This is a genomic window from Cribrihabitans marinus, from assembly GCF_900109035.1.
Lineage (GTDB): Bacteria > Pseudomonadota > Alphaproteobacteria > Rhodobacterales > Rhodobacteraceae > Cribrihabitans > Cribrihabitans marinus.
In genome coordinates this window covers 1-53345 of sequence record NZ_FNYD01000011.1, presented here as the reverse complement: position 1 = coordinate 53345, position 53345 = coordinate 1, and the positions used below count along the sequence as shown (strand labels likewise).

The window sequence follows — 53345 nt, the reverse complement described above, 5'->3', positions numbered from 1 at the left end:
TCTCGTCCTGTGTCATGCCGGTGCCCGAGAAATCCACCCAGGCCAGATAGGTCGCCTGCAACGGCATCGACCACACGCCGGGAATCGCGTTGAGCGCGGCATCCAGCGCCTGCCGGTTGCCATCGAGATGCGCCACCTGCGCGTCCACCCATTCGGCGCCGTCAGGCGAATAGGCCGCGGTGATCATGTCCACGCCCAGCCCGGCGGGCGCATAGTCCAGCGTGTTGAGCCGCTGATACATGTCGGTGCGCAGATCGCGGTCGGGGATGATCATGTTTCCGGTGCGCTGACCGGCGATGTTGAAGGTCTTGGACGCCGCGGTGAGCGTGATGCTGCGGTCGCGGTGCTCGGGCGCGGCCACGTCCATCGGCACGAACCTGTTGCCGGGATAGACCAGGTCGTGATGGATCTCGTCCGAGACCAGCTTCAGGTCGTTGCGCCGGGCGAAACCGGCCACGGCGCGCAGTTCGGCCTCGGTCCAGATCCGGCCCGACGGGTTTTGCGGCGAACACCAGATCAGCATTGTCTCGGACCCGTCCAGCCGCGCCTGCGCGTCGTCGAGGTCGAGCGCATAGCTGTCGCCATCGCGCGCCAGCGGGCATTCCACCACGCGCCGCCCCGACTTGCCGATCTTGTGCGCGAATTCGTGATAGACCGGCGAGAAGATCACCACCCCATCCCCCGGCCGGGTCCAGACATCGAGGCAGAGCGCGATGGCATTGCCCAGCCCTTGCGAGGTCAGGATCCAGTCGGTCTCGATCCGCCAGTCGTGGCGGTTGGCCATCCACCAGGCGATGGCCTGCTTGTATTCGGGATATTCCCAGGAATACCCGAACACGCCTCGATCGGCCGCATCGCGCACCGCGCGGATGACGCAGGGTGCGGTGGCATAATCGGAATCGGCCGTCCACATCGCCAGCCCGTCCTCGGCCGAGACGCCGAAGAGGTGCTCCATCTTGTCCCATTTGGAACTGTGTGTGCCGCGGCGGTCGATCAGGTCGTCGAAAGTCATGCAGGTCTCCGGTCTGCGCAGGTCGCGCATACGCTAAACCGTTGATCGACGGGTGCAAGGGGGCGTTGCGGTGCGGCGGCCGATCGCCTAAATCGGGTCCATGAAACGCTCGATCCTGATCCATCCCGACCCGCGGCTGAAAAAGCTGTGCGCGCCGGTGGCCGATGTCACCGACGATCTGCGGCAGCTGGCCGACGACATGCTGGAGACAATGTATGACGCGCCCGGCATCGGCCTGGCCGCGCCGCAGGTCGGGGTGCTGGACCGGCTGATCGTGCTGGACTGCATCAAGGAAGAGGGCGAGGCGCCGCGGCCGCTGGTGATGTTCAACCCGCAGGTAGTGGCGGCCTCGGACGAGACCAATGTCTATGAGGAGGGCTGCCTGTCGATCCCCGAGCAATATGCCGAGGTGACGCGGCCCAGGGTGGTCGATGTCGAATGGATGGACCGCGACGGAAATCCCCGGCAAGAGACTTTTGACGGGCTCTGGGCGACCTGCGTGCAGCACGAGATCGACCACCTGAACGGCAAGCTCTTCATCGACTACCTCAAACCGCTCAAGCGCCAGATGATCACCCGCAAGATGGTCAAGCTCAAGCGCGAGCTGGCGCGCGCATGAGCGTGCGGCCCTGCCTGCCCTGGCCGGACAGGCGGCTGCGCGTGGCGGCAGATCCGGTGGATGAGATCACCGACGAGATCCGCGGTATCTGGGACGACATGATCGACACGATGGAGGCGATGCCCGGTGTTGGCCTGGCGGCGCCGCAGATCGGTGTGATGCTGCGCCTGGCGGTGGTCGACGGGTCCACCGAGCGCGGACGCGCGGTGCGTTTGGCCAATCCCGAGATCCTGCATGCTTCGGTCGAGCTGCGCGAGCACGAGGAGGCCAGTCCGAATCTGCCGGGGGTATCGGCCAAGCTCAAGCGCCCGCGCGCGGTCACGGTGCGGTTTCTCAACGACCGGGGCATGGTGGACCGCCGCGATTTCGTCGGCATCGAGGCGACCTGCGTGCAGCACCAGATCGACCATCTGGACGGGCGCATGTATTTCGACCGGCTGAGCAAGGTGAAGCGCGACATGCTGTTGCGCAAGGCGAGGAAGATGGGGTGAAACCCCATCCTACGGAGGCGGCATGCGCGTGATCTTCATGGGAACGCCGGATTTCTCGGTGCCGGTGCTGGAGGCGCTGGTTGCTGCCGGGCACGAGGTCGTGGCGGTCTATTGCCAGCCGCCCCGCCCGGCGGGCCGCGGCAAGAAGGACCGGCCCAGCCCGGTGCAGGCCCGCGCCGAGGCGCTGGGTCTGGAGGTGCGCCACCCGGTGTCTTTGAAGCCCGCCGAAGCGCAGGCCGGTTTTGCCGCGCTTGAGGCCGATGTGGCGGTGGTGGTGGCCTATGGGCTGATCCTGCCGCAACCGGTGCTGGACGCGCCGCGCTACGGTTGCCTGAACATCCATGCCAGCCTGTTGCCACGCTGGCGCGGGGCGGCGCCGATCCACCGGGCGGTGATGGAGGGCGACGCCGAGACCGGCATCTGCATCATGCAGATGGAGGCGGGGCTGGACACCGGCCCGGTGTTGCTGCGCGAGGCCACGCCGGTCGGCGCGACCGAGACCACCGGGGACCTGCATGACCGGCTGGCGCGGATGGGGGCCGGCCTGATCGTCGCCGCGCTCGACCGGTTGGACGAGCTGCGCCCCGAGGCGCAACCCGACTCCGGCGTGACCTATGCCGCAAAGATCGACAAGGCCGAGGCGCGGCTGGACTGGACCGACACCACGGCGCGGATCGTGCGGCGAATAAACGGGCTCTCGCCCTTTCCCGGCGCCTGGGTGATGCTGGGTGGCGAACGGCTCAAGCTGCTTCGGGCGGCTCCTGCGACGGCGGCGGATCCCGATCCCGGCGCGGTCGGTGTGACCGAGGACGAATTGCGCATCGGCACCGCCGATGGCGCGGTGTCGGTGCTGGAGCTGCAGCGGGAGGGCAAGCGGCCCGCACCCGTGGGCGAGGTGCTGCGCGGCTGGTCGCCGCCGGCCCGGGTGGAGTGAGGAGAGAAGCGATGTTCCCGACATTGATGGGCACGGTGGTGATCGCGGGGATCGTCGGATATGCCTCGGAAAAGACCGGCTTCACCCGCAACGGATACCTGCAGAGCATCATCATTTGCATCGGCGGCGCGTTTCTGGCCTATTTCCTGCGGATCATGTTCGGGATCGGCTTCGGCTCTCCGGGGGTGAATGCCATCGTGTCCTCGGTGGGGGCGCTGATCATCGTGCCGTTCCACTGGAGGAAATGAAATGCTGGTAATCTACCTGATCGTCGTCGGCGCCGCGGCGGGATTCCTGGCGACCAGGCTGATGCGGATCGAGGCCGATATCCCCACGACCATGCTGATCGGGATCGCCGGCGCGCTGGTGGGCGGCTTCATCCTGAACGCTTTGGTCGCGGTAATGGGCATGCTGTCGGGATTCGTGGGCGCCGTTCTGGGCGCGCTGCTGCTGATCTGGCTCTGGCAGAAATACCGCGGTCGGCGCTGAGTCAAACGCGCGGCGGGCGGCTCTTGTAGGCCGGCAGGCGCCAGCCGAAGAGCAGCGACCCGGCCCGCAACGCCCAGCAGATGCCGGCGCAGAGGGCGAGGGTCGGCAGCTGGTCCAGCCCGGCGCGATCCGCCAGCACCGCCGCCGTCGCCCCGGCAAAGGCGCAGGTGACATAAAGCTCGCCCTGTTTCAGCACCAGCGGCACCTCGCCCACGACGACATCGCGCATCAGCCCGCCCATGCAGCCGGTCGTCATGCCCATCAGCACCACGGTCACCGGCGACTGGTAGAAGCTGAGCGCCACGCCGGTTCCGGCGGCGACCGCGATGGACAGCGCGAAACTGTCCAGCCAGATCAGCCAGCGATAGCGGCTTTCGACCAGATGCGCGGTGAAGAACACCAGCACGGCGGCGCCGGTGGCGATCAGGATATACCGGCTGTCGCCCATCCAGAACACCGGGTTGCGGTCCAGCAGCAGGTCGCGCAGGGTGCCGCCGCCCACCGCCGTCAGGCAGGCGATGAAGGCAAAGCCCACCAGATCCAGCTGCGCCCGGCTGGCGACCAGCGCCCCGGTCAGGGCAAACACCAGCACCGAGCCGTAGTCGAGCAGCGCCAGGATGGTCATGTCTTGGCCTTGGACGGTTTGAAGGGGGCCATGCCCTCGCGCGCCAATTCGTCGGCGCGCTCGTTCTCGGGGTGGCCGGCATGGCCCTTGACCCATTCCCAGGTCACGTCATGGCGTTGGCGTGCCGCGTCGAGCCTCTGCCACAGTTCGACGTTCTTCACCGGTTTCTTTCCGGCGGTCTTCCAGCCGTTGCGCTTCCAGCCGTGGATCCAGCCGGTGACGCCGTTCTTCACATAGGCGCTGTCGGTGACGATGGTGATGGACGAGGGGCGAACCAGGGTCTCGAGCGCGGTGATCGCGGCCAGCAACTCCATCCGGTTGTTGGTGGTCAGCGCCTCGCCGCCACACAGGGTGCGTTCCTTGACGACGGAGCCGCCCTCCTTGGCCTGCATCAGAACGCCCCAGCCGCCGGGGCCGGGATTGCCGGAGCAGGCACCGTCGGTATAGGCGAAGAGCTCAGGCATCGGCACGGATCACGATCCAGCCCGACACCGAGCCCGCCAGCCCCGCGCCCTGTCCCAGCCAGTGGGCGCGCGGGGTCAGGCCCGCGTCGGTCAGAAGCGACTCCAGCTCGTCGCGCTGGTAATACTCGTAGTATCGGTCCAGCCGGTCCCGGCCACCGCCGTTGCCACGTTTCATGCCAAGGAACAGCACGCCTCCCGGTTTCAGCGCCCGTGCGATCCGGTCGAGATGGGCCGGAAGTTCTGCGCGCGACGCGTGCAACAGGCTGAAATAGGCCCAGATCCCGTCATAGCGCGCGGTGGTGGTCAGGTCCTCGAACCGGCCAAGCCGGACCGATACGCCGGGCAAACGGCTTGCGCGGTCCACCATCGCCTCGGAGGCGTCGATCGCCTCGACCTGCAAGCCGGTCTCGGCCATCCGCCGGGCATAGTGTCCCGGCCCGCAGCCCAGATCGAGAACCCGGCCACCCTCGGGGCAGGCCGCGATGAATCGCCCGATCATCTGATCGTCGCTGGCCTCGCGCTCCATCATCTCGACATAGGCGTCGGCCTGGCTGTTGTAGACGGCAAGGGTGCGCGGATCGCTCACAGGAATACTCCGACGGCAAGACAGGCGATCACGATCACCGTCAGCAGCACCCGCAGCGGCATCCACCAGGGCGGGGTCAGGCCCCAATGGGCAAAGGCGGCATCCAGAAGCAGGAGCCCCGCAAAGCCGAAGATCAGGTTCATCCCGTCGCTTACAGGTCCGCCACCGGTCATGAAGAACGCCCAGAGCGCGGGCAGCACCGACAGCGCGTATCCCGCAGCCGCCTGACCGCGGCTGGCGCGTGTGGCAAAGCCCCACAGCACCCCGGACATGAAGCTGAGGATCACCGAACCATAGAAGATAGGCATATCGCGCCCGACGAAGCGTGGACCCAGCTGGGCCGCGCCCCAGGCCTGCAACCCGTCATGCAGATAGGTGGCGGCCCCCCAGACAAAGGGGATCAGCCCGGCCAGGCCCAGCAGCAGCGGTGCGGCGGGTATGCGCCTCATGCCCGCTCCGCCGCCAGCCGGGCGGCAAGACCGGCGAACACCGCCGCAAAGCCGCGGTTGAGCCAGCGCAGGGCGCGGTCCGAGCCCAGCACATAGGTGCGCGCGGTCGCCGCGAACACGCCGTAGAGCAGGAAGACCGCGAAGGTCATTGCCATGAACACGCCGCCCATCATGATCATCTCTGCCGTGGCGGCTGTGGGATCGCCGCTGAGGAACGGCGGCAGCAGCGCCAGGAAGAAGACCGAGAGCTTGGGGTTCAGGATGTTGATCAGGGCCCCGCGCCCGGCGATGCGCGGCCCGGGCTGCGACTGCCGGTCCGACCGGATCGACAGAACGCCACCGGATTTCAACGCCTGCCAGGCGAGATAGAGCAGATAGGCGACACCGGCCAGCTTGACGGCCTGGAACAGCAGGGCCGAGCTGTGCAGGATCGCCGCCAGTCCCAGCATCGCGGCCAGCAGGTGCGGCACGATGCCGATGGTGCAGCCCAGCGCCGCCCAGGCCGCCGCCGCGCGCCCCTGACCCAGGCCCAGCGCCAGCGTGTAGACGACACCGGTGCCCGGCGCCAGAACGACAACGAAGGCGGTCAGCAGGAAATGCAGCGAGATCATGGGCGGGCCTCCGGTTCAGCTGCGCAGCACGCGCGGAACCTTGAATTCGACGTTTTCCGTCGCGGTTTCGATCTGCTCGACGGTCACGTCATAGCGGCTGCGGAAGGCGTCGATCACCTCGGTCACAAGCTCTTCGGGCGCCGAGGCGCCGGCGGTGACCCCCAGGGTCGAGATCCCGTCCAGCGCGCGCCAGTCGATGTCGCCGGCGCGCTGCACCAGCTGGGCATAGCCGCAGCCGGACTTGGCGCCAACCTCGACCAGCCGCCGCGAATTGGACGAATTCGGCGCGCCCACGACCAGCATCGCCTCGACCTGCGGCGCCATCGCCTTCACGGCCTCCTGCCGGTTGGTGGTGGCGTAGCAGATGTCTTCCTTGTGCGGGCCGACAATGGCGGGGAACCGCGCCTTGAGCGCGGCGACGATATCCTTGGTGTCATCCACCGACAGCGTGGTCTGGGTGACGAAGGCGAGGCGCTCGGGGTCGCGGACCTGCACATGCGCCACGTCCTCGACGGTTTCGACCAGCAAGACCTCGCCCTCGGGCAGCTGGCCCATCGTGCCCACGGTTTCCGGGTGGCCGCGATGGCCGATCATGATCATCTGCAATCCGTTCTCGGAATGGCGCTGCGCCTCGATATGGACCTTGCTGACCAGCGGGCAGGTGGCGTCGACATAGATCATCTGGCGCCGCGCCGCCTCTGCCGGGACCGATTTCGGCACGCCATGCGCCGAAAACACCACCGGCCGGTCATCGGGGCATTCCTCCAGCTCCTCGACAAAGACCGCGCCCTGCTCGCGCAGCGAATCGACGACAAATTTGTTGTGCACGATCTCATGGCGGACATAGACCGGCGCGCCCCATTTCCGGAGCGCCATCTCGACCACCTTTATGGCGCGGTCCACACCGGCGCAGAACCCGCGCGGCGCGGCCAGATATAGCGTCAGGGGCGGTTTGGCCATCGGGGCACCTCCTTGCACGCGAGAGGTATGCAATTCGCGCGCCCGGGTCCAGCATTTCAAGAAAGCGCCTGCGGGGCGTCACAATTCCGACATGGCCACTTGCTAGAAAATCCCTGTTTCATAGCAAGTTATTGTCTACGGACCACGGCCGGGTGCCTTTAGCTCCGGCCGTGGTTCCGCCCTTGTCCGGGTCAGCGGCCCGCGGTCGCCACGTTGCTGCGTTGTTCGCCGGTCGTGTCGCGCGGCGGACGTCCGATCACGTCCTTGAGCTCTTCCAGTTCGATGAAGTTGTCGGCTTGCCGACGCAGGTCGTCCGAGATCATCGGCGGCTGGCTGCGGATCGTCGAGACGACAGAGACCCGGACACCCTGACGCTGCAGGCTGGCCACAAGCGGACGGAAATCGCCATCACCGGAAAACAGAACGATATGATCGACCCGCGGCGCCAGTTCCATGGCATCCACGGTCAGTTCGATATCCATGTTGCCCTTGACCTTACGTCGCCCCATGCTGTCGGTGTATTCCTTGGCCGGTTTCGTGACCATCGAGAAACCGTTGTAGTGCAGCCAATCGACAAGCGGGCGGATCGGCGAATACTCGTCGTTTTCCAGAAGAGCAGTATAATAGAAGGCCCGCAAAAGCTTTCCCCGGCGCATGAATTCCTGGCGCAACAGCTTGTAATCTATGTCAAACCCGAGTGCCTTGGCCGCTGCATAAAGATTCGAACCGTCGATGAACAGCGCCAGCCGTTCGTCTTTGTAAAACATAATTGTTCCTTCCGGTGTGAACCATCCCACCGCTAGTTCCGTGAGTGAGCGATAAATTCTGGCGGGATAATTCCCGAAAATTAAGTTGAACTGGCATCTATCGCAAGAGTGAGTAAGAGAATTGTCATGCATCTGACGTATTCTGTAAACCCGAGTTGTTCACAAAAATGACCGAATTCCGGTCCGTTTCGCTGATCGCGCTTGGTGCGAACCTTCCACAGGGACGGTTCAGCCCTGAGTTGACCTTGGGTCGGGCCTGCGTGGCGCTGTCCGATGCCGGCGTGGTGATTCGCGCTGTCAGCCGGTTCTATGCCACGCCCTGTTTTCCGGCCGGTGCCGGGCCGGATTACGTGAACGCGGTGCTTGCCGTCGATGCCGGGGACGATCCGTCCGACCTGCTGGCCCTGCTGCACCGGATCGAGCGCGAACATGGGCGCGAGCGGGTCCGCCGCTGGGGCATGCGCACGCTGGATATGGATATCGTCGCATTCGGCGACGCCGTTCTGCCGGACGCCGGGATATATTCCAGGTGGCGCGACCTGCGGGGCGAGGAGCAGCGGCAGCACACGCCAGACCGGTTGATCCTGCCGCATCCGCGTCTGCAGGACCGCGCCTTTGTCCTGATCCCGGCGGCGGATGTCGCGCCCGGCTGGCGTCACCCGGTCTCGGGGTGGAGCATCGCGGAAATGTGCTCCGCGCTGCCGGCGGCCGACCGTGCCGCGGTCACGCCGATCTGATCGGAAGTTCCCCTATTTCCTGCTTGTCAAGCAGTGGATTCGCGCATAGAACCACGCCTTCTGATCAGATGACGAACTTGGAGATCCGCCAATGGCCCGCGTGACGGTTGAAGACTGCGTAGACAAGGTTCCGAACCGGTTCGAGCTGGTGATGCTCGCCGCCCACCGTGCGCGAGAGATCTCGGCCGGGGCCGCGATCACCATCGACCGCGACAACGACAAGAACCCGGTCGTGGCGCTGCGCGAGATCGCCGACGAGACGCAGGCGGCCGACGACCTGCGCGAACGGCTGATCGAAAGCAACCAGTCCCAGATCGAGGTCGACGAGCCGGAAGAGGACCAGATGGCCCTGCTGATGGGTGCCGAATCCGACAAGCCCGCCGAGGACGACCTGTCCGAGGAGAAGCTGCTGCGCGCGCTGATGGAGGCGCAGGGGCAGGGCTGAGCCGCCCGACGACAAGGATGCGGACCGGATGATTGCCGCCGATGACCTGATTGCGCTGGTCCGCAACTACAACCCCAAGACCAATGCCAAGCGGCTGACCGCGGCCTACGAGTTCGGCAAGGCGATGCACGAGGGGCAGACCCGGCATTCCGGCGAGCCCTATTTCTCGCACCCCGTGGCCGTGGCCGCCATCCTGACCGAGCAGCGGCTGGATGATGCCACCATCATCACCGCGCTGCTGCACGACACGATCGAGGACACCAAGGCCAGTTACGGCCAGATCGCCGAGCATTTCGGCGACGAGGTGGCGGTGCTGGTCGATGGCGTCACCAAGCTGACCAACCTGCAACTCTCGAGCCTGGAGACGAAGCAGGCCGAAAACTTCCGCAAGCTGTTCATGGCCATGTCCAAGGATCTGCGGGTGATCCTGGTCAAGCTGGCCGACCGACTGCACAACATGCGCACCATCAAGGCGATGAAGCCGGAAAAGCAGGTGCAGAAGGCGCGCGAGACCATGGACATCTTCGCGCCGCTTGCCGGCCGAATGGGCATGCAGTGGATGCGCGAGGAGTTGGAGGATCTGGCATTCCGAGTCCTCAACCCCGAGGGGCGGCAGTCGATCATCCGCCGCTTCATCACACTGCAGCGCGAAACCGGCGACGTGATCCACCGCATCACCGGCGACATGCGCGGCGAGCTGGACAAGGCCGGGATCGAGGCCGAGGTGTTCGGCCGGGCCAAGAAACCCTATTCCATCTGGCGCAAGATGCAGGAAAAGGAACAGGGCTTCTCGCGGCTCAGCGACATCTACGGCTTCCGCGTCATCACCGGGTCGGAAGAGGATTGCTATCGCGCGCTGGGCGCCATCCACCAGCGCTGGCGCGCGGTGCCGGGCCGGTTCAAGGATTATATCAGCCAGCCCAAGTCGAACGGCTATCGCTCCATCCACACCACCGTGTCGGGTCGCGACGGCAAACGCGTCGAGGTGCAGATCCGCACCCGTCAGATGCATGACGTGGCCGAGACCGGTGTGGCGGCGCATTGGTCCTATCGCGACGGGGTGCGGTCGGAAAACCCGTTCGCGGTCGACCCCGCCAAGTGGATCGCCTCGCTGACCGAGCAGTTCGACAACGAGGAGGATCACGAGGATTTCCTCGAGGCGGTGAAGCTCGAGATGTATTCCGACCAGGTGTTCTGCTTCACCCCCAAGGGCGATGTCGTCAAGCAGCCGCGGGGCGCGACGCCGATCGACTTTGCCTATGCCATCCACACGCGGATCGGCCATGCCTGCGTGGGCGCCAAGGTCGATGGCATCCGCGTGCCGCTCTGGACCCGGCTCAAGAACGGACAGTCGGTGGACATCATCACCGCCGAGGGCCAGACGCCGCAGGTCAGCTGGCTGGAGATCGCGGTCACCGGCAAGGCCCGCACCGCGATCCGCCGCGCGCTGCGCGAGGTTGACCGCGAGCGGTTCATCAAGCTGGGACGCGAACTGGCGCGTTCGGCCTTCGAGAATGTCGGGCGCAAGGCCACCGACAAGGTGCTCGAGACGGCGGCCCGCGCGCTGCGGCTGAAGGACCGGGGCGAGTTGCTGGCCCGGCTGGGCAGCGCCGAGTTGACCGCGCATGACGTGGTGCAGGCGGTCTATCCCGACCTGGCCCCGGACGAGGGCGACGCGATCTCGCCGCGCCGCGCGGTGATCGGCCTGGAGCCGGGGCAGAAATTCGAACGCGCGCCCTGTTGCCAGCCGCTGCCGGGCGAACGGATCGTCGGCATCACCTATCGCGGCAAGGGCGTGGTCGTGCACGCCATCGACTGCCAGAAGCTGAGCGCCTTCGAAGATCAGCCCGACCGCTGGGTCGATCTGCACTGGCAGTCGGGCACCCACCCGGCGGCCTATGACGCCTCGCTCGAGGTGACGATCGGCAATGACGCGGGTGTGCTGGGACGTATTTGCACGTTGATCGGCGAGAAGAAGGCCAATATCTCGAACCTTGTGTTCGTGGACCGGAAACCCGACTTCTACCGCCTGCTCATCAGCGTCGAACTGCGCGATCTGGAGCAGTTGCATTCGCTGATGCTGATGCTGGAGGCGGAAAGCGACGTTGCATCGGTCGAACGTCACCGGGAAGGCGCGGACACATTGGTGCGGGGATAGGTTCGGGCAGCTCGGAAAGGACAGACCAGCGTGGTATTCAAGCGCCGAGATCGCCGCTCGCCGGTTCAGGCCGCTTCGGAGTTCGTGTATCCGCGCGGCGGCTGGACGCGCGCTTTCCACTACGTGAAGCACCGTGTCAGGCGCCTGCCGGATACGCCCGAACGCATTGCGCGCGGCATCGGGGCCGGGGTCTTCGCCGCCTTCACGCCGTTCTACGGGCTGCATTTCCTGATTGCCGTGCTGCTGGCGCGGCTGATCAACGGCAACCTGCTCGCCTCGCTCAGCGGCACCTTCTTCGGCAATCCGTTCACCTATGTCCCGATCGCGGTGGTCAGCCTGGAGACCGGGCATTTCCTGCTGGGAACCACCTTCGAGGAGGGCCAACGCCGCGGCCTGATGCGCAAGATCGCCAACGCCTCGGGGGACCTGCGCGACAATTTCCTGTCGATCTTCACCGGGCGCGAGGCAGATTGGCGGGGGTTGCACCTGTTCTATGACGAGGTGTTCTATCCCTATCTGGTCGGCGGCATCCTGCCCGGCCTGGTGGCCGGCGTGGTCTGCTATTGGCTTAGCGTACCGCTGATCCGTGCCTATCAGCTGCGCCGCCGGGCCAAGATCAAGGCCAAGTTCGAGGCGATCAAGAAAAAGGCCGGGGCGGGGGGTGCCGCTCTGGAGAAAACCCCGCTACGGTCGCGTCCGAAATCAAGGTGAGGGGCAAACGATGCCGGAAAACCATCTGCGTCTCGGGATCAACATCGACCATGTGGCCACCGTGCGGAACGCCCGTGGCGGCGCCTATCCCGACCCGCTGCGCGCGGCGAAACTGGCCGAGGAGGCCGGTGCCGACGGCATCACAGCGCATTTGCGCGAAGACCGCCGGCATATCTCGGATGCCGATATCGAGGGGCTGATGGACGTGCTGACGGTGCCGCTGAACTTCGAGATGGCGGCGACCGACGAGATGCAGCAGATCGCCCTGCGCCACAAACCCCACGCGGTCTGCATCGTGCCGGAAAAGCGCGAGGAGCGCACAACCGAGGGCGGGCTTGAGGTCGCGCGCGAGGAGAACCGGCTGGCCCATTTCATCGCGCCCCTGCGCGACGCTGGCTGCCGGGTGTCGATCTTCATTGCCGCCGACAATCGCCAGATCGAGGCCGCGCACCGCATCGGCGCCCAGGTGATCGAGCTTCACACCGGCGCCTATTGCGATGCTCATGCCGAGGGCCAAGCGGATATTTGCGACCGCGAGTTGGAGGCCCTGCGCGAGATGTCGGCCTATGCCCACTCGCTGGGCCTCGAGGTGCATGCCGGACACGGCCTGACCTATGACACGGTGAAACCCGTCGCGTCCTTTCCCGAGGTGCGCGAGTTGAACATCGGGCATTTCCTGGTGGGCGAGGCGATCTTTCTGGGTCTGGACCCTGCCATCCGGGAAATGCGCCGCCTGATGGATGAGGCCCGCGCGTGACCCTCCGTGATCTCGACGACGGGGGACGCCCTTGATCCTCGGCATCGGCACCGACCTGGCCAATATCGAACGGATCGAACGGACGCTGGACCGTTTCGGCGACCGGTTCCGCAACCGTGTCTTCACCGAAATCGAACAGCGCAAGGCCGAACGCCGTGCCGACACGCCCGGCACCTATGCCAAGCGCTGGGCCGCCAAGGAGGCCTGTTCCAAGGCGCTGGGCACCGGTTTGCGCATGGGAATCGCCTGGAAGGACATGGCCGTGAGCAACCTGGCGACCGGGCAGCCGGTGATGCATGTCACCGGCTGGGCCGCCGAGCGGCTGCGCGAGATGACCCCGCCGGGCCACGAGGCGCTGATCCACGTCACGCTGACCGATGACCACCCCTGGGCGCAGGCCTTCGTGGTGATCGAGGCGCGCCCCCTGGACGAGGTGGGCGATCCCTTGACTTACCCCGGCCCCGCCCGCATGTAGCGCCCGACCCATAAGGACTGGAGACCTCAATGGCCAGCAAAGCCAAGCCCGGACACGCGATCTGGGAGACGATCAAGACCATCGTCTATGCCCTGCTGATCGCGGGCGTGTTCCGGACGCTCTTCTTTCAGCCGTTCTGGATCCCGTCGGGCTCGATGAAGGAAACGCTGCTGATCGGCGATTTCCTGTTCGTCAACAAGATGGCCTATGGCTATTCCTATGCGTCCTGCCCGAACCTGAAGATGCCGCGTTTCGGCATCGATATCGACGCCAAGAACATCTGCGGCTTTCTCGACGGCGACAACACCCGTGTGTTCGGGGGCGAGCCCGAGCGCGGCGATGTCGTGGTGTTCCGTCACCCCACTTCCGGGCGAGATTTCATCAAGCGGCTGGTCGGCATGCCGGGCGACAGGATCCAGGTCAAGGCCGGTGTCCTGCAGATCAACAGCGAGCCGGTGAAACTGGATGACGCCGGCGTCTTCGAGGAAGTGGCCGAACCGCAGGGGCCGCAGCAGTTGCGCCCGCGCTGCGAGAACGGGCCCGTGGGTGCCGGCGGGATCTGCCAGAAAACCCGCCTGACCGAGACCCTGCCCAACGGTGTCGAGCACACGATCCTGAACATCGGCAACCAGGCCTCGGACAACACCGGCGTCTACACCGTTCCCGAGGGCAATTACTTCTTCATGGGTGACAATCGCGACAATTCCAGCGACTCGCGCCTGCCGCAATCGGCCGGTGGCGTCGGGTTCGTGCCCTACGAAAACCTGATCGGCCGTGCCGATCGCATCATGTTCTCGTCCGCGGGCCGGTCCATGCTGTTCTTCTGGACCTGGCGCGGCGACCGGTTTTTCAAGGCGATCCAGTGAAGCTTTCGGCGGATCTGAAGGCCTTTCAGGCCCGGATCGGCCACGAATTCTTCCGGCCCGAGTTGTTGGTGCGCGCGCTGACCCACGGGTCGATCTCTTCGCCCACGCGCGGCGACAACCAGCGTCTGGAATTCCTCGGCGACCGGGTGCTGGGCCTGGTCATGGCCGAGGCGCTTCTTGACCAGGACAAGTCCGCCGCGGAGGGCCAGCTTGCGCCGCGGTTCAACGCGCTGGTGCGCAAGGAGACCTGCGCCGACGTGGCCCGCGAGGTCGAACTGGGCGCGGTGCTGAAACTGGGCCGCTCCGAGATGCGCAGCGGCGGCCGGCGCAAGCAGGCGCTGCTGGGCGACGCGATGGAGGCGGTGATCGCCGCCGTTCACCGCGATGCCGGGTTCGAGGCCGCGCGCGCCATGATCCTACGCCTGTGGGGCGACCGTGTCCACAAGGTCGAAGCCGATGCCCGCGATGCCAAGACCGCGTTGCAGGAATGGGCGCAGGCCCGGGGGATGACCCCGCCGACCTATGTTCAGCTGTCGCGCAGCGGCCCCGATCACGCACCGGTCTTTGCCATCGCCGCCCGCCTGCAGGACGGCACCGAGGCCCGCGCCACCGCCGGATCGAAACGCCAGGCCGAACAGGAGGCCGCCGCCGCGCTGCTCGACACGGTCTCGGGCGGTGGCTGAGAACGCCCTGCCGGGCCGGAACCTGTTCGGGGCGGGTTTCATGGTGGCCGCCATGTCCCTTTTCGCGGTCGAGGACGCGCTGTTCAAATCCGTGACCGTGACGATGGGGCCGGGCCAGGCAACGGTGCTGTTCGGCCTGGCCGGGCTGGCGATCTACGTCGCCTTGTCCCGCCGCGCGAAAGAGCCGGTTCTCACGCCCGAGATCCTGCGCCCGCACCTGCTGATCCGCACCGGATTCGAGATCGTCGGGCGCCTGTTCTTTGCCCTGGCGCTGGCCTTCGCGCCGCTGTCGATCACGTCGGCTATCCTGCAGGCGGCGCCGCTTGTCGTGGTGGCCGGCGCGGCGCTGTTTCTGGGCGAGACCGTGGGCCGGCGGCGCTGGACCGCGATGTCGGTCGGCTTTGTCGGCGTGCTGCTGATCCTGCGCCCGACACCGGAGCAGTTCCGACCCGAGGCCCTGTTCGCCCTGGCCGGCATGATCGGATTCGCCGGGCGCGACCTAGCCACGCGCGCCAGCCCGGTCACGGTGTCGGCGCGGCAGCTTGGCACGCTGGGCTTTCTGGTTGTGACCTGTGCGGGCTTTCTGATCCTGCCCTTCGATGCCGCGCCGCCCCGGCTTCCGGCGTCCGCCGAGGCGGGCAAGCTGCTGCTCACCGGCTGCGTCGGGGTCGCGGCTTACACTGCTCTCACCCGGGCGATGCGCACCGGAGAGGTGGCCGTTGTCGCGCCGTTCCGCTACAGCCGCCTTCTGGTGGCGCTGGTCTTTGCGGTCGTGTTCTTTGACGAGCGTCCCGATGCCCTGGTGCTGACCGGTGCCGCGCTGATCGTCGGCAGCGGGCTCTACACGCTGGCGCGCTCGCACCGGAGCGCGGATTGACCCCGACCGCACGATCGCATCTGGCCGGTGGCGGCAATATCCTGTAGGTCACAGCCTCGTTGCAACTTCAGGATCGCCCCATGACCACCCGCGCCGGTTTCATTGCCCTGATCGGAGAGCCCAATGCGGGCAAGTCCACCCTGCTCAACCGCATGGTGGGCGCCAAGGTCTCGATCGTCACCCACAAGGTCCAGACCACCCGCGCCCGCATCCGCGGTGTCGCGATGGAGGGCGAGGCGCAGCTGGTCTTTGTCGACACGCCGGGCCTGTTCAAGCCGCGCCGGCGGCTGGACCGGGCGATGGTCGCCGCCGCCTGGGGCGGGGCCGCGGATGCCGATATCGTCGTGCTGTTGGTCGAGGCGCATCGCGGCATCACCGAAGGGGTCGAGCGCATCCTCGATGGCCTGGGCGATATCGGACAGGGCCGCACCGTGGCGCTGGCCATCAACAAGATCGACCGGGTGGCCTCCAAGGCGCTGCTGGGCCTCGCGCGGGACCTGAACGAGCGTTTCGACTTTGCCGAGACCTTCATGATCTCGGCCGAGAAGGGCCACGGCGTCGACGACCTGCGCAAGTGGCTCGCCGGCGCGCTGCCCGAGGGGCCCTGGCTCTATCCCGAGGATCAGATCGCCGACCTGCCCATGCGGATGATCGCCGCCGAGATGACGCGCGAGAAACTGACCCTGCGGCTGCACCAGGAACTGCCCTATCAGCTGACCGTCGAGACCGAGAACTGGCAGGAACGCAAGGACGGCTCGGCGCGCGTCGACCAGGTGATCTATGTAGCGCGCGACGGGCACAAGGGGATCCTGCTGGGTCACAAGGGAGAGACCATCAAGGCGGTGGGCCAGGCCGCCCGCGCCGAGCTCGAGGCCTTTCTCGACCGCAAGGTGCACCTGTTCCTTCAGGTCAAGGTCCGGCCCAACTGGCTGGACGAGGCCGAGCGCTATTCCGAGATGGGCCTCGACTTCAAGGACGGCGGGTGATCCATGCCGCGGCCGATGGGCGTCTTCATATCCCCGCCGGAGGCGCCTGCGGCGGTCAGAGGCGCGGGGCTGCGATGACCCGGCTCACGGCGGATTTCTGGGTTCAGGCCTATCTCACGCGGCTTCGGCTCAATGACATTCCGGCCTTCGTGACCGCACATGGCGACGACACTGCCGGCGCGGTTCTGGTCAAGCTGAACACGCTGAACGGGCAGGCGGTTGCCTTTCACCGCGAGTATGATCTGATGAGCGGTGCGCGCGCCTGGGTCGAATTGGCCGGCGGCGACGAGCGTGACGTGGATGCGGCGATTGCCCGCCAACGCGATTTCGACCCCGATCTCTGGGTGATCGAGGTCGAGGACCGCCAGGGGCGTCATCTTCTGGGCGAGGACGGGCTGGAGTAGGGGAATGGACTGGCGCGATCACGGCATCCTGCTGACGGTGCGGCGCCACGGCGAGACCTCTGCGATCATCGAGGTGTTCACCGAGGCACATGGCCGTCATGCCGGTGTCGTGCGCGGCGGCACCAGCCGGAAGATCGCTCCGCTTTTGCAACCGGGCGCGCAGCTCGACGTGACGTGGCGGGCGCGGCTGGACGCGCATATCGGAACCTACGCGGTCGAACCCCTGCGCAGCCGGGCGGCGGCGGCCTTCTCGGGGCGCATGGCGCTTGCGGGGCTGAACGCGGTGGTGGCCCTTCTGTCTTACAGCCTGCCCGAGCGCGAGTCGCATCCGCGGCTTTATCGCCAGACCGAACAGCTTATGGACCTGCTGGGCCAGGACGAGATCTGGCCGCTGGCCTATCTGCGGTGGGAGCAGGCCTTGCTGGAGGATCTCGGGTTCGGCCTGGACCTGGCCGCCTGCGCCGTCACCGGGGCGACCGAGGGGTTGGTCTATGTCTCGCCGAAATCGGGCCGGGCAGTTACGGCGGCGGGGGCCGGTGACTGGGCCGATCGCATGCTGCCATTGCCGCCCTGCCTGTTGGGGCGGGGGCCGGAATCGGATGCCGAGATCGTCAAGGCGCTGGGCACCACGGGTCATTTCCTTGAATCGCGGTTGGCGATGGAAGTTGCGCACAGGCCGCTGCCGCAGGCCCGCGGGCGGCTTATCGACCTCCTGGCCCGGTCGCCGTAAAGACCATCTCGCCGCCCGCCGCGTTGCGCAGGATGAGGATATCGCCCGACACTTCGGCTTGGCTCATCTCGCCAAGCGCCGCGAGGAAGCGGCGTTCGGCCGGCATCTGGGGGCAGGTGCGCCGGGTAACAGCCAGGGCGCCCACTTCGAACCACGGATAGGGCGCGTCCATCTTGCCGCCACAGGCGTTGCCGGGGCTCGGCCCGCGATCCGGCCGCAAACCATCGCGCGACGGCGGGGCTCAAAGACCATGGCTGCGGTCATACTGGCTCGGTTCGCGCGGTTGCCAGCCTTCCAGAGACCCCGGTGCGGGGGCAAAGATCTCGACCAGCAGCGGATGGCAGGCGGCCGCGTCAGAGGAGTGACCCGAGCCGCAATCGCCGCCGGGGCAGGCGCTGAGCCCGCCCAGAAGGTCGATCTCGGCGAAGAACTCCAGGTGGTCGCCGGGGCGCACCGGAGAGGCCTTCATGAAATACTGCCCGGTATCGCGGGTGAACCCGGTGCACATGAACACGTTGAGCACATCATGCACGTGCGGCTCGGCCTCGACCGCGGAGACCCCCAGATGCCCGGCCAGGGCGCGGATCAGGTTGGAGTGGCAGCAGTGGTGGTATTGCGTTCCGGACAGAAGGTTGCCGGTATAGGGATCGCAACGGGTGCCGATCACGTCATGGACCGATCCGCCGAACGCGTCGATCCCGTACCAGTCCAGGCTGTCCCAGGTGATCGTGGCCATCGGGCGCAGATGCGGAAAGCTGCTCCACATCCGCTCGCCGGTGGTCAGGTGCGTGCCATGCAGGGCGCGGGTCTTGCCCGAGTAGAACCGTTCGGTCAGATCCTCGGCGTTCCACAAGTTCAGGTCGCCGACCTGCGGCCCACCTACCGAGGTGATGCGAAAGAACTGCCCGCGCGGAACCTCGAAGCAGCGAGCGTCGCGGGGTGGCACCAGGATCTCGCCGGATTTGCGCGCGGTGGCGCGGGCCGCCGCATAAAGGTCCAGGTCTGGTTTCGGCAGCGTATCGTCGGGATAGCAGATCACCGGCGCCACGGCGCGGCGGGCGTCGGCGTCGTCGGGGGCTTGGGTCATGGCGCGTCTCCTCGGCTCCGGGATCAGGTGGCCCGATCCGAGCGCGGGATGCAAGCGTCAGCGGCAGTGGCAGGCGCGCGGTGGATCCAGGCCGGGCTGCACCGCGCCGCAATAGGCGCAGCGCCATTGTTGGGCGGCCTTGTCCTGTCGCCAGCGACAGGCCCGCGTCAGCGAGGATGTGCGGGCCCGCCAGATGAAATAGGCCAGCACACCGATTGCGAGGATCACCAGCACCACCATGCGGCGACCCCTAGCCCATGCCGGGGCCGGGCGCCAAGCCCCGCAATCCGGTATGGTGTCCGCCCGGCGGGCCGGTCAGGCCGCGTTGGCGTATTGGAACAACTCGGGCGTTTCTGCCGCCACGGGCAGGGGCTCGGGCGTGTAATAGGCCCATGCCTGGTCCAGCAGCTTCAGCGCCTCGGCGGGTGCGGTCTTGGATTTGACGAGTTTCATGGGCGTCATCCTGCGTATGGTCTGCCCCTCCCCGAGATCGAAGATAGGCGCACCGATGCGCCGGTGCATCCCATGAATTCGCAATCTTGTCATGCGGTTGCTGCATGGTGACGCCGGGTCAGACGGTTGCCAGATGCCCGGCCAGGCCCAGGGCAAAGCCGCCGACACTGCCCAAAGCCGGAAGCCAGTGCCCGTGGCGATGGGCCGCCGGCGCGACATCCTGGAACAGCAGGTAGAGGATGCCGCCCGCAGAGAAGACCATGATCGCGCCCAGTGGAACCGGCTGGTCCACCAGGAACAGGAACCCGATCCCCGCGCAGACGGGTCCAATGGCGGCCAGACCCAGGAACAGCAGCAGGATGTGCCGGACATTGTGCCGCCCCGCCACGAACACCTCGCGGAAGGCGGCAAAGCCTTCGGGCACGTTTTGCAGAAAGATCATCCCCGCCAGCAGGATCGCCGTGGCGGGGTCCGAGATCAGCAGCGCCCCGAGCGCCATCGCTTCGGGCACGAAATCGAGCAGCATGGCCAGCAAGAGCGCGCCTCCGCCGCCGGCCCGTTCCAGCGCCCGGTCGATGGCGAAGAAGAGGAGGCCACCGGTAGCGAACAGGATGACCGCCGAGGCCGGATGCAGGGCCTCCACCCCCTCGGGGATCAGCACCAGGGCCACCGCCGACAAAAGCGCGCCGCCACCGAAGGCCGCGATGCCCAGGACCAGGTCGGCCGGCACATGACGCTCGACCGCCAGTTCGCAGCGGGCCAGTACGCCCCCCAGCGGGATCGCCAGCCCGGCCAGCAGGGCCAGGATCAGGGCGTGATAGACCGAGATTTCCAACGCGCCGGGCGGATCAGACCGCCCGCTCGACCATCATCTTCTTGATCTCTGCAATGGCCTTGGCCGGGTTCAGGCCCTTGGGGCAGGTCTTGGTGCAGTTCATGATCGTGTGGCAGCGATAGAGCTTGAAGGGATCCTCCAGATCGTCCAGCCGCTCGCCGGTGGCCTCGTCGCGGCTGTCGATGATCCAGCGATACGCGTGCAGCAGCGCAGCGGGGCCGAGGTAGCGGTCGCCGTTCCACCAGTAGGACGGGCAGGCGGTCGAGCAGGAGGCGCACATCACACATTCATAGAGGCCATCGAGCTTCTTGCGGTCCTCGATCGACTGTTTCCACTCCTTGGCGGGGCGGTTGGTCTTGGTTTCCAGCCACGGCATGATCGAAGCGTGCTGGGCGTAGAAATGCGTAAGGTCCGGGATCAGGTCCTTGACCACCGGCATGTGCGGCAGCGGATAGATCTTCACGTCGCCCTTGATCTCGTCCATGCCGTAGATGCAGGCCAGCGTGTTGATGCCGTCGATGTTCATCGCGCACGACCCGCAGATCCCCTCGCGGCAGGACCGGCGGAAGGTCAGGGTGGGGTCGATCTCGTTCTTGATCTTGATCAGCGCATCCAGGACCATCGGACCGCAGCTGTCCATGTCGACGAAATAGGTGTCGACGCGCGGGTTCTGGCCGTCATCGGGATTCCAGCGATAGATCTGGAACTTGCGGACGTTGCCGGCGCCTTGCGGTTTCGGCCAGGTCTTGCCGGTGGTCATGCGGCTGTTCTTGGGCAGCGTCAGTTGAACCATGATGTGTTACCCTTCTGCTTGGGTTTCCGAGCCGGACATGGCGTCCGGTCTCAGCTTGTCGAGCCAGGTCCGGTCGGACTCGTAGCCCAGCTTGATCAGATCGTCGCCATGCCGCTCAAGATAGAGCGCGGCGGTCCGGGGCGGCAACTCGGTCAGCCATCGGCGTGTCTTGCCCGAGGACACATGCGTCTTGAGCCGCCCGACATCGGACCTGTCCTTCAATCCCCCGAACAGGGAGTTTTGGTGGTAGATCTCGAGCGCGGTATCGTGTTCCGCGCCCTGGAACCCGAAGTGGTCGAGCACGCGGCCGAAGATCGCGCAATCGGTGTCCTCGATCAGGTCCTCGTAGCGCAGGTCGATGGCCCTGGGATGACCATAGGGCCAGGCCGTCATCTCCGCCAGCACGCTGGCATGGTGCTGCGCCATCTCGAAGGCGAGTTTCTCTTCCCGGGTGGGCAGGTGCCGGATCTGTTGCTGGTAGGTACGCCCGTTCCAGTCGGGGTTCGGAACGTGCAGGAAGTTCTCCTGCCGTCCCGGCGCCGTTTCATGGTATCTGGCGCCGGACAGCAACACGTCGCGAGGGTCGCGGATGATGTGCAGGAACCGCGCATCCTCGCGCTCCATCAGGCCCGGCGCGAAACGGCTCGACCAGTTCACGCAGATGACCCGGCCCTCCTCGGGCAGATCCGTCCACTTCCGCGGGCGATGCAGGGGCCGCATGGGAATGTCCAGCGCCTGCCCGATCAACCGCCACACCCGCCGCATCCAGACGGTGCCGCATTTGTGATGCGTACCGATGCACAGGATGCGGGGGGTGGGGATCATGTCGGGCTCCGGGACACTGGGGCTGAGAACAATAGCTGTTTCATTTCTTCTCCAGAAGAGCGGTCAGGATATCAGTCATCGCTTTTGCGCGGGCAACGAATGAGTGCTTCAGCACCATGTCTTGCGCATGTTCAAACCTCGATCGGCGCTTCTCTTCGCCTTCGTTCCGAATAGCGTCGACCGCGTCGGAAAACTCCTTTGCAGTGCGACAACAATAAACAAACGGGCGAAATTCCGGCAGCAGTGCATCCACATCGTCACAAATGACCGGTGTCCCGCAGGCAAGTGCATCGAAGATGCGATTGGAAATAAATCCATTTTCACGCATCGATGGGAGATGGTCACACAGGATTGCTTCGGCCCCACGATAAAGATCACCCAGTTCGTCGTTAGGAACATAATCCGCCACGAGTTTCTCGCCAAGCGGTGTCGCCGCCCAGCGCGGGCCATAAACGTTGGGATAATGTCCAGCTTCGACCGCCATTTCGGCTATCGGCCTCATTCGATCGCCTCTGCTGTAATTGGAACCAACAAAATGAAAGCCTTCGCGTCTGCGTGACGGGTCAGGGAACATCTTATTGGGATCAAATGCTTGATGCAGAACTTCTGCGTTGAGCCCCAAGCCGCGCAACTTGGTAGCAAAGGATTCGGAGGCGACCAGGACAAGGTCCGACGATGCGGCCTCACGCATGATGCGGGCAACGTCTCCTTCTGTCTTGCCGGGATAGATCAACCACAAAACGCGGGGCCTGCCACTTGGAGCGGGCATCGAAGGCGCCCCGAGTATGAATAGGTCCAGATCGGCTTCGACAGAACTCTCCTCCCATTCCGGCAAGCACTGGACATGACTATTGATACCTTGCCGTTCCAGCGCCTCCGAGAAACTCAAGGCAAAATGCCAGTCTCCCCAGTAACGACGCTGCCGGCGTGATTTCACCGCTGTCTTGATGGCGATGCTTCGGGCCTTTTGAGTCTTTCGGCGCGCCGGGACCGGCTCGCCGTGTTGTCCGTCATTTGTGTCATTGGGTTGGATATCGAGATCGTCGAGCAGGCGGGGCAGTCCGTAGTCGGCGAGCGAAAGCTTTGACCAGTCGCGGACAATCCGGTCATATTCAGTGTCGAGTATACTATTGGTGGGATCCAGATTGCGGACAACAACCAGCCCCGAGGGCGCCACATTCACCACTTCCATGTAAAGATCGGGACGGTATTTACGAAGGATCAAAACCACCTTCCACACGTCGCCGACCCATTGGCGAGTGACTGTCTTGTCCCAGTCGCGATCGGCGGCAGCCATGCTCATCGGGACGCAGTCATGCATGGCAATGCAGCCCGTCGGCGTCATACGCTTTTCACTGTTCATGAAGTCGCGCAAAAGGAACTCGAACAGGTGCATGCCGTCGAGAAAGGCAAGGTCGAAGCTTGGATCCATGCGACGCAGCATGTCCGATTCGAAGAATTCGTCGCTGGTTCCCTGGAAGAGATAGAGCTCCGGCTTGGTTCCGGTCACATCTGCGGCAAGGCGGAACGTGGGGTCAACGGCGTAAGAGGTGCACTGGGACAAATGCAGACTGGCCCCGGACTCCGTGCCGATCTCGAAATACGTTTTGGGCTTGAGTTCCCGGTGCATCCTTTCGAGCAATGTGAAATAGTGATCGGGCCCCATGCGGGGAAACCCCTCTTCGGGCACGATCCTAGACTCTCCGCGCAACTTGCGACGGATCCCGGGCAATTTTAGAAGATCATCTCGAACGCCAAACACTCCGCTCTCCCCGGCGCCTACCCTAGAACGTCCGCGCCTTTGGCGCGATGCGTTTGAGGTTGATGCCGCCTTGTTTCTCTGTGGTCAGCGGGTCGGTGATGACCGGACGATAGCTCAGATCGACCGATGTGCCGTCCACGCGGGCAACCGTGTGAACGCGCCATTTCTTGTCGTCACGCTCGGGATGGTCCTCATGGGCATGCGCGCCGCGGCTTTCCTTGCGTGCCTCGGCGCCGGCGATCGTGGCCAGCGCGTTGGGCATCAGGTTGGTCAGCTCCAGCGTCTCCATCAGGTCAGAGTTCCAGATCAGGCTGCGGTCGGTGACCTTCAGATCGTCCAGCTTCCCGGCGATGGCGGTCATCTTCTCCAGCCCTTCGGCCATGGTCTTGGCAGTGCGGAAGACGGCGGCATCCTCCTGCATGGTCTTCTGCATCTCCAGCCGGAGCTCGGCCGTGGGCGTGCCGCCCTTGGCATTGCGAACGCTGTCGAACCGGTCGAAGGCCCGATCGACGCTGGTCTGGTTCAGCGCCGGGTTACCCGTCTCGGGATCCACCACCTTGCCGGCCCGGATCGCCGCCGCGCGGCCGAAGACCACCAGGTCGATCAGCGAGTTCGAGCCCAGCCGGTTGGCGCCGTGCACGCTGGCACAGCCGGCCTCGCCCACGGCCATCAGGCCGGGGACCACGGCGGTGGGGTCATCCTTGGTGGGGTTCAGCACCTCGCCCCAGTAGTTGGTGGGGATGCCGCCCATGTTGTAGTGCACCGTGGGCAGGACGGGGATCGGTTCCTTGGTGACATCGACACCGGCAAAGATCTTGGCCGATTCCGAGATACCCGGCAGACGCTCGGCCAGCGCCTCGGCCGGCAGGTGGGAAAGGTTGAGATGGATATGGTCGCCCTCGGCGCCCACGCCCCGGCCCTCGCGGATCTCCATCGTCATCGAGCGCGAGACGTAATCGCGCGGCGCCAGGTCCTTGTATTGCGGGGCGTAGCGTTCCATGAATCGCTCGCCCTCGGAATTGGTGAGATACCCGCCCTCGCCGCGCGCGCCCTCGGTGATCAGGCAGCCCGAACCGTAGATGCCGGTGGGGTGGAACTGCACGAATTCCATGTCCTGAAGCGGCAGGCCGGCGCGGGCCACCATGCCGCCGCCGTCGCCGGTGCAGGTATGGGCGCTGGTGGCGCTGAAATACGCGCGCCCATAGCCGCCGGTGGCCAGCACCACCATCTTGGCGTTGAACACATGCATGGTGCCGTCATCGAGCTTCCAGCAGACGACGCCCTGGCACTGCCCGTCCTCGGACATGATCAGGTCGATGGCGAAATACTCGACATAGAACTCGGCGTTGTTCTTGAGCGACTGGCCATAGAGCGTGTGCAGGATGGCGTGGCCGGTTCGGTCGGCGGCGGCGCAGGTGCGCTGCACCGCAGGGCCTTCGCCGAACTCGGTGGTGTGGCCGCCGAACGGGCGCTGATAGATCTTGCCTTCTTCGGTGCGCGAGAACGGCACCCCGTAATGCTCCAGCTCATAGACCGCCTTGGGCGCCTCGCGCGCCAGATATTCCATCGCGTCGGTGTCGCCCAGCCAGTCCGACCCTTTCACGGTGTCGTACATGTGCCACTGCCAGTGGTCGGGGCCCATGTTGGAAAGCGACGCGGCAATCCCGCCCTGTGCGGCGACAGTGTGCGAGCGGGTCGGGAACACCTTGGTCACGCAGGCCGTGCGCAGCCCCTGTTCGGCCATGCCCAGCGTCGCCCGCAGCCCGGCGCCGCCGGCACCCACCACCACGACATCGTATTCGTGGGTCTCGTATTCGTATTCAGCCATGTGTCTTGAGCTCCGATCTCAGAGGGCGATGCGGGCGATTGCGAAAAGGCCCGTGACCATTGCGGCATAGGACAGGCAGGTGACCAGGATGATGACGACCTTCTGGGCGGTGCCATGCACATAGTCTTCGATCAGCACCTGTGCGCCGTCGGCAAAATGCTTGAACCCGACGATCATGGTCAGGGCGGCCACGATGGCCGGGAACGGACGCGAGAAATAGTCCAGCACCGCGTCATGCGGCGCGCCCAGCATCGGGCCGTAGGTGAAGACGAAGAGCGGGATCAGGATCAGCAGCGCGACGCTCTGCACCTTCATGGTCCAGAAATGATGCACGCCGGACTTGGCCGAGCCCATGCCCACGGCGCGTTTGCGGTCGGTCAGGTAACGCATGTGCGGCTCCTCAGATGATGATGACGGTGACGATGGTCAGCAGGGCCGACCCCGCGACGACCGCCCAGCCGAGCTTCTCGGCGATGGGCAGTTCCAGGCCCATCGCGTTGTCCCAGATCAGGTGCCGTATGCCGGCCAGCGTGTGATACCACAGCGCCCAGAGCGAGGCGAACATGACCAGGTCACCCAGGAAGGAGGTGATGACCGCATCGGCCGTGGCGAAATACTCGGGCGAGGTCGCGGCCGCCAGGAACCACCACACCGTCAGCAGCGCGGCCAGCAGCAGGGCGTTGCCGGTGATGCGGGTCAGGATCGAAGTGATCGAGGTCAGCTGCGGACGGTAGATCGACAGGTGCGGCGAAAGCGGGCGGTCGCCCCGATTGACATCGGCCATGATGGCTCCTTTTCCGTTGGCTGCTTCCGTTTCTAGCGGTTTTTACAGGTCTGTCACGCATCGGCTTGGGTCTGGAACGCGGTTTTTTGGCACGGTGCGGCAGATTTTCGGCACATGTGATCACAGTTTGGCGGGCTGTGATCACGTTATTTCGCGTGGGGCGAAGATGTGAGCGTTATCAATACGTCGTCCCTGTGATCACGAATCTGGCCGGGCAGGTCCGAGGTTTGCTCGGTAACTTCGCGCAGCAGCTTGCGGCGGATTCGTTCGGGATAGTCCAGAAATCCCGACGCCGAAACCACGAAGGCGCCGTCGCCGACAATGACGTTTTCATAGAAATAGGCGGTCAGCTCCGGCTCGCTCTCTTCGATGGCGATTGCGTTGACGGTGATGCCGCGGGCCCTCAGTTCGGCATGCAGCTCGGTCGGCTCTATCCCCTCGTTCGAGCTGCCGTCGCCCGAGACGTCAATGAGGTAACGCTTGCACTCGGGGACATCGTCGAAACTGGCCATGCTGATCTCCAGTGCCTCGCCGATGGCGGTCGAGAAGTTGCGCCAGATCCGCGGATCGGACTGAACCGCATCGGCATAGGCGTCGGCGGCCTCGAACGAATCTATCACCGTCCAGGGGATTGTGATCCGCTGGCGCGAGGCGCCGGTCCATTGCAAAAGCATCAGCTTGGCCTGTGCCCGCACCAGTGCCTCGGAGATGACGGGGTCGCGCAGCGCCGTTGCCAGCCCGTCCATCTGGATTCGGTATTCGCCTGCATCGACCGAGCCGGAGACGTCCACGGCCAGCACAAGCGCCAGGTCGCAGGCGACCAGCGGTCCGGCCCAGAAAGAGGCAAATGCGGATAGCAGCACGCGCATGACCGTCAGTCTATCGCGGGCGAAATCAATTGTCGCGGTTGCACCGCAAGCGCCAGCACCTATGTTGACGGGTCAAGCGAGGACGACCTCCCCCGGACCACCGGGCCGCCAGACCGGGACGACCCGGCGAAAACCGAGGAGTCCCCACATGCGTCGCACCGCAGACCGTATCCGCCACGCCGTGTCCTTCGAAGTGATCGGTTTGATGACCGTGATCCCGCTGGGGGCGTGGGTGTTCGACAAGCCGATGCAGGATATCGGCGTTGTCGGTGTTGCCGGGGCGACCCTGGCGATGGCGTGGAACTATGTCTATAACCTGCTGTTCGATCACGCGATGCTGCGCCTTCGCGGCCATGTCGCCAAGACGCCCGGCCTGCGCATCCTGCACGCCGTGCTGTTCGAGCTTGGCCTGCTGATCCTGCTGCTGCCGGTCTTTGCGCTCTACCTCGGGATCGGGCTGGTGCAGGCACTGGTCATGGACCTGGGCTTTGCCGCGTTCTTCGTGGTCTATGCCTTCGTGTTCAACTGGGCCTATGACCTTGTATTCCCGATCCCGGAACCGGGTCAGAGCGGCATCAGGGCCCAGTAGTCGAGATCGAGCAGCACCTCGGGCAGATACCGCCCCTCGTCGTTCTTCAGGCGGAACGGATCGCCGCCCTTGGTGGCGACCAGCCGCAGCCGGATCGCGCCGACGCCCGGGGCCGGGGTCTCGGCCTTGTCCAGCACCTCGGACCAGGCCTTGATCGTGTCGCCGGCAAAGCAGGGATTGGCATGCGCGCCGCCGTTCAGTCCGACGATCATCTGCGCGTTCGCCAGCCCGTTGAAGCTGAGCGCGCGGGCCATCGAGATCACGTGCCCGCCATAGATCAGCCGTCCCTCGGGGCGGAAGGTCAGGTCGAAATGCACCTTGGCGGTGTTCTGCCATAGCCGGGTCGCGAGCATGTGCTCGGCCTCTTCGACGGTCACGCCGTCGACATGGTCGATGGTCTCGCCGATCTCGTAATCGCCCCAGCGATGCGGCTCGCCGGCCAGGGTGAAATCGTAGGTCGAGAAGTCCAGGCCATCGGGAATCACCAGCCGGTCTGCGGGCACCGCCTTGGCCAGGTCGGGCACGACCGGTTCCGGGACCTGAGCGCCCGGATCGGCCTTGCGCACCATGACCCAGCGCACATACTCCAGCACGGCCTCGTCGTTCTGGTTCAGTCCAGTGGTGCGGACCCAGACAACGCCGGTCTTGCCGTTGGAATTGGGTTTCAGCCCGATCACTTCGGACACCGATCGCAGCGTGTCGCCCGGCCAGACCGGTTTCAGCCAGCGCCCCTCGGCATAACCCAGATTGGCCACCGCGTTCAGCGACACGTCGGGCACCGTCTTGCCGAAGACCACGTGAAAGGCCGCCAGATCGTCCAGCGGGCTGGCCGGCAACCCGCAGGCGCCGGCAAACGTGTCTGAGGAATAGAGCGCATGCCGGGCCGGGTAGAGCGCGTGATAGAGTGCCCGCTCGCCCCCCGAGACCGTGCGCGGCACTGCATGTTCGATGGTCTGGCCGACCCGGTAATCCTCGAAGAAACGCCCCGGATTGGTCTTGTGCCGCCTTTGGGTCGTCATCATTGCTCTCCCAGTTTCATCTCGTGCGCATAGTCGGCCTCGACCTGCTTGGTGACCGCTTGCGCGCAGCGCATCTTGCCGCTCTCGGCGTCGAAGGCGTAGGCCGGGCTGCCATGCAACACCCAGCCGCGCGCCAGCGCTTTGCTGACCTTGTGGCAAAAGGCGGATGTGTCCTCCTCCGTGAGGAGGCGATAGAGCGTGGTCATGCCTGGTCGTCCTTACATCGGGAACGGTGACGGTCCCACCAGCCCGTGGATCCAGCCGATCACCGCCAGCAGAACCACCGACGCCACCATGAACATCCCGTCCTTGGCCAGCGTGCCGGGCTCACCGGGTGTCCAGTCGGGCTCGGCGCGGTTGATGACGACGATCTCGGCCAGGGCCCAGATCAGCAGCCCGCCGAATAGGATCAGCGAGGCCGGATCGTAATTGACCAGCAGATGTGCGGCGGCCCAGAGCGCGAAGCCCAGCAGCATCGGGTGGCGCACATTGTGCAGCAGCTTCCCCTTCTGGCCGGCGGGGCTCATCAGCCAGATGGCGATGAGAACCAGCAGGTTGTTCACGTGCCGCAGGAACGGCGGAAAGGCCACGGTGTCGTAGGACTCCGCCCAGCTGTAGCCCAGCACCATCAGGAGGATGCTGCCCGCGATTCCCAGGGCGACCAGCCCCTTGCCGCGATCGCCCATCTCCGCGCGGTGTGCCGGTGCCATCCGCTTGAACAGATGCGCCCCCCACCACAGGGCCAGGCCCAAGATCAACACCACATATCCCATGTTGGCTACTCCGTTTGCAAAGCCTCGATTGCCTCCGCTTTTGCCAGAGTTTCCCGTGCGGTGGCAACGTGAAGGTTCTCGACGATCCGGCCATCGACCACGGCGACGCCCTTGCCCTGCGCCTCGACCTCTTCGAAAGCGGCGATCTGGCGGCGGGCCAGGTCGACCTCTTCGGCCGAGGGCGCAAAGGCGGCATTGGCGATCGCGACCTGGGCGGGATGGATCAGGGTCTTGCCGTCAAAGCCCATGTCCCGCCCCTGCCGGCATTCGGCATCCAGGCCAGCGTCATCCTTGAACGCGTTGTAGACGCCATCGACGATCACAAGCCCCTCGGCCCTGGCCGCCAGCAGGCACAGGCCCAGCGCGGTCAAAAGCGGCTCGCGATCCGCGCGAAAGCGCGTGCCGAGATCCTTGGCCAGGTCGTTGGTGCCCATCACGAAACCCGCCATCGCCGGGTGCGCGGCAATGGCGGCCGCATTGAGCATCCCGCGCGGGGTTTCCATCATCGCCCAGATCGGCAGCTCGCCGGTGATCTCTGCCAGCGCGTCCACATCCGAGGGCGCGCCGACCTTGGGCAGCAGCACGGCGTCGGGGCGCATCTCGCGCACCGCGGCGGCGTCGTCCCTTCCCCAGGGCGTATCAAGCCCGTTGATCCGGACGATCCGCATGCGCGGGCCGTATCCGTCCTCGGCCAGCGCCGCCGCCAAGGTTTCGCGCGCGGCCCGCTTGCCGTCAGCGGCCACGGCGTCCTCGAGATCGAAGATGATCGCATCCACCGGCAGCGTGCGGGCCTTTTCAAGCGCCCGCGTGTTCGAACCGGGGATGTAGAGGACAGAGCGATAGGGGCGGTGGCGCGGGTTCATCGGGGTCTCCTGCGAAACTTTATTGCGCAGAGAGGGGCATCTTTGGCCGGAAAGTTCAAGCGGAATGTGCCGCGGCGCAGCATCGCGGCTGTTGCGCGGGGGCGGGCCGGCGGGTTTACCGCGTTCGAACACCACCTGAACCAGTGTCTTGCTGTCGGCCCGGGGCAATCCGCGCCGTGCCGGAGGAGACAGTGGGAAAGGGGCCGAGATGACACGGATGATGTTCGGAATGACGATGGGGCTGGGGGTGATGGCGCTGGCCGCGCAGCAATTGCAGGCGCAGCCGCGCAACTGCGCCCCGCGCGAGGTGGTGATGAAGAAGCTGGCCGAGGAGTTCGGCGAGACCCGACGGGGCATCGGCCTGGTGCAGGAGGGCTCGGTGATGGAGGTGTTCGCCTCGGACGGGAGCGGCAGCTGGACGATCACGGTGACCCTGCCCAGCGGCGTCACCTGCCTGGTTGCCGCCGGCGAGGCATATGAGACCCTGGCTGAGGCACTGCCGCCGGCGGGCGACGATGCCTGACCGGTTCCGGGTCAGGTCAGGGCGTCCCAGATCAGCTTGGTCCCGGTGGCCGTGAGCAGCGTGTAGGTCACCGCGAAGAAGGCGCGTTCGGGGATCATGCGATGTGCCCGGACGCCCAGCCACGCACCCAACAGCGCGGCCGGCGCCAGCATCAGGTCGGCCAGAAAGGTGCGCGCCGTGAAGATCCCGAGAAAGCTGTAGGGTATGAACTTGGCGATGTTGATCGCCCAGAAGACGATCACCGTCGTGGCCTGATAGGTGGACTTGTCCAGACGCCGGCCCAGCAGGTAGACCGCCGCCGGCGGCCCGCCGGCATGGCTGACGAAGCTGGTGAAACCCGCGAACAGGCCCGCCAGATATCCGCTGGACCGGGGCAGGGGGCTGGCGCCCAGCCGCACCCAGCCGCGCGCAACCGACAGCTGCCAGGCCACGAAGCCCAGGGCCACCGCGCCGATCAGCAGGCGGATCACGTCGTCATTCGCCACGCGGTAGAGCAGCGCGCCAAGCGCCACGCCCGGCATCGCGCCCAGGATCAGGATGCGCGCTTCGGGTCCCGCCCAGCGCCGCCAATAGGGCCGCAGGCTGGCCACGTCCACCAGCATCAGCAACGGCAGCATGATCCCCAGCGCCAGCCCGGGCGGCAGCAGGATCGCCAGAATCGAGGCGCTGGCAAAGGCCGCCCCGGATCCGAAACCCGCCTTCGAGATCCCCGCGAAGATCACCGCCGGTACTGCGACCGCGAAGAAGGCGAGATCGAATTCCAGCATCGCGTGCCCCGTGAAACGTCCTTGTCCGCAAGTGCCTTAGCGCAAGCCGCGCGCTGCCGGTAGGGGGTCGCGCCGCCATGCCGCGGCGCAGAACACTTGCCAGCGGTTCGTTTAGCGACTAGCAAAACGGCGATTTTCATTCGGATCGGAGACTATCCAATGGCCAGACCCAAGATCGCGCTGATCGGCGCAGGTCAGATCGGCGGCACGCTCGCCCACCTCGTTGCCCTGAAGGAACTTGGCGACGTCGTCCTGTTCGACATCGCCGAAGGCACCCCCGAGGGCAAGGCGCTCGACATCGCCGAATCCGGCCCCGCCGAGGGGTTCGACGCCAAGCTCAAGGGCACGCAGTCCTACTCCGATATCGCCGGGGCGGATGTCTGTATCGTCACCGCCGGCGTTCCGCGCAAACCTGGCATGAGCCGCGACGATCTGCTGGGCATCAACCTGAAGGTCATGAAGTCGGTGGGTGAAGGCATCCGCGACAACGCGCCCGACGCCTTCGTGATCTGCATCACCAACCCGCTCGACGCGATGGTCTGGGCCCTGCGCGAGTTCTCGGGCCTGCCGCACAAGAAGGTCTGCGGCATGGCCGGCGTCCTGGATTCGGCGCGGTTCCGCCACTTCCTGGCCGAGGAATTCGAGGTCAGCATGCGCGACGTGAGCGGTTTCGTTCTGGGCGGGCATGGCGACACGATGGTGCCGTCCGTGCGCTATTCAACCGTCGCCGGCATCCCGCTGCCCGACCTGGTCAAGATGGGCTGGACCACGCAGGAAAAGCTGGATGCCATCGTGCAGCGCACCCGCGACGGCGGTGCCGAGATCGTCGGCCTTCTCAAGACCGGATCGGCCTATTACGCGCCGGCAACCTCGGCGATCGAGATGGCCGAAGCGTATCTGAAGGACCAGAAGCGCGTGCTGCCCTGCGCCGCCTATTGCGACGGTGAACTGGGGGTGAAGGGCATGTATGTTGGTGTGCCCACCGTGATCGGCGCGGGTGGCATCGAACGCATCGTCGACGTCAAGCTGACCAAGGAAGAGCAGGAGATGTTCGACAACTCGGTCAACGCCGTGAAGGGTCTGGTCGAGGCCTGCAAGGGCATCGACAACTCCCTCGGTTGATCGTCGGGCAGACAGATCGGCAAGTTGCAGGGCGCGGGACCATCGGTTCCGCGCCTTTTTTGTCGGGACGGACCGCGAGGCCGGCCTTTCCGGTAGGGCCGCACATCCCGGAAGTGACGAACGGAACCGGTCGCGGGTTCCGAATTTGCTGGGCTGACCGCCGTTTAAGTCGCTCCGCCCCGGTTTCACCCGGTGTCCCGAGCCCGGGTTCGCGAATCATGATGCCCGAGATCGGCTTTTGTGATCACACGATTTTTCGTGTGATCACAAATCGCTGAAATCCGGCCGAAAAACCGCCCTCCTTGAACAAACCCCTTAAGAATGGCAGCCAAACCCCTCTATATCGTCGGGAACGCAGTTACACGGAGACAGGTTTTCCATGAACATCCACGAATATCAGGCCAAGGCCCTTCTGCGCAGCTACGGCGCACCGGTCAGTGACGGGCGCGTCGTGTTGCGCGCGGAGGAGGCAAAGACCGCTGCCGGCGCGCTGGACGGGCCGCTTTGGGTCGTCAAGGCGCAGATCCATGCCGGCGGGCGCGGCAAGGGGACGTTCAAGGAAGCCGATTCCGGCGACAAGGGCGGCGTGCGGCTGACCAAATCCGTTGAAGAGGCCGCCGACGAGGCCAAGCGGATGCTGGGCCGCACCCTGGTGACCAAACAGACCGGACCGGCGGGCAAGCAGGTCAACCGGATCTATATCGAGGATGGCTCGGGCATCGAGACCGAGATGTACCTGGCGCTGCTGGTGGATCGCGTGACAAGCCGCGTGTCCTTCGTCGCTTCGACCGAGGGCGGCATGGATATCGAGGAAGTGGCCGAGAAGACGCCCGAGAAGATCCTGTCCTTCTCGGTCGATCCCGCAACCGGCTATCAGGCGTATCACGGCCGCCGCATCGCCTTTAACCTGGGCCTGGAAGGCAAGCAGGTGAAGCAATGCGTCGCGCTGATGGGCACACTCTACAAGATGTTCGTCGAGAACGACATGGAGATGCTGGAAATCAACCCGCTGATCGTGACCGATGGCGGCGACCTGAAATGCCTCGACGCCAAGATGGGTTTCGACAGCAACGCGGTCTATCGCCACCCGGATATCGCCGAGCTGCGCGACACGACAGAGGAAGACCCCAAGGAGTTGCAGGCCAGCAAGTACGACCTGAACTACATCGCGCTGGATGGCGAGATCGGCTGCATGGTCAACGGCGCCGGCCTGGCGATGGCGACGATGGATATCATCAAACTCTACGGGGCCGAGCCGGCCAACTTCCTCGACGTGGGCGGCGGCGCCACCAAGGAGAAGGTGACCGAGGCGTTCAAGATCATCACCTCGGACGACCAGGTGAAGGGCATCCTGGTCAACATCTTCGGCGGCATCATGCGCTGCGACGTGATCGCCGAGGGTGTGGTGGCCGCGGTCAAGGAGGTCGGCCTGAAAGTGCCGCTGGTGGTGCGCCTGGAGGGCACCAATGTCGACAAGGGCAAGGAGATCATCAACAGCTCCGGCCTCGACGTGATCGCCGCCGACGACCTCAAGGACGGCGCGCAGAAGATCGTGAAGGCGGTGAAGGGCTGAGCACGGGCGCGGGCGTGAGCACACCGGTATTCCTCATAGGATTGCGGCAGGCGACCGGCCGCGCCGCCCTGATGGAGCGAGAGCTGCACCGGGCCGGGCTGTCGGCGACGCGCATCGACGCGGTGGATTGCGCCCAGCTGAGCCGCGACGACCTGCTGCGCGACTGCCGCCCCGAGGGGCCGTGGGGCTATTTCCAGACCAAGGACATGGCCTGCACGCTGAGCCACGCCAAGGCGTGGCTGGCGTTCCTCGCCTCAGGGGCCGAAGTGGCGCTGATCCTCGAGGATGACGTGTTCCTGTCGCCGGAACTGGGCGACTGGCTGGCGGATATGTCCTGGTGGCCGGAGGATGCCGGTCTCGTCCGGTTCGAACGTTGGCGCAGCCCGCGGCTGCGGGTGACGCTGGGGCGCGGCGGGCGCAGCCATCTGGGTCGCGACATCCGCCGGATGCGCTCGCGCAATCCCGGCGGGGCGGCCTATGCGATCAGCCGCGATGCCGCCCGCCTGTTCCTGGATCAACGCCCGTTCGACATCACCCTTGACGGATTGCTGTTCAATCCCTCGGCGTCGCGCGCCGCGCGCAAGGTCGCGATCTATCAGGTGCAGCCCGCAATGGCCGAACAGGGCAACGAGGCCCCGGGCGAGGTGGGCGAAGGTCCGCCGCGCCACCGTCCGACCGGTCCGGCGCTGCTGCGCCAGAAGCTGCGACGCGCCCGCGCCGAGATCGGCAGCGGCCTGAGAACGACACTGGATCTGGCCCTCGGTCGGGCCAGCCTCGAACGAATCCGCTTCGAGCCGCGCGCGCTGCCGGCGCCGGAGCTTTCACAAACACATCTTGCCTGAAGAAAGGGACAACATGGCAGTCCTCATCGACGAAAACACCAAGGTCATCTGTCAGGGCTTCACCGGCTCTCAGGGCACTTTCCACTCCGAGCAGGCCATCGCCTATGGCACCAAGATGGTCGGCGGCGTGACGCCCGGCAAGGGCGGCCAGACCCACCTGGACCTGCCGGTGTTCAACTCGGTGCACGAGGCCCGGCACGAGACCCAGGCCAACGCGTCGGTGATCTACGTGCCGCCGCCCTTTGCCGCCGACTCGATCCTCGAGGCGATCGACGCCGAGATGGAGGTGATCGTCTGTATCACCGAAGGCATCCCGGTGCTGGACATGATGAAGGTGAAGCGTGCGTTGGAGGGGTCGAAGTCGACGCTGATCGGGCCGAACTGCCCCGGTGTCATCACCCCGGATGCCTGCAAGATCGGCATCATGCCGGGCCATATCCACAAGCGCGGCAAGGTGGGCGTGGTCAGCCGCTCGGGCACGCTGACCTACGAGGCGGTGAAACAGACCACCGATGTGGGGCTGGGCCAGTCCACCTGCGTCGGCATCGGCGGCGATCCGATCAAGGGGACCGAGCATATCGACGTGCTGGAGTGGTTCCTGGCCGATGACGAGACCGAGAGCATCATCATGATCGGCGAGATCGGCGGGTCGGCGGAGGAAGATGCCGCCGCCTTCCTGGCCAGCGAAAAGAAGAAGGGCCGCTGGAAACCCACCGCGGGCTTCATCGCGGGCCGCACGGCGCCTCCGGGCCGCCGCATGGGCCACGCGGGCGCCATCGTCGCGGGCGGCAAGGGCGGTGCGGATGACAAGATCGAGGCGATGAAATCCGCGGGCATCGTCGTCGCCGAAAGCCCGGCCGGCCTGGGCGAGGCGGTGCTGGCCGCGATAAAGGGTTGAACGGACGGGCGCCGGGACCGCCCGGCGCCGCCGCTGCTCCAGGAGTGACGATGACCTTCTCAACCGCAATCCGCACCTGTTTCGCGAAATACGTGACCTTCTCGGGGCGCGCGAGCCGGCCGGAATACTGGTATTTCTTCCTGTTCGTCTTCCTGGTGAATTCCATTGCCGGCACGATCGACCTGACGCTTTTCGGCACCGTGTCCGTCCAGGAAACGTCTGACATGACGGCGGTTGCAGCCAGTTCTCCCCGGCCGATCCAGTCAATCGTCAGCCTGATCGTGTTCCTGCCGCATCTGGCCGTGGCCTGGCGGCGGATGCACGATACCGGGCGCAGTGGGCTCTATGCGCTGTTCCCGATCCTGCTGATGATCGGTGCGGGCCTGGTCCTGGTCTTTGGTATCGGGCTGGCCAGCCATTTCCAGCACGGCGGCTCGCTCGACCTGCTGTTCACCCGCGCCACGCTGATCGTTCTGATCCCGACGCTGGTGGTGCTGTTCCTGTCGCCGCTGCTGGTGATCTGGTGGCTGACCCGCCCCAGCCAGCCCGGCACCAACGAATACGGTCCCAACCCACATGAGGTAACCCAATGACCGACCAAAGCCCCAACGAGCTGTTTCATGCCTCAAGCTTCATGCAGGGGCACAATGCCGAGTATCTCGAACAGCTCTACGCGAGATATGCCGAGGATCCCAACGCGGTCGATGCCGCCTGGGCCGAGTTCTTCAAGGCGATGGGGGATGCCGGAACGGATGTGCAGAAAGAGGCGCAGGGGCCGTCCTGGGCGCGCAGTGACTGGCCGCCGGCGCTGAATGACGAGGTCACCGGCGCCCTGACCGGCGAATGGCCCGTTGCCGAGGCCAAGGCCGCGGGCGACAAGATCAAGGGCAAGGCAAAGGAGGCCGGGGTCGAGGTCAGCGACGACGCGATCAAACGCGCGGTCCTCGACAGCATCCGGGCGCTGATGCTGATCCGCGCCTATCGCATCCGCGGCCACCTGGTGGCCGATCTGGACCCGCTGGGCATGCGCAAGAACACCCCGCATCCCGAGCTGGATCCCAAGACCTACGGCTTCACCGACGCCGACATGGACCGCCCGATCTTCATCGACAACGTGCTGGGCCTGCAGGTCGCCACGATCCGCCAGATCCTCGAGATCGTCCAGCGCACCTATTGCGGCACCTTCGCGCTGCAATACATGCACATCTCGAACCCCGAAGAGGCCGGCTGGCTGAAGGAACGGATCGAAGGGTTCGGCAAGGAGGTCAGGTTCACCCGCGAGGGGCGCAAGGCCATCCTGAACAAGATGGTCGAGGCCGAGGGCTTCGAGAAGTTCCTGCACGTCAAGTATATGGGCACCAAGCGGTTCGGGCTGGACGGCGGCGAAAGCCTGATCCCGGCGATGGAACAGATCATCAAGCGCGGCGGCGCGCTTGGGCTCAAGGACATCGTGATCGGCATGCCGCATCGCGGCCGGCTGAACATCCTGGCCAACGTGATGGCCAAACCCTATCGCGCCATCTTCAACGAGTTCCAGGGCGGCAGCTTCAAGCCCGAGGACGTGGACGGCTCTGGCGACGTGAAATACCACCTCGGTGCCTCCAGCGACCGCGAATTCGACGGCAACAGCGTGCACCTGTCCCTGACCGCCAACCCCTCGCATCTCGAGGCGGTGAACCCGGTCGTCCTGGGCAAGGTGCGCGCCAAGCAGGATCAGTTCAAGGACCGCGAACGCACGCAGGTCATGGGCATCCTCCTGCATGGCGATGCCGCCTTTGCGGGGCAGGGCGTGGTGGCTGAAGGCTTTGGTCTGTCGGGTCTGCGCGGGCACCGGACGGGTGGCACCATGCATATCGTGGTGAACAACCAGATCGGCTTTACCACCGCGCCGCATTTCAGCCGCTCCAGCCCCTATCCCACCGACATCGCGCTGATGGTCGAGGCGCCGATCTTCCACGTCAACGGCGACGACCCCGAGGCGGTGGTTCATGCCGCCAAGGTGGCCACCGAGTTCCGGCAGAAGTTCCACAAGGACGTGGTGATCGACATCATCTGCTACCGCCGGTTCGGGCATAACGAGGGCGACGAGCCCATGTTCACCAACCCGATCATGTACAAGAAGATCAAGACCCACAAAACCACGCTCAGCCTCTATACCGAGCGGCTGGTCAAGGACGGCCTGATCCCCGAGGGCGAGATCGAGGACATGAAGGCTGCCTTCCAGGCGCATCTGAACGAGGAGTTCGAGGCCGGCAAGGACTACAAGCCCAACAAGGCCGACTGGCTGGACGGGCGCTGGTCGCACATGGACAAGAGCAAGGACGAATATGTCCGTGGCGAAACCGCGATCAAGCCCGAGACACTGGCCGAAGTGGGCGCGGCGCTGACCCGCGTGCCCGAGGGCTTCGGCCTGCACAAGACCGTGGGCCGCCTGCTCGAGGCAAAGAAGGCGATGTTCGACAGCGGCAAGGGCTTCGACTGGGCCACGAGCGAAGCGCTGGCCTTCGGCTCCTTGCTGACCGAGGGTTATCCGGTCCGCCTGTCGGGCCAGGATTCCACCCGCGGCACGTTTTCGCAGCGCCACTCGGCCCTTGTGAACCAGGAGACCGAGGAACGGTATCACCCGCTCAACCACATCCGCGAGGGGCAGGCGAATTACGAGGTCATCGACTCGATGCTCTCGGAATACGCGGTGCTGGGCTTCGAATACGGCTATTCGCTGGCCGAGCCCAACGCCCTGACCCTGTGGGAGGCGCAGTTCGGCGATTTCGCCAATGGCGCGCAGATCATGTTCGACCAGTTCGTCAGTTCGGGCGAAAGTAAGTGGCTGCGCATGTCTGGCCTGGTCTGCCTGCTGCCGCACGGCTTCGAGGGGCAGGGGCCCGAGCACAGCTCGGCCCGGCTCGAACGCTTCCTGCAGATGTGCGGCCAGGACAACTGGATCGTGGCCAACTGCACCACGCCGGCCAACTACTTCCACATCCTGCGCCGGCAGCTGCACCGGACCTTCCGCAAACCGCTGATCATGATGACGCCCAAATCGCTCTTGCGCCACAAGCTGGCGGTGAGCCGGGCCGAGGAGTTCACCACCGGCTCGTCCTTCCACCGTGTGCTGTGGGACGACGCGCAATACGGCAACTCGGATACCAAGCTGGTAGACGACAAGAAGATCAAGCGCGTGGTGCTGTGTTCCGGCAAGGTCTATTTCGACCTGCTGGAAGAGCGCGACGCCCGCGGGATCGACGATGTCTATCTGATGCGGATCGAGCAGTTCTACCCGTTTCCCGCCCATGCCCTGATCAACGAGCTTGAGCGGTTCAAGGGGGCCGAGATGATCTGGTGCCAGGAAGAGCCCAAGAACCAAGGCGCCTGGAGCTTCATCGAGCCCAATATCGAATGGGTGCTGACCCGCATCAAGGCCAAGCACACAAGGCCGCGCTATGTCGGCCGCGCCACCTCGGCCTCGCCCGCGACGGGCCTGGCCAGCCAACACAAAGCCCAACAAGAGGCGCTTGTCGACGAAGCGCTGAGCATTGAAGGAAAGTAAGCGATGACGATCGAAGTTCGAGTCCCCACGCTTGGCGAATCCGTGACCGAGGCCACTGTCGCCACCTGGTTCAAGAAGCCGGGCGACTCCGTTGCCGCGGACGAGATGTTGTGCGAGCTGGAAACCGACAAGGTAACGGTCGAAGTGCCGTCGCCCGCCACCGGCAAGCTGGCCGATATCGTTGCGCAGGAAGGCGAGACCGTGGGTGTCGACGCGCTCCTGGCCAATATCGCCGAAGCCGGCGAGGCCGGATCGGCCAAGCCCGAAGAGCGCCCGTCAGAGAAACCCGCCGGAAAGGAGCCGCCCACCGAAGGCGACAAGACCTATGTGACCGTGCCGTCGCTGGGCGAGTCGGTGTCCGAGGCCACGGTGTCCACCTGGTTCAAGAAGGTCGGAGACAGCGTCGCCGCGGACGAGATGCTGTGCGAACTCGAGACCGACAAGGTGTCGGTCGAGGTGCCCGCGCCGGTGGCCGGCGTTCTGTCCGAGATCATTGCCGAGGAAGGCAGCACGGTCGACGCGTCGGCGGAACTGGCGGTGATCTCTGGCAGCAACGGGGCGATCGAACCGACACCGAAGGACGAGGAAACCGCCCACGGCAAGCAATACCAGGAACCACGACCCGGCGGCGGCGCCCAGGATGTCGAGGATGCCCCCAGCGCGAAAAAGGCGATGGCGGAATCCGGCGTCTCGCGCGACCAGGTGTCCGGGTCCGGTCGTGACGGGCGGGTGATGAAAGAGGACGTGGCCCGCGCCGTTCAGGCTGCCGCCAGCGCACCGGCCGAGGCCGCGGCGCCGCAGGCCAGCGCGCCGCGCGCCCCGGTCAGCGCCGATGACGCCTCGCGCGAGGAACGGGTCAAGATGACCCGCCTGCGCCAGACCATCGCCAAGCGCCTCAAGGACAGTCAGAACACCGCCGCCATGCTGACCACCTATAACGAGGTGGACATGGGCGAGGTCATGGAACTGCGCAGCCAGTACAAGGACGAGTTCGAGAAGAAGCACGGCGTCCGGCTCGGCTTCATGTCCTTCTTCACCAAGGCCTGCTGCCACGCCCTGAAAGAGGTTCCCGAGGTCAATGCCGAGATCGACGGCACCGACATCGTCTACAAGAACTTCGTGCATATGGGGGTCGCCGCCGGCACGCCCACCGGCCTTGTCGTGCCGGTGATCCGCGATGCCGACAGCATGTCCTTTGCCGAGATCGAAAAGGCTATTGCCGAAAAGGGCCGCCGCGCGCGCGACGGCAAGCTCAGCATGGCCGAGATGCAGGGCGGCACCTTCACCCTGTCCAACGGCGGCGTCTACGGCTCGCTGATGTCCTCGCCCATCCTGAACCCGCCGCAATCGGGCATCCTGGGCATGCACAAGATCCAGCAGCGCCCGATGGTCGTGAATGGCGAGATCGTGGCCCGTCCGATGATGTATCTGGCGCTCAGCTATGATCACCGCATCGTCGACGGCAAGGGCGCGGTTACCTTCCTGGTGCGCGTGAAAGAGGCGCTGGAGGATCCGCGCCGCCTGCTGATGGACCTCTGACATGGCCGAACACGCAATCTGGCAGGCCGATGTGGCCGATTTCGACGCCTGGCTCAAGGTGTTCCGCGAGGATGCCCGCGCGCGCAAGGCGGTGGGCATCCGCGAACTGCATGTCTGGCGCGACCCCGATCGCACCGATCATGCGGTCGTCCTGTTCGAGATCACCGACCTCGACAAGGCGCGGGCCTTCTTCGACTCCGAGGAACTGGCCATGCACCACGAACGCGGCGGCGTGGCCCATGTGACGGTGAAATTGCTGGAACCCGCATGATTTTGACCCGGGTCCGCCATGCGCGGGTCCGCCACCCGAAAGAAGGGACCCCGAAACGCAGTGACCCCCGAACTCACCGCTCTCACTCTCGCCGCGCTGCTGCAGGTCGTGCAATATGTCCTGATGTCGGTCCCGGCGAACCTGGAACTGGGCCAGGGCAAGACCCTCGGCCCCCGCGACCCCGGCCGGCTGGGCAAGCCGCTGATCGAGCAGCTCAGCCCGCGCACCGGGCGGCTCTACCGGGCGCTCAACAACCATTTCGAGGGCCTGATCCTGTTCTCCATCGCCTGCGTGGTGATCTCGGTCACGGGCCAGTCCACCGCCCTCACCGCCGCCTTCGCCTACACCTACCTCGCCGCGCGCGTGCTCTACATCCCGGCCTATGCCTTCGGCTGGGTGCCCTGGCGCTCGCTGATCTGGTTCGTGGGGTTTCTGGCCACCACGCTGATGCTGCTGGCGGCGCTCCTATGACCTTCCTCTCGCTTGAAATACCTCGGGGGAGGCCCGCAGGGCCGGGGGCAGAGCCCCCAACCCCGCCCAACACAAAGGACAACACCCATGGCTGAATATGACGTCATCATCATCGGCTCCGGCCCCGGCGGCTATGTCTGCGCCATCCGCTGCGCGCAGCTGGGCCTCAAGACCGCCTGTGTCGAGGGCCGCGAGACGCTGGGCGGCACCTGCCTGAACGTCGGCTGCATCCCGTCAAAGGCGCTGCTTCACGCCAGCCACCAGCTGCACGAGGCCGAGCACAATTTCGCCAAGATGGGCCTCAAGGGCAAAAGCCCCTCGGTGGACTGGAAACAGATGCTGGCCTACAAGACGGAAGTGATCGAGGGCAACACCAAGGGCATCGAGTTCCTGTTCAAGAAGAACAAGATCGACTGGCTCAAGGGCTGGGGTTCCATCCCCGAGGCCGGCAAGGTCAAGGTCGGGGACGAGACCCATACCGCCAAGAACATCATCATCGCGTCAGGCTCCGAGGCGTCCTCGCTGCCCGGCGTCGAAGTGGACGAGAAGGTCGTGGTGACCTCGACCGGCGCGCTGGAGCTGGGCAAGGTGCCCAAGAAGATGGTGGTGATCGGCGCCGGCGTGATCGGGCTGGAGCTCGGCTCGGTCTATTCCCGCCTGGGCGCCGAGGTGACGGTGATCGAATATCTCGACGCGATCACGCCCGGCATGGATGGCGAGGTGCAGAAGGCATTTCAGCGCATCCTCAAGAAGCAGGGGCTGAAATTCATCATGGGCGCGGCGGTGCAGAAGACCGAGGCGCTCAAGACCAAGGCCAAGGTCAGCTACAAGCTGCGCAAGGATGACAGCGAGCACGAGATCGACGCCGACGTGGTGCTGGTCGCCACCGGGCGGCGGCCCTATACCGAGGGGCTGGGCCTGGACGCGCTGGGGATCGAGACCAGCAAGGGCGGCCAGATCAAGGTCGGCAAGGACTGGCAGACATCGGTCAACGGCATCTATGCCATCGGCGACTGCATCGACGGGCCGATGCTGGCGCACAAGGCCGAGGACGAGGGCATGGCCGCTGCCGAACAGGTCGCGGGCAAGCACGGCCATGTCAATTACGGGGTGATCCCCGGCGTGATCTACACCCATCCCGAGGTCGCCAATGTGGGCGAGACCGAGGAAACGCTCAAGGAGGCGGGCCGCGCCTACAAGGTGGGCAAGTTCATGTTCATGGGCAATGGCCGCGCCAAGGCCAATTTCGCCGCTGACGGATTCGTCAAGATCCTCGCCGACAAGGAGACCGACCGCATCCTGGGCGCCCACATCATCGGGCCGTCGGCGGGCGACCTGATCCACGAGATCTGCGTGGCGATGGAATTCGGCGCCGCGGCCGAGGATCTGGCGCTGACCTGCCACGCCCACCCGACCTATTCCGAAGCCGTCCGCGAGGCGGCACTGGCCTGCGGCGACGGTCCCATCCACAGCTGAATCAACTGCGCGGGGCGGCGGTCACAGCCGCCCCGGACGTTCAGCGCGTCGGCACCGGCTCCTCGCCGCGATAATCGTAGAATCCGCGATCGGTCTTGCGGCCCAGCCAGCCGGCCTCGACATATTTCGTCAGCAGCGGGCAGGGCCGGTATTTCGTGTCCGCCAGCCCGTCATGCAGCACGTTCATGATCGCCAGGCAGGTGTCCAGACCGATGAAATCCGCCAGCTCCAGCGGCCCCATCGGGTGGTTCGCGCCCAGCTTCATCGACTGGTCGATCGAGCGGACGTTCCCGACCCCCTCGTAAAGCGTATAGACCGCCTCGTTGATCATCGGCATCAGGATGCGGTTCACGATGAAGGCGGGGAAATCCTCGGCGCTGGCCGCGGTCTTGCCCAGCTTGTCGACCACCGCCTTGCAGGCGGCAAAGGTCGGCTCGTCGGTGGCGATGCCGCGGATCAGCTCGACCAACTGCATCACCGGCACCGGGTTCATGAAATGGAACCCCATGAACCGCTCGGGACGGTCGGTGCGGCTGGCCAGCCGGGTGATCGAGATCGACGAGGTGTTCGAGGTCAGGATCGTGTGCGGCTGCAGATGCGGCAGCAGGTCCTCGAAGATCGCGTGCTTGATTGTCTCGCGCTCGGTCGCGGCCTCGATCACCAGGTCGGTCAGGCCGATCTCGGGCAGTTTCAGCGTGGTGCGGATCCGCTTGAGCGCCGCGTTCATCTCGTCCTCGGTGATCTTCCCGCGCGAGCTCTGGCGGGAGAGGTTGGCGCGGATCGTTTCCATCGCGCCGTCCAGCGCCTCCTGCTTGACGTCGCTGAGAACCACGTCATAGCCGGCCAGCGCCATCACATGGGCGATGCCGTTGCCCATCTGGCCTGCGCCGATCACTCCGACCTTTTCGATATCCATGAAATCCACTGCCTTTTGTGCGTCGCCGGGACCATATCGGCAGCGGGCGGGCAACGGCAAGGGGCCGCGACGCGCGCAATTCGCCTCAAACCCGAACATTAGCCGAATCGAAACCGGCGCCGCCGAACACTGTCGCCCGGGTGAAACGAAATCACGGTGGGAAACATGAGCTTTCAGCTTCACGGCGCGGGTGCGCCGGTCGATCCGACATGCCGCTATGGCGCGTCAAGGTTGCGGTTCCGGGGGCCGAAACGGCGCCTGCGCGACCCCTATGTGGCTTGCCTCGGCGGGGCGGAAACCTTCGGTCGCTTCGTGGCAGACCCCTATCCGCAGCTCCTGGAACAGCGGTTGGGCATGGCCTGCGTCAATTTCGGCAGCGTGCAATGCGGCCTGGACGCGATGCTGGGCGATCCGGACCTGCTGGGCCTGGCCCGTGCGGCCGAGCGCTGCATATTGCAGCTGCCCTGCGCGCAGAACCTGTCGAACCGGTTCTACCGGGTGCATCCGAGGCGCAATGACAGGTTTCTCACCGCGTCCGAAAACCTGGTCGCCCTCTATCCCGAAGTGGATTTCACCGAATTCCACTTCACGAGACACCTCATGCTGCGCCTGTTCCAGCACTCACCGGATCGGTTCGCGGCGGTCATGGCCGAGTTGCAAAGGGCGTGGGTTGCCCGGATGCGCCGGCTGCTCTCGGCCGTCGACCGGCCGACCGTGCTCTTGTGGCTGCGTCAGGAGCCGCCCTCGGACGCGGTTGCACCATTGGGCGCCGCGCCGCTGCTCGTGGACCGGGATATGGTTGCCGCGCTGGCCGGCGGTTCCGCCGCGACGGTGGAACTGGCGGTCAGGGGCGCGGTCGACTCCGACGAGCTGGACGACATGATCTTCGGCGCGTTGCAGGAGCCCGCGGCCGCCCAAATGCTCGGCCCGGCCACACACCGGAGTATCGCGGGGCAGCTGCTGGGCGTGTTGCGGGACCTGGAATGACGAAGGCCCGCCGGAGGGGCGGGCCTTGCGCGAGTTGTGTCGGAGCGCTCAGTCGAGCTTTTCGGTCAGTTCCGGAACCGCAGTGAACAGGTCCGCCACGAGGCCGTAATCGGCAACCTGGAAGATCGGCGCCTCCTCGTCCTTGTTGATGGCGACGATCACCTTGCTGTCCTTCATGCCGGCCAGGTGCTGGATCGCGCCCGAGATGCCCACGGCGATATAAAGGTCCGGGGCCACCACCTTGCCGGTCTGGCCCACCTGCCAGTCGTTCGGCGCATAGCCCGAATCGACTGCCGCCCGCGAGGCGCCCACGGCGGCGCCCAGCTTGTCGGCCAGCTTCTCGATCAGGTGGAAATCCTCTTCCGAGCCGACGCCGCGGCCGCCCGAGACAACCACGCCCGCGCTGGTCAGTTCGGGACGGTCGCTTTCGGCCACCTTGTCCTCGACCCATTCGCTGAGGCCCGGATTGTCACCGACAGGAACGGTATCAACCGAAGCCGCCCCGCCTTCGCCCGCGGCGTCGAAGGTCGAGGTGCGGATGGTGACCACCTTCTTGGCGTCCGAGGATTTGACCGTCTGCACCGCGTTGCCGGCATAGATCGGACGTTCGAAGGTCGATCCGTCGACCACGCCCGACACGTCCGAGATCACCATCACGTCCAGAAGCGCGGCCACACGCGGCATCACGTTCTTGGCGTCGGTGGTCGCGGGCGCCACGATATGCTCGTAGTCATCCGCCAGGCCGGCAATCAGCGCGGCGGTGGCTTCCGCCAACCGGTGGCCCAGCGAGGCATCCTCGGCCACCAGCACCTTGGCCACGCCGTCCAGCTTGGCGGCGGCCTCGCCGGCGGATGCGGCATGTGCACCTGCGGCCAGGACGGTCACATCGCCCAGTGCCTTGGCGGCGGTCAGCGCCTTGGCGGTGGCATCCATCGCCAGCTCGCCATTGGTCACTTCGGCAATCAGCAGAACAGCCATCACACAGCCCCCGCTTCTTTGAGTTTCGCAACAAGCTCGTCCACCGAGCCGACGATGATGCCGGCAGCGCGCGCCGGCGGCTCCTCGGTCTTGACGATCTCGAGGCGGGGCGTGACGTCGACGCCGTAGTCGGCGGCGGTCTTCTCGTCCAGCGGCTTCTTCTTGGCCTTCATGATGTTGGGCAGCGACGCATAGCGCGGCTCGTTCAGGCGCAGGTCGACCGAGACGATGGTCGGCATCTTGACCTTGATGGTCTGCAGCCCGCCATCGACCTCGCGCGTGACCAGGGCGTGATCGCCCTCGATGTCCAGCTTCGAGGCAAAGGTCGCCTGGGACCAGCCCAGCAGCGCCGACAGCATCTGCCCGGTGGCGTTCATGTCGTTGTCGATGGCCTGCTTGCCGCAGAGCACCAGCCCGGGCTGCTCCTCGTCGATCACGGCCTTGAGGATCTTGGCGACCGCCAGCGGCTCGATATCGGTATGCACGTCATCGGCGGCCACGACCAGGATCGCCCGGTCCGCGCCCATCGCCAGCGCGGTGCGCAGCGTCTCCTGCGCCTGCTTCACACCGATCGACACCGCGATGACCTCTTCGGCCTTGCCGGCTTCCTTCAGGCGGATCGCCTCTTCGACCGCGATCTCGTCGAACGGGTTCATCGACATCTTCACGTTGGCGAGATCGACACCGCTTCCGTCCGCCTTGACGCGAACCTTCACGTTGTAGTCGATCACGCGCTTGACAGGCACGAGTACCTTCATTGCTGCGTTGTCTCCTATCTCAATCGGCAAGCCGCTGGGGCGACTCCTCCACTGCACTCCCGGGGGTAGATACCGCGCAAATGCATTGCGCAACAGGGCAAAATCGTCACGTTTCCGGTCACCGACGTCGCGTTTCCGGATTCGGGACCGCCGTGATAGGCTGGGCCCGCGGCCGGGACCGCAATGGCACGCCGGGGAACGCGATGGAAAAGGTTCTGGGATTCGGAGGCTTCTTCTTTCGTGCGGAAGACCCTGCGGCGCTGGCCGACTGGTATGCCCGGCATCTGGGCATCGACAAGGTGCCGGGCGATTACGAAACGCCCTGCTGGCGGCAGGCCGAGGGCGAGACGGTGTTTGCCCCCTTCGACAAGGTGACCGACTATTTCGGCAATGCCGAAAAGCAGTTCATGCTGAATTTCCGGGTGCGGAACCTGGAGGCGATGATCGCGCAGCTGGAGGCCGCCGGCATCGAGGTTCGGCGGGACCCGGACTCCCCCTATCCAAATGGCAGCTTCGCCTGGCTCAACGATCCCGAGGGCAATCCGATCGAGCTGTGGCAGCCGGCTTGAACCGCGAACGCACCTATCGGTTGGCGCCGGGCTTCCACAAAACGTCGTCCTTGCCGCCGTTATTGGCCGTGCGGGCCGCGACGAAGAACCAGTCGCTCAGGCGGTTGAGATATGTGACGGCGGCCGGGTTCACCGGCTCGGCCGCGGCCAGTTCCACGGCCAGCCGCTCGGCCCGACGTGCCACTGTTCGACAGACATGCAGCTGCGCCGCCAGCGCGGTGCCGCCGGGCAGGATGAAACTGCGCAGCGGATCCAGGGTCTCGTTCATCAGGTCGATCTCGGATTCCAGCCGGTCGACCTGCGCCTGTGCGACGCGCAGCGGCGGGTATTCGGCCTCGGCGTCCTTGTCCATTTCCGGGCGGCAGAGATCCGCGCCCAGGTCGAACAGGTCGTTCTGGATCATCGCCAGCGCCGCGTCGGTCTCGGCCTCGGCCGACAGCCGGGCGACACCCAGACAGGCGTTCAGCTCGTCCACGGTGCCATAGGCCTCGACCCGCGGCGCGTATTTCGCAACCCGGTCGCCATTGCCCAGCGCCGTCTGCCCCTTGTCGCCGGTGCGGGTGTAGATCTTGTTGAGAACCACCATGTCACTGCCCTCCGATTCCGCGCAGAAAGACGAACAGCACGATCAGCGCCACGGCGATGAACTGGAACAGAAGGCGCAGCTGCATCATCTTGTTTCCGTACTTGGCGTTGAACCGCCCGCCCTTGGCGAAGCCGCCGACGCCGATCATCAACACGATCACGACCGCTGCCATCGCCAGCAGAATCACTGCGTAAACCACGTTGCTCATATCGTTCCCGCCTTTCTGCCTTGGTGCCCGTCCATCTAGCGGGCCGGGCGCAAAAAGCGAACCCGGTAAATTGCCTCAGATGCGGTTCACGATGCGGTCGGTGGCGCGGGTGGTCAGGATGCGGCGCAGGAACCCGGCGGCATGGGTGGCCAGCGTCACATAGTAGCGCGGGCTGGGATTGCGCGCCTCCAGCGCCCGCGCCAGCTTGGCGGTCACGGCCGAGGGCGGCAGCTCGAACGTGTCTTTGCCCGTGGGGTGATACATGCGCGGTAACAGGTGGCTCTCATACTGGTCGCGGCAGGGCGAGGCCTGCCAGTCGATGAATCGCTCGAACGGGGCGATGCCCTTTTCGCGCAGCTTGGTGGTGATGGGGCCGGGTTCGATCAGCACCACCTTGATGCCGGTGTCGCGCAATTCCAGCCGCAGCGTGTCGCTCAACGCCTCCAGCGCGTGTTTGGTGGCAGAATAGGCGCCGCGCCAGCGCATGTAGACCAGACCCAGCGTGGACGAGCATTGCACGATCCGCCCATGCCCCTGCGCCCGCATCACCGGCACGACCTGCCGGGTCAACTCGTGCCAGCCAAAGAAATTCGCCTCGAAGATCGCGCGCAGCCCGTCTGTGGGCAGGTCCTCGACCCGGGCGTTCAGCTGGTGCGCTCCGTTGTTGAACAGTGCATCCAGCGTGCCGCCTGTGGCCTCCAGCACCTCGTGCAGCCCGCTGGTGATGCTGTCGGGGTCGGTGTAGTCGATGCGCGGGCTGTCGAAGCCTTGCGCGCGCAGCCGGTCGCAGTCGCGCTGCTGCCGGCACGATGCGAAGACCCGCCAGCCGCGCGCCCGCATGCCGTGCGCCGCGTCCAGCCCGATCCCCGATGAACACCCGGTGATGAGAAGGGATTTTTTCATGACCGTCCCGCCGTTTTGCCACAACCTATGGCGGCGGGCGGGACGCCACGCAATGTGGAAGCCGGGTCAGTCGGCCTTTTTGCGGATCAGCGAGGCCGAGATCCATCCGACCTGTTGCTCGGGCAGCACACGCAGCCGCAGCCAGCCGTTGCCGGGATCGCTGAGCACCAGCACCTCGTCACCGAGGCTCACGCGCGAAATGACGGGAAAATTGGTGCCGGGCCCGTTGCGCATGTTGACGCGCGTGCCGGCGACCTCGCGGATATCCGGGGCCGGCGCGACAAATGGCTCGGCCGCATCGGCGGTGGTCTCGACATCATCGAACTGGCGCAGGCTCGCGGCGCCCTGCTCCAACGAGACCAGGGTCAGTCCTTGCGTCGTGTCGGTCGCGAACAGGTCGGCGCCGGTGCCGGCCTGCGCCAGCCGCGCCACGATCTCCTCGCGGTCGGGCGGGGGCACCTGGCGCGCGATCCTCTCCGGCGCTTGTTTGGGTGCGCGAGGTTTCAGCACCGGCTCGACGTTGCGGACAGGTTCAACAACAGGCGGCGCGGGTTGCGGATCGGTGGCTTCGGCGATTTGAACGGGTGCGGTATCGCGCACACCACGCGGCTGGAAATCGGCGCCGCCGCTGAGCTCGTAAAACGCCCAGCCCATGAAAGCAAAAGACAGAAAAACAAAGCGCATAATGGCGCCCCCCAGGACAAAATCAAAAACAATGCGGAATCGGCAGCTATCCGCTCATCAAGGATAGCATAGCGCGACCCGCGAGTCGAAAGCCGGGGAAAGAAAACCCGATTCCTCCTCGTCATGCTCGGGTCGAACGGTTTACGCGGCAAAATCTGCGCAGAACGCTTTACGACGCATCACACGCGGCGTATCACATCATCTATGACGGATATCATCGACGACCCCAATATGAAGGCACCTGATCCGGGTTCCGAAGTGGCCGAACCGCTGCGCCGGGCGATCGGCGAGCGGTATCTGACCTATGCGCTGAGCACCATCATGCACCGCGCGCTGCCCGATGCGCGCGACGGGCTAAAGCCGGTGCATCGGCGCATATTGTTCGCGATGCGCGAACTGAAGCTGAGCGCGACCGGCGGATTCCGCAAATCCGCCAAGATCTCGGGCGACGTGATGGGCAACTATCACCCGCATGGCGACGCCGCGATCTATGACGCGATGGCGCGTCTGGCGCAGGATTTCAACGTCCGCTACCCGCTGGTCGACGGGCAGGGCAATTTCGGCAATATCGACGGCGACAACCCGGCGGCCAGCCGCTACACCGAGGCGCGGATGACCCTCGTGGCCGAGGCGCTGCTCGAGGGGTTGAACGAGGACGCGGTCGATTTCCGCGAGAATTACGACGGCACCCTGACCGAGCCGGTGGTGCTGCCGGCGCAGTTCCCGAACCTGCTGGCCAACGGGTCCAGCGGCATCGCGGTGGGCATGGCGACCAACATCCCGCCGCACAACATCTCCGAGCTGTGCGACGCCTGCCTGCATCTGATCAAGACGCCCGACGCGCGCGACGACACGCTGTTGAACTACGTGCCCGGCCCCGACTTTCCCACCGGCGGGGTGATCGTCGAGCCGCGCGAGAACATCGCGCAGGCCTATCGCACCGGCCGCGGGTCGTTCCGCCTGCGCTGCATGTGGGAGAAGGAGGATCTGGGCCGCGGCCAGTGGCAGATCGTGGTCACCGAGATCCCCTATCAGGTGCAGAAGTCCAAGCTGATCGAGAAGCTGGCCGAGCTGATCCAGACCAAGAAGGTGCCGATCCTCGCCGATGTCCGCGACGAGAGCGCCGACGACATCCGCGTCGTGCTGGAGCCGCGCTCCAAGAACGTGGAGCCCGAGGTCCTGATGAACATGCTCTACCGCAACTCGGATCTGGAGCTGCGGTTCTCGCTGAACATGAACGTGCTGATCGACGGGCTGACGCCCAAGGTCTGCTCGATGAAGGAGGTGCTGCGCGCCTTCCTCGACCACCGGCAAGAGGTGCTATTGCGCCGCTCGCGGCACCGGCTGGGCAAGATCGACCGCCGGCTGGAAGTGCTCGAGGGATTCATCGTCGCCTTTCTGAACCTCGACCGGGTGATCGACATCATCCGCTATGACGACGACCCCAAGGCGGCGCTGATGCGCGAGGAATGGGCGCGCGACCACGTGCGCGCGACGAGCGAGGCGGACTATGTCTCGCCGCCGCCGGGCGAGGGCGAGTTGAGCGAGCTTCAGGTCGACGCCATCCTGAACATGCGCCTGCGCTCCCTGCGGCGGCTGGAAGAGATGGAACTGGTCCGCGAGCGCGATGCCCTGATGGAGGAACGCGCTCAGATCGAGGATCTGCTGGCCGATCCCGACCTGCAATGGGCCCGCATCGCCGAACAGCTGAAGGAGACCAAGAAGACCTTTGGCAAGGACTACGAGGGCGGCGCCCGCCGCACCCGCTTTGCCGAGGCGGGAGAGGTCGAAGAGGTGCCGCTCGAGGCGATGATCGACCGCGAGCCGATCACCGTGGTCTGTTCGCAGATGGGCTGGATCCGCGCCATGACCGGCCATATCGACCTGAACCGCGAGTTGAAGTTCAAGGACGGCGACGGGCCGCGCTTCGTCTTCCACGCCGAGACCACCGACCGGCTTCTGGTTTTCGCCTCGAACGGCCGGTTCTACACGGTGAGCGCCGCCAACCTGCCCGGCGGGCGCGGCATGGGCGAGCCGCTGCGGCTCATGGTCGATCTGCCCAACGAGGCCGAGATCGTCGACATCCTGATCCACCAGCCCGACCGCAAGCTCGTCGTGGCCTCGGATGCCGGCAACGGATTCGTGGTGCCCGAGGCCGAGGTCGTGGCCCAGACCCGCAACGGCAAGCAGGTGTTGAACGTGCGGGGCGGCGAACGCGCGGTGATCTGCCGCCCGGTCAGCGGCGACCATGTGGCGGTGGTCTCGCAGAACGGCAAGTTCCTGGTGTTCCCGCTGTCCGAACTGCCCGAGATGGGCCGCGGCAAGGGCGTACGGCTGCAGAAATACAACATGGCGCGCGGCAAGCAGGGCGCGCTGGAGCTTGACGGGGGGCTGTCCGACCTCACCACCTTCGACTGGGCGTCCGGCCTCAAATGGGGTATGGGCGGGGACAAGACCCGGCACGAACCCGATCTGAGCCCCTGGCTGTCGAAACGGGCCAGCGTCGGCAAGCGTCCGCCCTATGGCTTTCCGCGTAGCTACAAGTTCGACTGACGGGCCCGTCAGGGCTAGGTTACAGGTCCAGACGTGAACGCAGCAGACAAGAGGTTTCTTCCGACGTGCCGACATTCCGCCTGACCGTCCTGTCGCTGGGGCTTGCCCTGGTGGCGGCCTGCACGACGCCCGAACAGAACGCCGCGCCCAAGGACCTGGGCGCGTTCGACCTGCGGGTCAATTACGTCTTCGCCGACAAGGCGGTGAAGGGGCCGATTTCGCGCCCGGCCACGCCCCAAGAATGGGTCGCGGCGCTCGAATCCGCGCTTGAGGATCGGCTCGGCCGTTATGACGGGCCGCAGCATTACGATATCGGCGTCAGCCTCGAAGGATACATGCTGGCGCCGCCGGGCGTTCCGGTCCTCTACAGCCCCAAGAGCACCGCGATCGTCCTGGTCCATGTCTATGACGTGCAGCGCGAGAAGTTCCTGGCCCGGTCGCACCAGCTGCAGGTGTTCGAGGATACCACGCAGGAGAGCTTCGTTGTCGGTTCCGGTCTTGCGCGCGAGCGCGAAGAGCAACTGTCCGGACTGGCCGAGAACGTGGCCGAGCGGATCGAGCTCTGGTTGGCCGAGGAACATGCCGAGAAGGGCTGGTTCAAGCCGCGCACGGTCCTCGGGGCCGGTCAGGATGCGTCGAACCCGGCCGAGTCGCCGGCCACCCGGCAGGATGTGCTTGATTTTCCCTTGTGAACCCAATATCCCGCGCGCGCAGTAGGTAACCGGGACGCAACGTCCCCCAAATCGCAAAAGGGCGCCCGAGGATGGCAAAGGAAAAGTTTGAGCGTAACAAGCCGCATGTGAACATCGGCACGGTTGGCCATGTTGACCACGGCAAGACGACGCTGACGGCAGCGAT

The 53345-nt window shown here is 65.5% G+C and carries 66 protein-coding genes (1 of these 66 running past the window's edge); 34 read left to right on the top strand and 32 right to left on the bottom strand.

Annotated elements, in window-relative coordinates:
• A protein-coding gene (locus BMX57_RS16920) for a MalY/PatB family protein (protein WP_092369949.1) crosses the window boundary here: on the bottom strand, nucleotides 1-1012 show its 5' portion. Its footprint begins 161 nt before the window's first position; only the first 1012 of its 1173 coding nucleotides appear in the window; the start codon lies at nucleotides 1010-1012; its stop codon lies beyond the left edge, outside the window.
• Nucleotides 1013-1112: 100 nt separating this feature from the next.
• Here BMX57_RS16920 and def (BMX57_RS16915) point away from each other — a divergent pair, with 100 nt between their 5' ends.
• From def (BMX57_RS16915) to BMX57_RS16895, 5 genes are read left to right on the top strand one after another with little or no spacing between them, the layout of a single operon-like run.
• On the top strand, nucleotides 1113-1631 hold the full coding sequence (def, locus tag BMX57_RS16915; protein ID WP_092369946.1) for a peptide deformylase: 519 nt from the start codon (nucleotides 1113-1115) through the stop codon (nucleotides 1629-1631).
• Nucleotides 1628-2122, top strand: a complete 495-nt coding sequence (gene def / locus BMX57_RS16910) for a peptide deformylase (RefSeq protein WP_092369943.1) — start codon at nucleotides 1628-1630, stop codon at nucleotides 2120-2122. Before def (BMX57_RS16915) ends, def (BMX57_RS16910) begins: the two co-directional genes overlap by 4 nt.
• Before the next feature lie 22 nt (nucleotides 2123-2144).
• Nucleotides 2145-3056 (top strand): methionyl-tRNA formyltransferase, encoded by a 912-nt coding sequence (gene fmt / locus BMX57_RS16905; protein WP_092369940.1) that lies wholly within the window; start codon nucleotides 2145-2147, stop codon nucleotides 3054-3056.
• Nucleotides 3057-3067: 11 nt separating this feature from the next.
• On the top strand, nucleotides 3068-3304 hold the full coding sequence (locus tag BMX57_RS16900; protein ID WP_092369937.1) for a hypothetical protein: 237 nt from the start codon (nucleotides 3068-3070) through the stop codon (nucleotides 3302-3304).
• Between the two features lies 1 nt (nucleotide 3305).
• Nucleotides 3306-3545, top strand: a complete 240-nt coding sequence (locus tag BMX57_RS16895) for a GlsB/YeaQ/YmgE family stress response membrane protein (RefSeq protein WP_092369934.1) — start codon at nucleotides 3306-3308, stop codon at nucleotides 3543-3545.
• Between the two features lies 1 nt (nucleotide 3546).
• Here the strand turns inward: BMX57_RS16895 and BMX57_RS16890 are convergent, their stop codons facing one another.
• From BMX57_RS16890 to BMX57_RS16860, 7 genes are all read right to left on the bottom strand, one after another.
• Nucleotides 3547-4170, bottom strand: a complete 624-nt coding sequence (locus BMX57_RS16890) for a trimeric intracellular cation channel family protein (protein ID WP_092369931.1) — start codon at nucleotides 4168-4170, stop codon at nucleotides 3547-3549.
• Nucleotides 4167-4634: a ribonuclease HI gene (gene rnhA / locus BMX57_RS16885; RefSeq protein WP_092369928.1), complete on the bottom strand. Its 468-nt coding sequence runs from the start codon at nucleotides 4632-4634 to the stop codon at nucleotides 4167-4169. Before rnhA ends, BMX57_RS16890 begins: the two co-directional genes overlap by 4 nt.
• Entirely contained in the window at nucleotides 4627-5220 is a 594-nt protein-coding gene (locus BMX57_RS16880; protein WP_092369925.1) for a class I SAM-dependent methyltransferase, read from the bottom strand. Before BMX57_RS16880 ends, rnhA begins: the two co-directional genes overlap by 8 nt.
• Nucleotides 5217-5669 (bottom strand): DUF3429 domain-containing protein, encoded by a 453-nt coding sequence (locus tag BMX57_RS16875; protein WP_092369922.1) that lies wholly within the window; start codon nucleotides 5667-5669, stop codon nucleotides 5217-5219. The genes BMX57_RS16880 and BMX57_RS16875 overlap by 4 nt, the downstream gene beginning before the upstream one ends.
• Entirely contained in the window at nucleotides 5666-6280 is a 615-nt protein-coding gene (locus BMX57_RS16870) for a LysE family translocator (protein ID WP_092369919.1), read from the bottom strand. The genes BMX57_RS16875 and BMX57_RS16870 overlap by 4 nt, the downstream gene beginning before the upstream one ends.
• A 15-nt stretch (nucleotides 6281-6295) precedes the next feature.
• Nucleotides 6296-7240, bottom strand: coding sequence for a 4-hydroxy-3-methylbut-2-enyl diphosphate reductase (gene ispH, locus BMX57_RS16865; RefSeq protein WP_092369916.1), 945 nt, complete (start codon nucleotides 7238-7240; stop codon nucleotides 6296-6298).
• A 191-nt stretch (nucleotides 7241-7431) separates the two neighbouring features.
• Nucleotides 7432-8007 (bottom strand): LabA-like NYN domain-containing protein, encoded by a 576-nt coding sequence (locus BMX57_RS16860; protein ID WP_092369913.1) that lies wholly within the window; start codon nucleotides 8005-8007, stop codon nucleotides 7432-7434.
• A 167-nt stretch (nucleotides 8008-8174) separates the two neighbouring features.
• On the opposite strand from BMX57_RS16860, the gene folK reads away from it, so the two are divergent.
• The 12 genes from folK to recO all read left to right on the top strand — a co-directional run bounded on the left by folK (nucleotide 8175) and on the right by recO (nucleotide 17836).
• Complete coding sequence (folK, locus tag BMX57_RS16855) at nucleotides 8175-8744, top strand: 2-amino-4-hydroxy-6-hydroxymethyldihydropteridine diphosphokinase (protein WP_092369910.1); 570 nt, start codon at nucleotides 8175-8177, stop codon at nucleotides 8742-8744.
• A gap of 91 nt (nucleotides 8745-8835) precedes the next feature.
• Nucleotides 8836-9189, top strand: coding sequence for a DNA-directed RNA polymerase subunit omega (gene rpoZ, locus BMX57_RS16850; RefSeq protein ID WP_092369907.1), 354 nt, complete (start codon nucleotides 8836-8838; stop codon nucleotides 9187-9189).
• Nucleotides 9190-9217: 28 nt separating this feature from the next.
• Complete coding sequence (locus BMX57_RS16845; protein ID WP_092369904.1) at nucleotides 9218-11347, top strand: RelA/SpoT family protein; 2130 nt, start codon at nucleotides 9218-9220, stop codon at nucleotides 11345-11347.
• 30 nt (nucleotides 11348-11377) lie between these two features.
• Complete coding sequence (locus tag BMX57_RS16840; protein ID WP_092369901.1) at nucleotides 11378-12058, top strand: DUF2062 domain-containing protein; 681 nt, start codon at nucleotides 11378-11380, stop codon at nucleotides 12056-12058.
• A 10-nt stretch (nucleotides 12059-12068) separates the two neighbouring features.
• Nucleotides 12069-12815 carry a pyridoxine 5'-phosphate synthase gene (locus tag BMX57_RS16835; RefSeq protein ID WP_092369898.1) on the top strand — a complete coding sequence of 249 codons (747 nt, stop codon included), beginning with the start codon at nucleotides 12069-12071 and terminating at the stop codon, nucleotides 12813-12815.
• A 31-nt stretch (nucleotides 12816-12846) separates the two neighbouring features.
• Nucleotides 12847-13290, top strand: a complete 444-nt coding sequence (acpS, locus tag BMX57_RS16830; RefSeq protein ID WP_092369895.1) for a holo-ACP synthase — start codon at nucleotides 12847-12849, stop codon at nucleotides 13288-13290.
• A gap of 29 nt (nucleotides 13291-13319) precedes the next feature.
• On the top strand, nucleotides 13320-14156 hold the full coding sequence (gene lepB, locus BMX57_RS16825) for a signal peptidase I (RefSeq protein WP_092369892.1): 837 nt from the start codon (nucleotides 13320-13322) through the stop codon (nucleotides 14154-14156).
• A complete protein-coding gene (gene rnc, locus BMX57_RS16820) occupies nucleotides 14153-14839 on the top strand; it encodes a ribonuclease III (protein ID WP_092369889.1) in 687 nt (228 codons plus the stop codon). The genes lepB and rnc overlap by 4 nt, the downstream gene beginning before the upstream one ends.
• Nucleotides 14832-15716: a DMT family transporter gene (locus BMX57_RS16815; protein ID WP_268236037.1), complete on the top strand. Its 885-nt coding sequence runs from the start codon at nucleotides 14832-14834 to the stop codon at nucleotides 15714-15716. Before rnc ends, BMX57_RS16815 begins: the two co-directional genes overlap by 8 nt.
• Nucleotides 15717-15796: 80 nt before the next feature.
• Nucleotides 15797-16702, top strand: coding sequence for a GTPase Era (gene era, locus BMX57_RS16810; protein ID WP_092369886.1), 906 nt, complete (start codon nucleotides 15797-15799; stop codon nucleotides 16700-16702).
• A gap of 74 nt (nucleotides 16703-16776) precedes the next feature.
• Complete coding sequence (locus BMX57_RS16805) at nucleotides 16777-17106, top strand: DUF1491 family protein (protein ID WP_092369883.1); 330 nt, start codon at nucleotides 16777-16779, stop codon at nucleotides 17104-17106.
• 4 nt (nucleotides 17107-17110) lie between these two features.
• A complete protein-coding gene (gene recO, locus BMX57_RS16800) occupies nucleotides 17111-17836 on the top strand; it encodes a DNA repair protein RecO (protein ID WP_092369880.1) in 726 nt (241 codons plus the stop codon).
• Here the strand turns inward: recO and BMX57_RS16795 are convergent.
• From BMX57_RS16795 to BMX57_RS16745, 12 genes are all read right to left on the bottom strand, one after another.
• On the bottom strand, nucleotides 17808-18008 hold the full coding sequence (locus tag BMX57_RS16795; RefSeq protein ID WP_143057940.1) for an META domain-containing protein: 201 nt from the start codon (nucleotides 18006-18008) through the stop codon (nucleotides 17808-17810). The two genes, recO and BMX57_RS16795, sit on opposite strands and share 29 nt — an antisense overlap.
• 69 nt (nucleotides 18009-18077) lie before the next feature.
• Complete coding sequence (locus tag BMX57_RS16790; protein WP_092369877.1) at nucleotides 18078-18923, bottom strand: urea carboxylase-associated family protein; 846 nt, start codon at nucleotides 18921-18923, stop codon at nucleotides 18078-18080.
• Between the two features lie 57 nt (nucleotides 18924-18980).
• On the bottom strand, nucleotides 18981-19163 hold the full coding sequence (locus BMX57_RS16785; RefSeq protein ID WP_092369874.1) for a hypothetical protein: 183 nt from the start codon (nucleotides 19161-19163) through the stop codon (nucleotides 18981-18983).
• Nucleotides 19164-19238: 75 nt separating this feature from the next.
• Nucleotides 19239-19376 carry a hypothetical protein gene (locus BMX57_RS20745; RefSeq protein WP_177175487.1) on the bottom strand — a complete coding sequence of 46 codons (138 nt, stop codon included), beginning with the start codon at nucleotides 19374-19376 and terminating at the stop codon, nucleotides 19239-19241.
• 118 nt (nucleotides 19377-19494) lie between these two features.
• On the bottom strand, nucleotides 19495-20211 hold the full coding sequence (locus BMX57_RS16780) for a ZIP family metal transporter (protein ID WP_177175486.1): 717 nt from the start codon (nucleotides 20209-20211) through the stop codon (nucleotides 19495-19497).
• Between the two features lie 13 nt (nucleotides 20212-20224).
• A complete protein-coding gene (locus BMX57_RS16775; RefSeq protein ID WP_092369871.1) occupies nucleotides 20225-21004 on the bottom strand; it encodes a succinate dehydrogenase iron-sulfur subunit in 780 nt (259 codons plus the stop codon).
• A 6-nt stretch (nucleotides 21005-21010) separates the two neighbouring features.
• On the bottom strand, nucleotides 21011-21829 hold the full coding sequence (locus BMX57_RS16770) for a sulfotransferase family protein (RefSeq protein ID WP_092369869.1): 819 nt from the start codon (nucleotides 21827-21829) through the stop codon (nucleotides 21011-21013).
• Between the two features lie 40 nt (nucleotides 21830-21869).
• Nucleotides 21870-23519, bottom strand: coding sequence for a glycosyltransferase family protein (locus BMX57_RS16765; RefSeq protein WP_143057939.1), 1650 nt, complete (start codon nucleotides 23517-23519; stop codon nucleotides 21870-21872).
• A gap of 94 nt (nucleotides 23520-23613) precedes the next feature.
• The gene (sdhA, locus tag BMX57_RS16760) at nucleotides 23614-25419 is read right to left on the bottom strand and encodes a succinate dehydrogenase flavoprotein subunit (protein WP_092369863.1); all 1806 of its coding nucleotides are present in this window, start codon (nucleotides 25417-25419) and stop codon (nucleotides 23614-23616) included.
• A gap of 18 nt (nucleotides 25420-25437) precedes the next feature.
• The gene (gene sdhD, locus BMX57_RS16755; RefSeq protein ID WP_092369860.1) at nucleotides 25438-25809 is read right to left on the bottom strand and encodes a succinate dehydrogenase, hydrophobic membrane anchor protein; all 372 of its coding nucleotides are present in this window, start codon (nucleotides 25807-25809) and stop codon (nucleotides 25438-25440) included.
• Nucleotides 25810-25819: 10 nt separating this feature from the next.
• Entirely contained in the window at nucleotides 25820-26203 is a 384-nt protein-coding gene (sdhC, locus tag BMX57_RS16750) for a succinate dehydrogenase, cytochrome b556 subunit (protein WP_092369857.1), read from the bottom strand.
• Between the two features lie 146 nt (nucleotides 26204-26349).
• On the bottom strand, nucleotides 26350-27072 hold the full coding sequence (locus tag BMX57_RS16745) for a DUF1194 domain-containing protein (RefSeq protein ID WP_092369854.1): 723 nt from the start codon (nucleotides 27070-27072) through the stop codon (nucleotides 26350-26352).
• A gap of 148 nt (nucleotides 27073-27220) precedes the next feature.
• On the opposite strand from BMX57_RS16745, the gene BMX57_RS16740 reads away from it, so the two are divergent.
• Nucleotides 27221-27661, top strand: a complete 441-nt coding sequence (locus BMX57_RS16740; RefSeq protein WP_092369851.1) for a PACE efflux transporter — start codon at nucleotides 27221-27223, stop codon at nucleotides 27659-27661.
• Here the strand turns inward: BMX57_RS16740 and BMX57_RS16735 are convergent.
• The 4 genes from BMX57_RS16735 to BMX57_RS16720 are packed head-to-tail and all read right to left on the bottom strand — an operon-like array spanning nucleotide 27637 to nucleotide 30316.
• A complete protein-coding gene (locus BMX57_RS16735) occupies nucleotides 27637-28680 on the bottom strand; it encodes a MaoC family dehydratase (RefSeq protein ID WP_092370238.1) in 1044 nt (347 codons plus the stop codon). The genes BMX57_RS16740 and BMX57_RS16735 overlap by 25 nt on opposite strands.
• On the bottom strand, nucleotides 28680-28886 hold the full coding sequence (locus BMX57_RS16730) for a DUF1737 domain-containing protein (protein WP_092369848.1): 207 nt from the start codon (nucleotides 28884-28886) through the stop codon (nucleotides 28680-28682). Before BMX57_RS16730 ends, BMX57_RS16735 begins: the two co-directional genes overlap by 1 nt.
• Before the next feature lie 12 nt (nucleotides 28887-28898).
• Nucleotides 28899-29453 (bottom strand): NnrU family protein, encoded by a 555-nt coding sequence (locus tag BMX57_RS16725; RefSeq protein WP_092369845.1) that lies wholly within the window; start codon nucleotides 29451-29453, stop codon nucleotides 28899-28901.
• Nucleotides 29454-29458: 5 nt separating this feature from the next.
• Entirely contained in the window at nucleotides 29459-30316 is an 858-nt protein-coding gene (locus BMX57_RS16720; RefSeq protein ID WP_092369842.1) for an HpcH/HpaI aldolase/citrate lyase family protein, read from the bottom strand.
• Between the two features lie 217 nt (nucleotides 30317-30533).
• Here BMX57_RS16720 and BMX57_RS16715 point away from each other — a divergent pair, with 217 nt between their 5' ends.
• Nucleotides 30534-30839, top strand: a complete 306-nt coding sequence (locus BMX57_RS16715) for a hypothetical protein (protein ID WP_373283114.1) — start codon at nucleotides 30534-30536, stop codon at nucleotides 30837-30839.
• Nucleotides 30840-30850: 11 nt separating this feature from the next.
• On the opposite strand, the gene BMX57_RS16710 is transcribed toward BMX57_RS16715, so the two are convergent.
• Nucleotides 30851-31606, bottom strand: coding sequence for a sulfite exporter TauE/SafE family protein (locus tag BMX57_RS16710; RefSeq protein WP_092369836.1), 756 nt, complete (start codon nucleotides 31604-31606; stop codon nucleotides 30851-30853).
• 159 nt (nucleotides 31607-31765) lie between these two features.
• On the opposite strand from BMX57_RS16710, the gene mdh reads away from it, so the two are divergent.
• The 10 genes from mdh (at nucleotide 31766) to lpdA (ending at nucleotide 43345) form a co-directional block, all read left to right on the top strand.
• Nucleotides 31766-32728, top strand: a complete 963-nt coding sequence (gene mdh / locus BMX57_RS16705; RefSeq protein WP_092369833.1) for a malate dehydrogenase — start codon at nucleotides 31766-31768, stop codon at nucleotides 32726-32728.
• Between the two features lie 379 nt (nucleotides 32729-33107).
• On the top strand, nucleotides 33108-34301 hold the full coding sequence (gene sucC / locus BMX57_RS16700; RefSeq protein ID WP_092369830.1) for an ADP-forming succinate--CoA ligase subunit beta: 1194 nt from the start codon (nucleotides 33108-33110) through the stop codon (nucleotides 34299-34301).
• A gap of 14 nt (nucleotides 34302-34315) precedes the next feature.
• Nucleotides 34316-35143 carry a glycosyltransferase family 25 protein gene (locus BMX57_RS16695; RefSeq protein WP_177175485.1) on the top strand — a complete coding sequence of 276 codons (828 nt, stop codon included), beginning with the start codon at nucleotides 34316-34318 and terminating at the stop codon, nucleotides 35141-35143.
• A 13-nt stretch (nucleotides 35144-35156) separates the two neighbouring features.
• Nucleotides 35157-36041, top strand: coding sequence for a succinate--CoA ligase subunit alpha (sucD, locus tag BMX57_RS16690; RefSeq protein WP_092369827.1), 885 nt, complete (start codon nucleotides 35157-35159; stop codon nucleotides 36039-36041).
• Between the two features lie 50 nt (nucleotides 36042-36091).
• Nucleotides 36092-36634: a DUF805 domain-containing protein gene (locus BMX57_RS16685; RefSeq protein WP_092369824.1), complete on the top strand. Its 543-nt coding sequence runs from the start codon at nucleotides 36092-36094 to the stop codon at nucleotides 36632-36634.
• Nucleotides 36631-39588 (top strand): 2-oxoglutarate dehydrogenase E1 component, encoded by a 2958-nt coding sequence (locus BMX57_RS16680; protein WP_092369821.1) that lies wholly within the window; start codon nucleotides 36631-36633, stop codon nucleotides 39586-39588. Before BMX57_RS16685 ends, BMX57_RS16680 begins: the two co-directional genes overlap by 4 nt.
• A gap of 3 nt (nucleotides 39589-39591) precedes the next feature.
• Nucleotides 39592-41127 (top strand): 2-oxoglutarate dehydrogenase complex dihydrolipoyllysine-residue succinyltransferase, encoded by a 1536-nt coding sequence (odhB, locus tag BMX57_RS16675; RefSeq protein ID WP_092369818.1) that lies wholly within the window; start codon nucleotides 39592-39594, stop codon nucleotides 41125-41127.
• Nucleotide 41128: 1 nt separating this feature from the next.
• On the top strand, nucleotides 41129-41398 hold the full coding sequence (locus BMX57_RS16670) for a hypothetical protein (RefSeq protein ID WP_092369815.1): 270 nt from the start codon (nucleotides 41129-41131) through the stop codon (nucleotides 41396-41398).
• A gap of 60 nt (nucleotides 41399-41458) precedes the next feature.
• Nucleotides 41459-41869 carry an MAPEG family protein gene (locus BMX57_RS16665; protein WP_092369812.1) on the top strand — a complete coding sequence of 137 codons (411 nt, stop codon included), beginning with the start codon at nucleotides 41459-41461 and terminating at the stop codon, nucleotides 41867-41869.
• An 87-nt stretch (nucleotides 41870-41956) separates the two neighbouring features.
• Nucleotides 41957-43345: a dihydrolipoyl dehydrogenase gene (lpdA, locus tag BMX57_RS16660; protein WP_092369809.1), complete on the top strand. Its 1389-nt coding sequence runs from the start codon at nucleotides 41957-41959 to the stop codon at nucleotides 43343-43345.
• A gap of 40 nt (nucleotides 43346-43385) precedes the next feature.
• On the opposite strand, the gene BMX57_RS16655 is transcribed toward lpdA, so the two are convergent.
• Nucleotides 43386-44261, bottom strand: coding sequence for a 3-hydroxybutyryl-CoA dehydrogenase (locus BMX57_RS16655; RefSeq protein WP_092369806.1), 876 nt, complete (start codon nucleotides 44259-44261; stop codon nucleotides 43386-43388).
• A gap of 165 nt (nucleotides 44262-44426) precedes the next feature.
• Between BMX57_RS16655 and BMX57_RS16650 the strand changes: the two genes are divergently transcribed.
• On the top strand, nucleotides 44427-45248 hold the full coding sequence (locus BMX57_RS16650) for a DUF6473 family protein (protein WP_092369803.1): 822 nt from the start codon (nucleotides 44427-44429) through the stop codon (nucleotides 45246-45248).
• Nucleotides 45249-45296: 48 nt separating this feature from the next.
• Here BMX57_RS16650 and BMX57_RS16645 read toward each other — a convergent pair whose 3' ends face one another.
• Together BMX57_RS16645 and BMX57_RS16640 are read right to left on the bottom strand one after the other, a co-directional pair.
• Nucleotides 45297-46226 carry an electron transfer flavoprotein subunit alpha/FixB family protein gene (locus tag BMX57_RS16645; protein WP_092369800.1) on the bottom strand — a complete coding sequence of 310 codons (930 nt, stop codon included), beginning with the start codon at nucleotides 46224-46226 and terminating at the stop codon, nucleotides 45297-45299.
• The gene (locus BMX57_RS16640) at nucleotides 46226-46984 is read right to left on the bottom strand and encodes an electron transfer flavoprotein subunit beta/FixA family protein (RefSeq protein ID WP_092369798.1); all 759 of its coding nucleotides are present in this window, start codon (nucleotides 46982-46984) and stop codon (nucleotides 46226-46228) included. Before BMX57_RS16640 ends, BMX57_RS16645 begins: the two co-directional genes overlap by 1 nt.
• Nucleotides 46985-47187: 203 nt before the next feature.
• Between BMX57_RS16640 and BMX57_RS16635 the strand changes: the two genes are divergently transcribed.
• Nucleotides 47188-47553, top strand: a complete 366-nt coding sequence (locus BMX57_RS16635) for a VOC family protein (RefSeq protein WP_092369796.1) — start codon at nucleotides 47188-47190, stop codon at nucleotides 47551-47553.
• 13 nt (nucleotides 47554-47566) lie between these two features.
• Here the strand turns inward: BMX57_RS16635 and BMX57_RS16630 are convergent, their stop codons facing one another.
• The 4 genes from BMX57_RS16630 to BMX57_RS16615 all read right to left on the bottom strand — a co-directional run bounded on the left by BMX57_RS16630 (nucleotide 47567) and on the right by BMX57_RS16615 (nucleotide 49934).
• Nucleotides 47567-48139, bottom strand: a complete 573-nt coding sequence (locus tag BMX57_RS16630; RefSeq protein WP_092369793.1) for a cob(I)yrinic acid a,c-diamide adenosyltransferase — start codon at nucleotides 48137-48139, stop codon at nucleotides 47567-47569.
• 1 nt (nucleotide 48140) lies between these two features.
• Complete coding sequence (locus BMX57_RS16625; RefSeq protein ID WP_092369790.1) at nucleotides 48141-48347, bottom strand: twin transmembrane helix small protein; 207 nt, start codon at nucleotides 48345-48347, stop codon at nucleotides 48141-48143.
• 75 nt (nucleotides 48348-48422) lie between these two features.
• Nucleotides 48423-49250, bottom strand: a complete 828-nt coding sequence (locus BMX57_RS16620) for an SDR family NAD(P)-dependent oxidoreductase (RefSeq protein WP_092369787.1) — start codon at nucleotides 49248-49250, stop codon at nucleotides 48423-48425.
• Between the two features lie 66 nt (nucleotides 49251-49316).
• Nucleotides 49317-49934: an SH3 domain-containing protein gene (locus tag BMX57_RS16615; protein WP_092369784.1), complete on the bottom strand. Its 618-nt coding sequence runs from the start codon at nucleotides 49932-49934 to the stop codon at nucleotides 49317-49319.
• 204 nt (nucleotides 49935-50138) lie between these two features.
• Between BMX57_RS16615 and BMX57_RS16610 the strand changes: the two genes are divergently transcribed.
• The 3 genes from BMX57_RS16610 to BMX57_RS20480 all read left to right on the top strand — a co-directional run.
• Nucleotides 50139-52487, top strand: coding sequence for a DNA topoisomerase IV subunit A (locus BMX57_RS16610; RefSeq protein WP_092369781.1), 2349 nt, complete (start codon nucleotides 50139-50141; stop codon nucleotides 52485-52487).
• Nucleotides 52488-52552: 65 nt separating this feature from the next.
• The gene (locus BMX57_RS16605; protein WP_177175484.1) at nucleotides 52553-53179 is read left to right on the top strand and encodes a hypothetical protein; all 627 of its coding nucleotides are present in this window, start codon (nucleotides 52553-52555) and stop codon (nucleotides 53177-53179) included.
• 71 nt (nucleotides 53180-53250) lie between these two features.
• Nucleotides 53251-53345: GTP-binding protein (locus tag BMX57_RS20480; protein ID WP_218142422.1), on the top strand; the 95-nt coding region annotated here is incomplete at its 3' end.

Excerpts from the sequence above, each read along its gene's own strand:
- BMX57_RS16680 (WP_092369821.1), top strand. The coding sequence starts at position 36,631 with ATGACCGACCAAAGCCCCAACGAGCTGTTTCATGCCTCAAGCTTCATG.
- BMX57_RS16625 (WP_092369790.1), bottom strand. The coding sequence starts at position 48,347 with ATGAGCAACGTGGTTTACGCAGTGATTCTGCTGGCGATGGCAGCGGTC.
- BMX57_RS16790 (WP_092369877.1), bottom strand. The coding sequence starts at position 18,923 with ATGACCCAAGCCCCCGACGACGCCGACGCCCGCCGCGCCGTGGCGCCG.
- folK (WP_092369910.1), top strand. The coding sequence starts at position 8,175 with ATGACCGAATTCCGGTCCGTTTCGCTGATCGCGCTTGGTGCGAACCTT.
- recO (WP_092369880.1), top strand. The coding sequence starts at position 17,111 with ATGGACTGGCGCGATCACGGCATCCTGCTGACGGTGCGGCGCCACGGC.
- BMX57_RS16845 (WP_092369904.1), top strand. The coding sequence starts at position 9,218 with ATGATTGCCGCCGATGACCTGATTGCGCTGGTCCGCAACTACAACCCC.
- era (WP_092369886.1), top strand. The coding sequence starts at position 15,797 with ATGACCACCCGCGCCGGTTTCATTGCCCTGATCGGAGAGCCCAATGCG.
- def (WP_092369946.1), top strand. The coding sequence starts at position 1,113 with ATGAAACGCTCGATCCTGATCCATCCCGACCCGCGGCTGAAAAAGCTG.
- BMX57_RS16715 (WP_373283114.1), top strand. The coding sequence starts at position 30,534 with ATGATGTTCGGAATGACGATGGGGCTGGGGGTGATGGCGCTGGCCGCG.
- BMX57_RS16710 (WP_092369836.1), bottom strand. The coding sequence starts at position 31,606 with ATGCTGGAATTCGATCTCGCCTTCTTCGCGGTCGCAGTACCGGCGGTG.
- BMX57_RS16895 (WP_092369934.1), top strand. The coding sequence starts at position 3,306 with ATGCTGGTAATCTACCTGATCGTCGTCGGCGCCGCGGCGGGATTCCTG.
- ispH (WP_092369916.1), bottom strand. The coding sequence starts at position 7,240 with ATGGCCAAACCGCCCCTGACGCTATATCTGGCCGCGCCGCGCGGGTTC.
- lepB (WP_092369892.1), top strand. The coding sequence starts at position 13,320 with ATGGCCAGCAAAGCCAAGCCCGGACACGCGATCTGGGAGACGATCAAG.
- sucC (WP_092369830.1), top strand. The coding sequence starts at position 33,108 with ATGAACATCCACGAATATCAGGCCAAGGCCCTTCTGCGCAGCTACGGC.
- BMX57_RS16640 (WP_092369798.1), bottom strand. The coding sequence starts at position 46,984 with ATGAAGGTACTCGTGCCTGTCAAGCGCGTGATCGACTACAACGTGAAG.
- sucD (WP_092369827.1), top strand. The coding sequence starts at position 35,157 with ATGGCAGTCCTCATCGACGAAAACACCAAGGTCATCTGTCAGGGCTTC.
- BMX57_RS16685 (WP_092369824.1), top strand. The coding sequence starts at position 36,092 with ATGACCTTCTCAACCGCAATCCGCACCTGTTTCGCGAAATACGTGACC.
- BMX57_RS16645 (WP_092369800.1), bottom strand. The coding sequence starts at position 46,226 with ATGGCTGTTCTGCTGATTGCCGAAGTGACCAATGGCGAGCTGGCGATG.
- BMX57_RS16835 (WP_092369898.1), top strand. The coding sequence starts at position 12,069 with ATGCCGGAAAACCATCTGCGTCTCGGGATCAACATCGACCATGTGGCC.
- sdhD (WP_092369860.1), bottom strand. The coding sequence starts at position 25,809 with ATGCGTTACCTGACCGACCGCAAACGCGCCGTGGGCATGGGCTCGGCC.
- rpoZ (WP_092369907.1), top strand. The coding sequence starts at position 8,836 with ATGGCCCGCGTGACGGTTGAAGACTGCGTAGACAAGGTTCCGAACCGG.
- BMX57_RS16860 (WP_092369913.1), bottom strand. The coding sequence starts at position 8,007 with ATGTTTTACAAAGACGAACGGCTGGCGCTGTTCATCGACGGTTCGAAT.
- BMX57_RS16620 (WP_092369787.1), bottom strand. The coding sequence starts at position 49,250 with ATGAAAAAATCCCTTCTCATCACCGGGTGTTCATCGGGGATCGGGCTG.
- lpdA (WP_092369809.1), top strand. The coding sequence starts at position 41,957 with ATGGCTGAATATGACGTCATCATCATCGGCTCCGGCCCCGGCGGCTAT.
- BMX57_RS16730 (WP_092369848.1), bottom strand. The coding sequence starts at position 28,886 with ATGACCACGCTCTATCGCCTCCTCACGGAGGAGGACACATCCGCCTTT.
- BMX57_RS16725 (WP_092369845.1), bottom strand. The coding sequence starts at position 29,453 with ATGGGATATGTGGTGTTGATCTTGGGCCTGGCCCTGTGGTGGGGGGCG.
- BMX57_RS16775 (WP_092369871.1), bottom strand. The coding sequence starts at position 21,004 with ATGGTTCAACTGACGCTGCCCAAGAACAGCCGCATGACCACCGGCAAG.
- BMX57_RS16795 (WP_143057940.1), bottom strand. The coding sequence starts at position 18,008 with ATGGACGCGCCCTATCCGTGGTTCGAAGTGGGCGCCCTGGCTGTTACC.
- BMX57_RS16735 (WP_092370238.1), bottom strand. The coding sequence starts at position 28,680 with ATGACGACCCAAAGGCGGCACAAGACCAATCCGGGGCGTTTCTTCGAG.
- BMX57_RS16745 (WP_092369854.1), bottom strand. The coding sequence starts at position 27,072 with ATGCGCGTGCTGCTATCCGCATTTGCCTCTTTCTGGGCCGGACCGCTG.
- sdhA (WP_092369863.1), bottom strand. The coding sequence starts at position 25,419 with ATGGCTGAATACGAATACGAGACCCACGAATACGATGTCGTGGTGGTG.
- BMX57_RS16740 (WP_092369851.1), top strand. The coding sequence starts at position 27,221 with ATGCGTCGCACCGCAGACCGTATCCGCCACGCCGTGTCCTTCGAAGTG.
- BMX57_RS16770 (WP_092369869.1), bottom strand. The coding sequence starts at position 21,829 with ATGATCCCCACCCCCCGCATCCTGTGCATCGGTACGCATCACAAATGC.
- BMX57_RS16655 (WP_092369806.1), bottom strand. The coding sequence starts at position 44,261 with ATGGATATCGAAAAGGTCGGAGTGATCGGCGCAGGCCAGATGGGCAAC.
- fmt (WP_092369940.1), top strand. The coding sequence starts at position 2,145 with ATGCGCGTGATCTTCATGGGAACGCCGGATTTCTCGGTGCCGGTGCTG.
- BMX57_RS16670 (WP_092369815.1), top strand. The coding sequence starts at position 41,129 with ATGGCCGAACACGCAATCTGGCAGGCCGATGTGGCCGATTTCGACGCC.
- BMX57_RS16870 (WP_092369919.1), bottom strand. The coding sequence starts at position 6,280 with ATGATCTCGCTGCATTTCCTGCTGACCGCCTTCGTTGTCGTTCTGGCG.
- BMX57_RS16635 (WP_092369796.1), top strand. The coding sequence starts at position 47,188 with ATGGAAAAGGTTCTGGGATTCGGAGGCTTCTTCTTTCGTGCGGAAGAC.
- BMX57_RS16890 (WP_092369931.1), bottom strand. The coding sequence starts at position 4,170 with ATGACCATCCTGGCGCTGCTCGACTACGGCTCGGTGCTGGTGTTTGCC.
- mdh (WP_092369833.1), top strand. The coding sequence starts at position 31,766 with ATGGCCAGACCCAAGATCGCGCTGATCGGCGCAGGTCAGATCGGCGGC.
- BMX57_RS16805 (WP_092369883.1), top strand. The coding sequence starts at position 16,777 with ATGACCCGGCTCACGGCGGATTTCTGGGTTCAGGCCTATCTCACGCGG.
- sdhC (WP_092369857.1), bottom strand. The coding sequence starts at position 26,203 with ATGGCCGATGTCAATCGGGGCGACCGCCCGCTTTCGCCGCACCTGTCG.
- def (WP_092369943.1), top strand. The coding sequence starts at position 1,628 with ATGAGCGTGCGGCCCTGCCTGCCCTGGCCGGACAGGCGGCTGCGCGTG.
- odhB (WP_092369818.1), top strand. The coding sequence starts at position 39,592 with ATGACGATCGAAGTTCGAGTCCCCACGCTTGGCGAATCCGTGACCGAG.
- BMX57_RS16900 (WP_092369937.1), top strand. The coding sequence starts at position 3,068 with ATGTTCCCGACATTGATGGGCACGGTGGTGATCGCGGGGATCGTCGGA.
- BMX57_RS16785 (WP_092369874.1), bottom strand. The coding sequence starts at position 19,163 with ATGGTGGTGCTGGTGATCCTCGCAATCGGTGTGCTGGCCTATTTCATC.
- BMX57_RS16610 (WP_092369781.1), top strand. The coding sequence starts at position 50,139 with ATGACGGATATCATCGACGACCCCAATATGAAGGCACCTGATCCGGGT.
- rnhA (WP_092369928.1), bottom strand. The coding sequence starts at position 4,634 with ATGCCTGAGCTCTTCGCCTATACCGACGGTGCCTGCTCCGGCAATCCC.
- BMX57_RS16875 (WP_092369922.1), bottom strand. The coding sequence starts at position 5,669 with ATGAGGCGCATACCCGCCGCACCGCTGCTGCTGGGCCTGGCCGGGCTG.
- BMX57_RS16615 (WP_092369784.1), bottom strand. The coding sequence starts at position 49,934 with ATGCGCTTTGTTTTTCTGTCTTTTGCTTTCATGGGCTGGGCGTTTTAC.
- BMX57_RS20745 (WP_177175487.1), bottom strand. The coding sequence starts at position 19,376 with ATGAAACTCGTCAAATCCAAGACCGCACCCGCCGAGGCGCTGAAGCTG.
- BMX57_RS16720 (WP_092369842.1), bottom strand. The coding sequence starts at position 30,316 with ATGAACCCGCGCCACCGCCCCTATCGCTCTGTCCTCTACATCCCCGGT.
- BMX57_RS16630 (WP_092369793.1), bottom strand. The coding sequence starts at position 48,139 with ATGGTGGTTCTCAACAAGATCTACACCCGCACCGGCGACAAGGGGCAG.
- BMX57_RS16650 (WP_092369803.1), top strand. The coding sequence starts at position 44,427 with ATGAGCTTTCAGCTTCACGGCGCGGGTGCGCCGGTCGATCCGACATGC.